Source organism: uncultured Xanthomonas sp. (genome assembly GCF_964278005.1).
Classification (GTDB): domain Bacteria; phylum Pseudomonadota; class Gammaproteobacteria; order Xanthomonadales; family Xanthomonadaceae; genus Xanthomonas_A; species Xanthomonas_A sontii.
Genome location: NZ_CAXYKF010000013.1, coordinates 1 through 48,024, shown reverse-complemented (window position 1 = coordinate 48,024; position 48,024 = coordinate 1). Strand labels below are relative to the sequence as shown.

General features: G+C 70.0%; 44 protein-coding genes, 1 tRNA gene and 1 riboswitch. Of the genes, 28 read left to right on the top strand and 17 right to left on the bottom strand.

From position 1 onward, the window contains the following. Positions 1-281: 281 nt before the first annotated feature. Positions 282-1,187, bottom strand: coding sequence for a LysR family transcriptional regulator (locus tag ACHWVH_RS08210; RefSeq protein ID WP_267098813.1), 906 nt, complete (start codon positions 1,185-1,187; stop codon positions 282-284). 99 nt (positions 1,188-1,286) lie between these two features. On the opposite strand from ACHWVH_RS08210, the gene ACHWVH_RS08205 reads away from it, so the two are divergent. Beyond that, on the top strand, positions 1,287-2,540 hold the full coding sequence (locus tag ACHWVH_RS08205; RefSeq protein WP_394686970.1) for an MFS transporter: 1,254 nt from the start codon (positions 1,287-1,289) through the stop codon (positions 2,538-2,540). Positions 2,541-2,565: 25 nt separating this feature from the next. Next, positions 2,566-2,946 (top strand): VOC family protein, encoded by a 381-nt coding sequence (locus ACHWVH_RS08200; RefSeq protein WP_267093081.1) that lies wholly within the window; start codon positions 2,566-2,568, stop codon positions 2,944-2,946. A gap of 37 nt (positions 2,947-2,983) precedes the next feature. Here the strand turns inward: ACHWVH_RS08200 and ACHWVH_RS08195 are convergent, their stop codons facing one another. After that, positions 2,984-4,939: a S8 family peptidase gene (locus ACHWVH_RS08195; protein ID WP_394686969.1), complete on the bottom strand. Its 1,956-nt coding sequence runs from the start codon at positions 4,937-4,939 to the stop codon at positions 2,984-2,986. A 65-nt stretch (positions 4,940-5,004) separates the two neighbouring features. Beyond that, the gene (locus tag ACHWVH_RS08190) at positions 5,005-7,359 is read right to left on the bottom strand and encodes a YadA-like family protein (RefSeq protein ID WP_267083947.1); all 2,355 of its coding nucleotides are present in this window, start codon (positions 7,357-7,359) and stop codon (positions 5,005-5,007) included. 135 nt (positions 7,360-7,494) lie between these two features. On the opposite strand from ACHWVH_RS08190, the gene ACHWVH_RS08185 reads away from it, so the two are divergent. After that, positions 7,495-8,895, top strand: coding sequence for a sensor histidine kinase (locus ACHWVH_RS08185; protein WP_053069678.1), 1,401 nt, complete (start codon positions 7,495-7,497; stop codon positions 8,893-8,895). Here ACHWVH_RS08185 and ACHWVH_RS08180 read toward each other — a convergent pair. Next, positions 8,876-9,616, bottom strand: a complete 741-nt coding sequence (locus tag ACHWVH_RS08180) for a response regulator transcription factor (protein WP_152236666.1) — start codon at positions 9,614-9,616, stop codon at positions 8,876-8,878. The two genes, ACHWVH_RS08185 and ACHWVH_RS08180, sit on opposite strands and share 20 nt — an antisense overlap. A 243-nt stretch (positions 9,617-9,859) precedes the next feature. On the opposite strand from ACHWVH_RS08180, the gene ACHWVH_RS08175 reads away from it, so the two are divergent. From ACHWVH_RS08175 to purU, 5 genes are all read left to right on the top strand, one after another. Beyond that, the gene (locus ACHWVH_RS08175) at positions 9,860-10,741 is read left to right on the top strand and encodes an NAD-dependent protein deacetylase (RefSeq protein ID WP_267098808.1); all 882 of its coding nucleotides are present in this window, start codon (positions 9,860-9,862) and stop codon (positions 10,739-10,741) included. A 27-nt stretch (positions 10,742-10,768) separates the two neighbouring features. Next, positions 10,769-11,926, top strand: coding sequence for an NADH:flavin oxidoreductase/NADH oxidase (locus tag ACHWVH_RS08170; RefSeq protein ID WP_394686968.1), 1,158 nt, complete (start codon positions 10,769-10,771; stop codon positions 11,924-11,926). Positions 11,927-11,984: 58 nt separating this feature from the next. Next, the gene (locus tag ACHWVH_RS08165) at positions 11,985-12,863 is read left to right on the top strand and encodes an NAD(P)-dependent oxidoreductase (RefSeq protein WP_081613307.1); all 879 of its coding nucleotides are present in this window, start codon (positions 11,985-11,987) and stop codon (positions 12,861-12,863) included. A gap of 123 nt (positions 12,864-12,986) precedes the next feature. Next, positions 12,987-13,427 (top strand): XVIPCD domain-containing protein, encoded by a 441-nt coding sequence (locus ACHWVH_RS08160; protein ID WP_017908683.1) that lies wholly within the window; start codon positions 12,987-12,989, stop codon positions 13,425-13,427. 485 nt (positions 13,428-13,912) lie between these two features. Then, complete coding sequence (gene purU / locus ACHWVH_RS08155) at positions 13,913-14,764, top strand: formyltetrahydrofolate deformylase (RefSeq protein ID WP_152236662.1); 852 nt, start codon at positions 13,913-13,915, stop codon at positions 14,762-14,764. A 254-nt stretch (positions 14,765-15,018) separates the two neighbouring features. Here the strand turns inward: purU and ACHWVH_RS08150 are convergent, their stop codons facing one another. Both ACHWVH_RS08150 and metE read right to left on the bottom strand, forming a co-directional pair. Beyond that, positions 15,019-17,016, bottom strand: a complete 1,998-nt coding sequence (locus ACHWVH_RS08150; RefSeq protein WP_394686967.1) for a choice-of-anchor X domain-containing protein — start codon at positions 17,014-17,016, stop codon at positions 15,019-15,021. Positions 17,017-17,254: 238 nt separating this feature from the next. Next, positions 17,255-19,546, bottom strand: a complete 2,292-nt coding sequence (gene metE / locus ACHWVH_RS08145; protein WP_394686966.1) for a 5-methyltetrahydropteroyltriglutamate--homocysteine S-methyltransferase — start codon at positions 19,544-19,546, stop codon at positions 17,255-17,257. Positions 19,547-19,756: 210 nt separating this feature from the next. Further along, positions 19,757-20,010, bottom strand: a riboswitch (cobalamin riboswitch). Between the two features lie 181 nt (positions 20,011-20,191). Between metE and ACHWVH_RS08140 the strand changes: the two genes are divergently transcribed. From ACHWVH_RS08140 to ACHWVH_RS08110, 7 genes are all read left to right on the top strand, one after another. Next, the gene (locus ACHWVH_RS08140) at positions 20,192-20,686 is read left to right on the top strand and encodes a hypothetical protein (protein ID WP_267083937.1); all 495 of its coding nucleotides are present in this window, start codon (positions 20,192-20,194) and stop codon (positions 20,684-20,686) included. A gap of 141 nt (positions 20,687-20,827) precedes the next feature. Continuing rightward, positions 20,828-21,862, top strand: a complete 1,035-nt coding sequence (gene dusA / locus ACHWVH_RS08135; protein WP_295924449.1) for a tRNA dihydrouridine(20/20a) synthase DusA — start codon at positions 20,828-20,830, stop codon at positions 21,860-21,862. Between the two features lie 402 nt (positions 21,863-22,264). Continuing rightward, positions 22,265-22,648, top strand: a complete 384-nt coding sequence (locus ACHWVH_RS08130) for a hypothetical protein (RefSeq protein WP_039726258.1) — start codon at positions 22,265-22,267, stop codon at positions 22,646-22,648. Between the two features lie 73 nt (positions 22,649-22,721). Continuing rightward, entirely contained in the window at positions 22,722-23,405 is a 684-nt protein-coding gene (locus ACHWVH_RS08125; RefSeq protein WP_003469280.1) for a response regulator transcription factor, read from the top strand. An 82-nt stretch (positions 23,406-23,487) separates the two neighbouring features. Next, a complete protein-coding gene (locus tag ACHWVH_RS08120) occupies positions 23,488-24,858 on the top strand; it encodes a sensor histidine kinase (protein WP_191091324.1) in 1,371 nt (456 codons plus the stop codon). 215 nt (positions 24,859-25,073) lie between these two features. Beyond that, on the top strand, positions 25,074-26,657 hold the full coding sequence (locus ACHWVH_RS08115) for a DUF1800 domain-containing protein (RefSeq protein ID WP_267121541.1): 1,584 nt from the start codon (positions 25,074-25,076) through the stop codon (positions 26,655-26,657). 29 nt (positions 26,658-26,686) lie between these two features. Then, positions 26,687-27,877 (top strand): DUF1501 domain-containing protein, encoded by a 1,191-nt coding sequence (locus tag ACHWVH_RS08110; RefSeq protein ID WP_152238999.1) that lies wholly within the window; start codon positions 26,687-26,689, stop codon positions 27,875-27,877. Positions 27,878-28,058: 181 nt separating this feature from the next. Here the strand turns inward: ACHWVH_RS08110 and ACHWVH_RS08105 are convergent, their stop codons facing one another. Together ACHWVH_RS08105 and ACHWVH_RS08100 are read right to left on the bottom strand one after the other, a co-directional pair. Then, positions 28,059-28,847 carry a zinc-dependent peptidase gene (locus ACHWVH_RS08105; RefSeq protein WP_267105994.1) on the bottom strand — a complete coding sequence of 263 codons (789 nt, stop codon included), beginning with the start codon at positions 28,845-28,847 and terminating at the stop codon, positions 28,059-28,061. Further along, positions 28,814-29,098, bottom strand: a complete 285-nt coding sequence (locus ACHWVH_RS08100; RefSeq protein ID WP_017917075.1) for a hypothetical protein — start codon at positions 29,096-29,098, stop codon at positions 28,814-28,816. The genes ACHWVH_RS08105 and ACHWVH_RS08100 overlap by 34 nt, the downstream gene beginning before the upstream one ends. 155 nt (positions 29,099-29,253) lie before the next feature. On the opposite strand from ACHWVH_RS08100, the gene birA reads away from it, so the two are divergent. From birA to ACHWVH_RS08080, 4 genes are all read left to right on the top strand, one after another. After that, complete coding sequence (gene birA, locus ACHWVH_RS08095) at positions 29,254-30,219, top strand: bifunctional biotin--[acetyl-CoA-carboxylase] ligase/biotin operon repressor BirA (RefSeq protein ID WP_394686971.1); 966 nt, start codon at positions 29,254-29,256, stop codon at positions 30,217-30,219. Next, positions 30,216-30,959, top strand: coding sequence for a type III pantothenate kinase (locus tag ACHWVH_RS08090; protein ID WP_267098797.1), 744 nt, complete (start codon positions 30,216-30,218; stop codon positions 30,957-30,959). Before birA ends, ACHWVH_RS08090 begins: the two co-directional genes overlap by 4 nt. A gap of 122 nt (positions 30,960-31,081) precedes the next feature. Then, positions 31,082-31,930 (top strand): SPOR domain-containing protein, encoded by an 849-nt coding sequence (locus ACHWVH_RS08085; protein WP_394686965.1) that lies wholly within the window; start codon positions 31,082-31,084, stop codon positions 31,928-31,930. Between the two features lie 98 nt (positions 31,931-32,028). After that, a tRNA-Thr gene (locus ACHWVH_RS08080) sits at positions 32,029-32,104 on the top strand. A gap of 121 nt (positions 32,105-32,225) precedes the next feature. On the opposite strand, the gene ACHWVH_RS08075 is transcribed toward ACHWVH_RS08080, so the two are convergent. Beyond that, positions 32,226-32,690 (bottom strand): hypothetical protein, encoded by a 465-nt coding sequence (locus ACHWVH_RS08075; protein ID WP_394686964.1) that lies wholly within the window; start codon positions 32,688-32,690, stop codon positions 32,226-32,228. 398 nt (positions 32,691-33,088) lie between these two features. Here ACHWVH_RS08075 and rocF point away from each other — a divergent pair, with 398 nt between their 5' ends. From rocF to ACHWVH_RS08055, 4 genes are all read left to right on the top strand, one after another. Continuing rightward, complete coding sequence (gene rocF / locus ACHWVH_RS08070) at positions 33,089-34,012, top strand: arginase (RefSeq protein ID WP_026144365.1); 924 nt, start codon at positions 33,089-33,091, stop codon at positions 34,010-34,012. A gap of 142 nt (positions 34,013-34,154) precedes the next feature. Further along, positions 34,155-34,307, top strand: coding sequence for an entericidin A/B family lipoprotein (locus tag ACHWVH_RS08065; RefSeq protein WP_010341023.1), 153 nt, complete (start codon positions 34,155-34,157; stop codon positions 34,305-34,307). A gap of 52 nt (positions 34,308-34,359) precedes the next feature. Next, complete coding sequence (locus ACHWVH_RS08060; RefSeq protein WP_026143575.1) at positions 34,360-34,494, top strand: entericidin A/B family lipoprotein; 135 nt, start codon at positions 34,360-34,362, stop codon at positions 34,492-34,494. Between the two features lie 185 nt (positions 34,495-34,679). Next, a complete protein-coding gene (locus tag ACHWVH_RS08055) occupies positions 34,680-34,895 on the top strand; it encodes a CsbD family protein (RefSeq protein ID WP_010341025.1) in 216 nt (71 codons plus the stop codon). Between the two features lie 70 nt (positions 34,896-34,965). Here the strand turns inward: ACHWVH_RS08055 and ACHWVH_RS08050 are convergent, their stop codons facing one another. Further along, positions 34,966-35,916, bottom strand: coding sequence for a hypothetical protein (locus ACHWVH_RS08050; RefSeq protein ID WP_394686963.1), 951 nt, complete (start codon positions 35,914-35,916; stop codon positions 34,966-34,968). 108 nt (positions 35,917-36,024) lie between these two features. Here ACHWVH_RS08050 and ACHWVH_RS08045 point away from each other — a divergent pair, with 108 nt between their 5' ends. The 3 genes from ACHWVH_RS08045 to ACHWVH_RS08035 all read left to right on the top strand — a co-directional run bounded on the left by ACHWVH_RS08045 (position 36,025) and on the right by ACHWVH_RS08035 (position 38,885). Beyond that, positions 36,025-37,317 carry a tryptophan--tRNA ligase gene (locus ACHWVH_RS08045; RefSeq protein WP_394686962.1) on the top strand — a complete coding sequence of 431 codons (1,293 nt, stop codon included), beginning with the start codon at positions 36,025-36,027 and terminating at the stop codon, positions 37,315-37,317. A gap of 360 nt (positions 37,318-37,677) precedes the next feature. Further along, positions 37,678-38,610: an MBL fold metallo-hydrolase gene (locus ACHWVH_RS08040; protein ID WP_394686961.1), complete on the top strand. Its 933-nt coding sequence runs from the start codon at positions 37,678-37,680 to the stop codon at positions 38,608-38,610. Between the two features lie 35 nt (positions 38,611-38,645). Further along, positions 38,646-38,885 carry a peptidase gene (locus ACHWVH_RS08035; protein ID WP_394686960.1) on the top strand — a complete coding sequence of 80 codons (240 nt, stop codon included), beginning with the start codon at positions 38,646-38,648 and terminating at the stop codon, positions 38,883-38,885. A 310-nt stretch (positions 38,886-39,195) separates the two neighbouring features. On the opposite strand, the gene ACHWVH_RS08030 is transcribed toward ACHWVH_RS08035, so the two are convergent. After that, positions 39,196-39,783 carry a hypothetical protein gene (locus ACHWVH_RS08030; protein ID WP_394686959.1) on the bottom strand — a complete coding sequence of 196 codons (588 nt, stop codon included), beginning with the start codon at positions 39,781-39,783 and terminating at the stop codon, positions 39,196-39,198. Between the two features lie 473 nt (positions 39,784-40,256). After that, positions 40,257-40,670: a Rap1a/Tai family immunity protein gene (locus ACHWVH_RS08025; RefSeq protein WP_267093063.1), complete on the bottom strand. Its 414-nt coding sequence runs from the start codon at positions 40,668-40,670 to the stop codon at positions 40,257-40,259. 122 nt (positions 40,671-40,792) lie between these two features. Here ACHWVH_RS08025 and yedA point away from each other — a divergent pair, with 122 nt between their 5' ends. After that, the gene (gene yedA, locus ACHWVH_RS08020; protein WP_148829938.1) at positions 40,793-41,689 is read left to right on the top strand and encodes a drug/metabolite exporter YedA; all 897 of its coding nucleotides are present in this window, start codon (positions 40,793-40,795) and stop codon (positions 41,687-41,689) included. Continuing rightward, positions 41,686-42,588, top strand: a complete 903-nt coding sequence (gene rarD / locus ACHWVH_RS08015) for an EamA family transporter RarD (protein WP_295924483.1) — start codon at positions 41,686-41,688, stop codon at positions 42,586-42,588. Before yedA ends, rarD begins: the two co-directional genes overlap by 4 nt. A gap of 139 nt (positions 42,589-42,727) precedes the next feature. On the opposite strand, the gene ACHWVH_RS08010 is transcribed toward rarD, so the two are convergent. The 5 genes from ACHWVH_RS08010 to ACHWVH_RS07990 form a co-directional block, all read right to left on the bottom strand. Then, complete coding sequence (locus ACHWVH_RS08010; RefSeq protein WP_267083912.1) at positions 42,728-43,870, bottom strand: alpha/beta fold hydrolase; 1,143 nt, start codon at positions 43,868-43,870, stop codon at positions 42,728-42,730. Positions 43,871-44,020: 150 nt separating this feature from the next. Continuing rightward, positions 44,021-45,331: an ABC transporter permease gene (locus tag ACHWVH_RS08005; RefSeq protein ID WP_394686958.1), complete on the bottom strand. Its 1,311-nt coding sequence runs from the start codon at positions 45,329-45,331 to the stop codon at positions 44,021-44,023. 64 nt (positions 45,332-45,395) lie between these two features. Further along, entirely contained in the window at positions 45,396-46,553 is a 1,158-nt protein-coding gene (locus tag ACHWVH_RS08000; RefSeq protein ID WP_152246529.1) for an ABC transporter permease, read from the bottom strand. Between the two features lie 13 nt (positions 46,554-46,566). After that, the gene (locus tag ACHWVH_RS07995; protein ID WP_017908954.1) at positions 46,567-47,256 is read right to left on the bottom strand and encodes an ABC transporter ATP-binding protein; all 690 of its coding nucleotides are present in this window, start codon (positions 47,254-47,256) and stop codon (positions 46,567-46,569) included. A 61-nt stretch (positions 47,257-47,317) separates the two neighbouring features. Beyond that, entirely contained in the window at positions 47,318-47,488 is a 171-nt protein-coding gene (locus ACHWVH_RS07990; protein WP_153752516.1) for a hypothetical protein, read from the bottom strand. Positions 47,489-48,024: the final 536 nt, after the last annotated feature.

The window sequence follows — 48,024 nt, the reverse complement described above, 5'->3', positions numbered from 1 at the left end:
TGCTTGACCAGCCTTCGGCTGTGGTAAAGCGCTTCTTTTGGTTACTTTTCTTTGCATAAGCAAAGAAGTGCTTCTCAGCAGCCGAAGGCTGATCAAAGTAACTCGCCGCAAGGCGAAAGCCGTTGCTATTGCTATTGCTATTGCTATTGCTGTTGCTGCTTGATTTACGCGTCGGACAAGCACACCCGCACGAGTGAGCTTTGGCGGCGATGAGCTCTATCGGTAAAGCCCTTCGCGGCTAAAGCCGCTCCTACATTGCCGCTAGGGGAGTGCTGCCACCACTACCCACGCCTGCCCGCCGCATGCCCCTGCGCCAACTGCCACAGGTGGCGCACGATCGGCATCGCCTGCGCGGTGGCCGGCAGCGCGGCCAAGGCCAGTCGCGCCATCGGCACGCGGCCTTCGATGTCCAGGTAGCGCACGCCGGGCAACTGTACCTGCGCGGTCGAGGCGGGGACGACCGACACACCCAGTTCGGCGGCCACCAGGTTGACGATGGACGACATCTGCGGCGCTTCCTGTTCGATCTTCAGTTCGAAGCCGGCCTGGCGGCAGGCATCGAGGATCTCGTCGTAGAGGCTGGTGCCGAAGCTGCGCGGGAACAGGATGAACGGTTCGCCGGCCAACGCCGACAGCGGCGCGCGGTGGCGTCTGGCCAGGCGATGCGCCGCCGGGACGGCGATCTTCATCGGCTCGTCGGGCAGCTTGAGCAACTGCAGTTCCGAGGGCGTGGCCACGCTGTAGCGGATGAAGGCCGCATCCAGCCGCCCCTGCAGCAGCGCGGCGAGCAGGCCGGCGGTGTTGGTCTCCTCCAGCGCCAGCGTCACCGCCGGCCAGCCGCGGCGGAAGCCGCGCACCAGGGTCGGCACGATCGGGTTGAACGCGGCCGAGGCGGTGAAGCCGAGCCGCAGCACGCCGCTCTCGCCGCGTGCGGCGCGGCGCGCGGCATCGCCGGCGCGCTCCAGGTCGGCGAGCACGCGTCGGGCTTCGGTGCGGAAGGCGCGGCCGGCCTCGGTGAGCTCGGCGCCGCGCGGTGTGCGCACGAACAACAGCGTGCCCAGTTCCTCCTCCAGTGCGCGGATCTGCTGGCTCAGCGGCGGTTGCTGGATGCCCAGTTGCGCGGCGGCGCGGGTGAAGTGCCCGGCCTCGGCCACGGCCAGGAAATAGCGCAGGTGGCGCAGTTCCATGTCATATCCAGAGCATATGGAGAGTGGGTCGATCATATATTGGACGCCGGGTGGCGGCAGGCGAATACTGGCCATCCGTCTCCCGCCGCGACCCACACCGTGAACGCCTCCAGCCAATGCCCGCCGGTGCACGCCGTGGACGATGCGCCGCTGTTGCGCATCCGCCTGGCGCTGTTCCTGGCCGGCTTCGCCACCTTCTCGCTGCTGTACAGCGTGCAGCCGCTGCTGCCCGCGTTCGCCCGCGAGTTCGGCCTCAGCGCGGCGGCCAGCTCGCTGCCGCTGTCGCTGGCCACAGGCGGCCTGGCGATCGCGATCTTCTGCGCCGGCGCAGTGTCGGAAACGCTGGGCCGGCGCGGGCTGATGTTCGTGTCGATCGCGTTGGCGGCGCTGCTCAACCTGCTCGCCTCCTACCTGCCGCACTGGGGCGCGCTGGTGGTGGTGCGCGCGTTGTCCGGCATCGCCCTGGGCGGCGTGCCGGCGGTGGCGATGGTGTACCTGGCCGAGGAACTGCCGGCGAGCCGGCTCGGCGCGGCGACCGGGCTGTACGTGGCCGGCAATGCGTTCGGCGGCATGGTCGGTCGCATCGGCATGAGCATGCTCACCGACCACTTCGACTGGCGCGTTGCGCTGGCCACGCTGAGCGCGGTGGATCTGCTGGCTGCGGTCGGCTTCGTGTGGCTGCTGCCGCCGTCGCGGCACTTCGTGCGCCGCCAGGGAGTGAACCTGCGCTTCCACCTGCGCGCCTGGGGCGGGCATCTGCGCGATCGCCACCTGCCGTGGCTGTTCGCGATCCCGTTCCTGGCGATGGGCGTGTTCGTCAGCGTCTACAACTACGCTGGCTTCCGCCTGGGCGGGCCGGAATTCGGGCTGAGCCAGAGCCAGCTTGGCATGATCTTCAGCGCCTACGTGTTCGGCATCGTGTCGTCCTCGGTCGCCGGCGCCGCCTCGGACCGGTTCGGTCGCGGCCCGGTGGTGCTGGCCGGCATCGCCACCGCGGCGCTGGGCGTGGCGCTGACCCTGGCGCATGCGCTGGTGCCCGTCATCGCCGGCATCGTGCTCCTGACCATCGGCTTCTTCGTCGCGCATTCGGCGGCCAGCGCCTGGGTCGGGCGCCTGGGCGGGCAGTTCAAGGGCCATGCCGCCTCGCTGTACCTGCTGGCGTACTACGCCGGTGCCAGCGTGATCGGCTCGCTCAGCGGTGCGGCGTGGCAGCACGGCGGCTGGAACGCACTGGTCGCCTGCTGCCTGGTGTTGCTGGGCATCGGCCTGGTCGCCGCGCAGGTGCTGCGCCGCGGCGCCGACGACAGCCGCCCCTACGGCCGCTTCGGGCCGCATCCGCCGCGCGGCGAGTGAGCCGCCCTCCAACGAGCATTCCGCAATGCAGATCGACCATCTCGACCATCTGGTCCTCACCGTCGCCGACATCGAGGCGACCTGCGCGTTCTATGCGCGGGTGCTGGGCATGCGCGTGGTGACCTTCGGCGAAGGCCGCAAGGCGCTGGCGTTCGGCGAGCAGAAGATCAACCTTCATCGGCATGGCCACGCGTTCGACCCGAAGGCGCGGGTGCCTACGCCGGGCTCGGCCGATCTGTGCTTTCTCACCGCCACGCCGCTGGCGCAGGTGGCCGAGGAACTGCGCGCTGCCGCCGTGCCGATCGAGGACGGGCCGGTGCAACGCACCGGCGCCCGCGGACCGATCCTGTCGCTGTACTTCCGCGATCCGGACGGCAACCTGATCGAGGTCGCCAACCCGTCGTGAACAGGGGCGCCGCCGCGGCGGCGCCCGTGGCGTTCGCTCACTCCGTGTAGCTCACCGACAGGGTCACGTTGGCGTAGCCGCCGCTGCCGCCGACCAGGCGGAAGAAGTAGCTGCCGGTCGCCGGCAGCGCCATCTGCACGTTCTGCGTGGTGCCGTTGCGCACCGAGCTGTAGTCGGCATCGCTGCCGTCGGCGCTGGGTGCGCGCACCGCACGTACGTACAGCCGCAGCTGGCCGCTACCGCCCAGGGTGCGCAGTTGCAGGTTGCGTGCGTTGGCCGGGACATCCAGGCGGTACAGCGGCCCCTGGCGCGTAGCGGCGGACAGCCGGCTCTGCGTGCCGCGCGCGATGGTCGTGGCGGTGGCTTCCTCGCCGCCGCCGCTGGCGCCTGCAGCGCGCGCGACCGCCTTGCCGGCATTGAGGATGCCGGCGCCGATGCGCAGCGTCGGCTTCACCGGGAACACGTTGGAGGTCTGGGTCAGGATGTCGCGCATCTGCGCGGTCGTCGGCACCGGCCGGCCGGCGTTGATCGCCGCGCTGATCGCCAGGGCGACCACGCCGGCCACGTGCGGAGAGGCCATGGACGTGCCCGCGTAGCCGGCGTAGGCCGGCTGGTCCGGACCATGGGTGCCGTTGTTGAGGGTGGACCAGACCAGGCCGGTGCGCACCGATCCCGCACCGCTGGATGCATCGTTGGCGTACACGCCGCCGCCGGGCGCGGACAGGGTGATGGTATTGCCGAAGTTGGAATAGTAGGCGCGACCGCCGGTGATGCCGGTGGCGGCGACGTTGATGACGCCCGGGCAACTGGCCGGCGAATAGCCCCCGGCGTCGGCGTTGTCGTTGCCTGCGGCCACCACCACCACGCTGCCGCGCGCGATGGCACTGGCGATGGCATTGGCGGTGACCGAATCCTGCGCGCAGGCGCCGCCGCCGCCCAGGCTCATGTTGATCACCTCGGCGGGGTTGGCATTGTCGGGCACGCCGTCGACGTGGCCGCCCGAGGCCCACACGATGGCATCGGCGATATCGGCGGTGGTGCCGCCGCAATGGCCGAGCGCGCGGATCGGCAGGATCTTCGCGTCCGGCGCGATCCCGGCCATGCCGATGCCGTTGTTGGTGCGCATGGCGATAGTGCCGGCGACGTGGGTGCCGTGCCAGGAACTGTCGGTCTGTTCCTGCGGTTGCGCACAGCCGCCGTTGGCGACCAGGTACTTGTCGTCGGTGGTCCAGTCGCCGGTGTCCCAGCCGCCCGCGACGCGTCCGTTGCTGGCGCGGCCGGACATCAGCGCATCGCTGATGAAGTCGTAGCCGGCGCTGGCCAGCGAGGTGTCCAGGTCCGGATGCGCGGTGATGCCGGTATCGATCACCGCCACCACCACGCCCTGGCCGGTGCCGTACTGCCAGGCCGGCAACAGATCGATGCCGCCACGGTTGGGATAGCCGGTGGTCTCCGGCGCCAACGTTTCCAGGTGGCCATCGGGCGTGCGCAGGTGCCACTGCACGGCGTAGCCGGGATCGTTCGGTGCGCTTGCCGCGCTGGCCGTGGCCTGCGCGGCGCTGCGTACCGGCTTGAGCACCAGGTTGGGCTCCACGTGCGCGATTGCGGGGTCGGCCTTCAGGCTGGCGATCAGCGTCTGCAACTGCGATGGCGTCAGCGCGCGGCTGGGCCGCACCAGGTCGGCGCCGATGGCGAGGCGACGCACCCGGTTCAAGGCCGGGGCGGTCTGCCGGTAGGTGCTGGTCCAGGTGCTGGCGGTGCTGCGCGCGGCCATGATCTGGTTCAGCGTGGCGCTGGCGGCGCGCGTGTCGCGGACGGCGCTGCTGCCGTCGCGATAGGTCACGATCAGGCCGTCGTAGACGGTGGATTGCCCGGGCGCGGCCTGGGCCAGGACCGAGAAGCGCGGGGCGGTCTGCGCCTGCGCGGTGCCGGCGAGGGCCAGGCCCAGCGACAGGGCGAGCAGGTTGCGGGAAAGCGGGATGGCATGGGTCATGGCGGTGTCTCTGCGAAGATCGACGAAGGCGTGGAAATCAAGGAAGGGCGGCACCTACGGTCGTGTCACCAGCTGAAGCCGGCACCGGCGGACACGCTCTTCTCGCTGCCGGAGAAGGCGCCGCCGAGCGAGACGCTGGCGCGGTTGCCGATCGCGCGCTGGTAGCCCACCGCCAGCGCGCTTTCGCCGCCCTGCGAGCCGACGCCGACGCCGATGCGGTTGGCCCCGGCCAGGCCGGAGGTGTTCACCGCCATGCCGGCATAGGCGGCGCTGACCGCGCCCATCCGGTCGATGCGCCGGTCCAGGTGCTGGAAGCGCTGGTCGGTGTCGGTGCGCAGCTTGGTCAGGTTGTCGTCCCAGCCGGCCATGCGGCTGTCGGTGTAGGCGTTGGCGCTGCTCAGCGTGGCGCTGTCGCCGGCCTGCATCTGCGCGACGTTGACCGCATCGGTGGCCGCGCTGCCGGCGGCGACGTTGCTGATCTGGCGTTCGTTGCCGGCGCTGCCGACCGAGACGGTATTGGCGCGCGTGGCGGAGGAGCCGCGGCCGATCGCCACGGCATTGTTCGCCGAGACCGACGCGCCCTGGCCGACGGAGGTGCCGGAGGCGGCCGTGACCGTGGCGCTTTCGCCGACCGCCACCGCGTTGGTGGCATTGGCGCTGATGCTGGCGTTGGCGCCGACCGCGGTACTGCCGTCGGCGTTGACCTGCGCGTTGCCGCCCAGCGCCGTGTCGTTGGGGCCGTAGGCCAGCGCGTTGGAGCCGATTGCCGTGCCGTTCTGGCCGTTGGCGGTGGCCTGCGCGCCCACTGCCACGGCATTGGTGCCGGCGCCGACGCTGGGGCCGCCAGTGCCGCCGCCGCCCACCGCCACGCCGCCGGCGCCACTGCCGACCCGGGTGTCCAGCGCCGACAGTGCGCCATCCAGCGCCGACAGCGCCGAGCCGACCGTGCCGTAGCTGCGGCCCTGGATCAGGTAGCTGCCGCCGCTGAAGCTGCCATCGCCGCCGACCGCGCTGCCGGCGCCGAGCGCGCTGGCGATGCTGCGCAACTGCAGCACGTTGACCGCGTCGGTGTCGGCGGTGCCCGCGGCGATGTAGGTGAGCTGGCGCAGCGCACCGTCGTTGCCGAAGGCGACCGCATTGTCGCGGTCGGCCATCGAACCGGCGCCGATGGCCACGCTGTTGGCGCCGGTGGCGGCGCTGTTGTAGCCCAGCGCGACGCTGCCCGCGGTCAGTGCGGAGGCGCCGCTGCCGAGCGCGGTGGCGCCGGCGGCATTGGCGCTGGCGATGGCGCCGAAGGCGCTGGCGTCCTGCCCGTCGGCGAAGGAGCTGGCGCCCACCGCCAGCGCATTGGTGCTGGTCGCCAGCGCGGAGGCGCCCAGCGCCATGCTGTAGTCCGCGTCGGCATGGCTGTCGAAGCCCAGCGCGGTGCCGTAGTCGGACAGCGCCCAGGCGCCGGCGCCGATGGTGACCGCGCCCAGTCCGTTGGATTGCGCCGGCACGCCCGCATTGCTGGCGCCGATCGCCACGCTTTGCTGGCCGGCCGCCGAGGCGCTGTCGCCGATCGCGATGCCGCCGTCGCCGCTGGCGGTGGCGGTGTAGCCCATCGCCACGCCGAAGAAGCCGGAGGCGACGCTGTAGCCGCCGTTGGCGACGGCGCCGGTGCCGCTGGCATTGGCGGCATAGCCGAACGCGCTGGCCTGCTCGGCGCTGGCGCTGGACGAGGAGCCGCTGGCGGTGGCGTACTTGGCGCTGGCCGATGCGGTGGCACCCACTGCGGTGGCGCCGGAGCCACTGGCGCTGGTGTTCCAGCCCAGCGCGCTGGCACTGTCAGCGGTTGCGGTGGCGGCCGTGCCCAGGGCCAGGGAACCGAAGCCGGTACTCTGCGCGCCGGCCGAGTCGCCGTAGGTGCTGCCGAAGAAGCTGCCGCCGATCGCGATCGCCGAGGTGCCGCTGGCGACCGCGCCGTCGCCCATGGCGATGGCGGCGCTGTCGGAGGCGACGGTGTGGTGGCCGATCGCGATGGCGAAGGCGCCGGAGGCGTCTGCGCGTGCGCCCATCGCCACCGCGCGCAGGCCGGCGGCGCTGGCGTAGTCGCTGCCGTCGTTCAAGCCTTCGGCCAGGAAGTAGTGGGTGGTGTTCTGGGTGCCGGGCTGCACGTCCTGGGTGGTGGCGTCCTGCGGCGCCGCGTCGGCGTCGGCGCTGTCCGTCTCGGTGGGGGTGGCGTCGCCCTGCGGCGCCTGCGAGGGCGGCTGGGTCGCCGCGGTCGGTGCCGTGGCAGTGACCGCGAAAGCGCTCGAGGGCAGGCTCAGCGCGAGCAGCAACGCGGCGGTCAACAGACCGTCAGAGGCCTGCGGCAGGATGGACGAGGACGACGACAGCGGGCGCATGGCGGCGCGCAGGGCATTGGGCAGAAGAGGCATGGTCGATTCCGGGCTGGGGCCGGGAGCGTCGTCCCGACAACGAGTCAGGCCCGATTAAGGCCGCAAGCCCAGCCCCCTTCAATGCACGCAAATTCACGTCTCCCTCACGGTAGACTCACCGTCATGGGAGCCTGGGTGAGATGGGGTGCGCACTCTGCGCCGGTCGCGCTTGCCGCGCGGCTGTGGCGGCGCCTCTCGCTGTGGCTGCGCCGGGTGCCGATCGCCGATCCGCTCGACCGGCGCAACGCGCCCGCGCTGCAGGTGCTGTTCGTGTTCCTGGGCAGCGAGATCCCGCTCAACAAGCTCTACCACCTGCTGACCGCACCGCGCATCGAGATGAGCACGATGCAGCTGGCGGTCGATGTGGGCACCGATGCGGCGATCGCCGCCGCGGCCTGGGGCGGGGTCTGGATGATCCGCCGCGGCCTGCTCAAACAGGCCGCCGCCGCGTTCATCGCGGTGGTGCTGTGCTCGGCGGTCGCCGCCAACCTGGCGTTCGGCTATCAGCTGCAGGCCTTCGATCCGTACCCGATGATGATGCTGACCCTGGCCGCGCTGGTGATCGGGCGCCGCGCGCTGTGGCTGGTGTACCTGTGCATCCCACTGATCTTCTGGCTGGGCATGGAAAGCCCCTGGGGCCAGGACCCGCGCGGCACCCGCAGCCCGTTCCAGAACCTGCCCTCGCTGGCGCTGAGCTACCTGATGATCACCCTGGTGCTGGATCGCACCGTCGCCGCGCTGCGCGAGAGCCTGTGGCGTGCGCGGCGCAGCGCCGCGCGCCTGCGCGTGGAGATGCGCGAACGCACCCTGGCGCAGCAACGCCTGCTGCATCTGCAGAAGATCGAGCTGGTGGAGCAGCTGGCCAGCGGCGTGTCGCACGACTTCAACAACATCCTCAGTGCGATCCTCGGCTACACCGAGCAACGCCATTGCGTGCACGAACTGGACTATCACCCGCCGCGCGATGCGTTGGTGCTGGCCGATGCACTGGAAGGCGTGGCCCTGGCCGCGCATCGCGGCGTGGCGGTCAGCCGCAAGCTGCTCAGCTTCAGTCGCCGCGAGGCGAGCGTGCCCGAGCGCTTCGATGCCGGCGAAGCGCTGCGCAGCCTGCAGCCGATGCTGCGACAACTGTTCGGTGCCGCGGTACAGGTGCGTCTGGATCTGGCCACCGAAGCGGCGCCGGTGTTCCTGGATCGCAGCCGCTTCGATCTGGCGCTGCTCAACTTCGCCGCCAACGCGCGCGATGCGATGCCCGGCGGCGGCTGCTTTTCGCTGCAACTGCGCCGCGATGGCGAGGCCGTCGCCATCGCCATCGCCGATACTGGCGTGGGCATGAGCGAGGCCGTGCAACGGCAGATCTTCGAGCCGTTCTTCACCACCAAGCCGGCCGGGCAGGGCACCGGGCTGGGCCTGGCGGTGGCGTTCGAGATGGCGCAACAGGCGCATGGCAGCCTGCAGGTGCGCAGCGCGCCCGGCGCCGGCACCTGCTTCGTGCTGCGCCTGCCGCTGGCCGGGCTCAGCGCTCCTGCGGCATGAGCAGATAGCCTTCGCCGCGCACCGCGCGCAATGGCAGCGCGCTGCCGGTGCGCTCCTGCACTTTCTGCCGCAGCCGATGCAACAACGCGTCCAGCCGGTGCGGATCGATCTCCAGCCCGGCATTACCGCCGAGCATGCCGACCAACGCATCGCGGCTGACCAGGCGCCCGCGCGCCTGCCACAGGCTCTGCAGCACCTTGCGTTCGGACGCGGTCAACGGCACCGCCTGCCCGTCCGGCGCGAACAGGCACCAGCCGTCGTCCTGCAGTTGCCATTCCTCGCTGGCCGGCGCGCTCGGCCGCAGCATGCGCCGGGCCACGCTGAACAAGGTGGCGGCGAGGATCTCGATCTGCACCGGTTTGATCAGGTACGCATCCGCACCCTGGACCAGCCCGCGCACCAGATCCGGCTGCTCGCCGCGGCCGCTGAGGATGACGATGCCCATGCCGGGGCGGCGTTCCTGCAGTTGCTGGGTCAGGGTGAAGCCATCGCTGTCGGGCAAGCCGATGTCGAGCACGATCAGATCGAAACGCTGCGCCTCCAGCGCCGCCCACAGCGCCTGCGCGGTGCGCAGCGGCGTGACCTCGAAGCCGTGCCGCTGCAGGCCCGGCAGCAACACGCGGTCGCGCAGCACATCGTCGTCCTCCAGCAACGCCACCCGCAGTGGGGCGTTGGCGGCAGCGGCGAGCGGGGACGGGGTGGGATCGGAAACGCGGCTCACGAGACGGAATCGGCGAAGGGATGGCATTCCTCACGGAGGCGGCGTGCGGCCAGCAGGGTGCAGTGAACGCCGAGCATCCTGCCGCGCCCTGGACAGTAGCCAGTTTCCAGCGGGCTTTCAATGCGCGCGGCAACGCTTCAGCGGCCGTGGCGGCCAGGGCTTGCGTTGCTGCCGCCCACCCCCTAGATAGGAAGCCGACACGCCATCGTCGCGTGCGCCTCCACCACCTCCGGGACCTTCACGATGTCGCAGTTGCTGCAGGATCACGCCGCGTCCGCACCGCCGGCGGCGTCCGCGCTGGAAGCGTTCGTCGACCGCCATCGGCGCCTGTTCGTGCTGACCGGTGCCGGCTGCAGTACCGACTCGGGCATTCCCGACTACCGCGACGCCGCCGGCGACTGGAAGCGTGCACAGCCGGTGACCTACCAGGCCTTCATGGGCGAACTGGCGACGCGGCAGCGCTACTGGGCGCGCAGCCTGCTCGGCTGGCCGCGCTTCGGCCATGCGCGGCCCAATGCCACCCATGCCGCGCTGGCGCAGCTGGAAGCGCGCGGCCAGGTCGAACTGCTGCTGACCCAGAACGTGGATGGCCTGCACCAGGCCGCCGGCAGCCGCGCCACCATCGACCTGCACGGGCGCCTGGACGTGGTGCGCTGCATGGGCTGCGAGCGGCGCATGCCGCGCGAGGCGTTCCAGCAGCACCTGCTGCAGCACAATCCGCAGTGGGCGACGTTGCAGGCCGCGCCGGCGCCCGACGGCGATGCCGACCTGGAGGGCGAGGATTTCGCCAGTTTCGTGGTGCCGGCCTGCACGCACTGCGGCGGCGTGCTGAAGCCGGATGTGGTGTTCTTCGGCGAGAACGTGCCGCGCGAGCGCGTTGCCAGTGCCTTCGCGCATCTGCAGCGCGCCGACGCGGTGCTGGTGGTGGGCTCGTCGCTGATGGTCTATTCCGGCTTTCGCTTCGTGCAGGCCGCGGCCAAGGCCGGGCTGCCGATCGCCGCGGTCAACCTGGGCCGCACCCGCGGCGACGATCTGCTGAGCATGAAAGTGGAGCAGTCGTGCGCGCAGGCGCTGTCCTTCCTGCTGCCGGCGGCGGCGCGCGTTCCGAATCCCGGCACGAACTGATCCATCGGCAGTGGTTGATCGCGCTGCATGGCAGGAGTGCAATGGTCGCTTGCCGCGCCGCGCGCGGCGTCTCCATGGATCCGCATCGTGAGTCACTTGTTCTCGCCCCTCGCGCTGGGGCCGCTGTCGTTGTCCAACCGCATCGTGATCGCACCGATGTGCCAGTACTCCGCCGAGGACGGCCGTGCCAGCGACTGGCACACCCAGCATCTCGGGCAACTGGCGCAGTCCGGCGCCGGGCTGCTGATCCTGGAGGCGACCGCGGTGGAGCCGCGTGGGCGCATCAGCTACGCCGATCTGGGCCTATGGGACGACGCCACCGAGGCGGCGCTGGACACGGTGCTGCGCTCCGTGCGGCGCTGGTCGCCGATGCCGTTGGGCATCCAGCTCGCGCATGCCGGGCGCAAGGCGTCCACGCACAAGCCCTGGGACGGCGGCGGCGCGATCGCGCCCGAGCAGCCGAACGGCTGGCAGACCGTGGCGCCGTCGGCGCAGGCATTCGCCGACGACGGCCCGTCGCCGCAGGCGCTGGACCTGGACGGCATCGACGCCATCGTCGAGGCGTTCGTGGCGTCGGCGCGGCGCGCCGAGCGACTCGGCTTCGAGCTGATCGAATTGCATGCCGCACACGGCTACCTGCTGCACCAGTTCCTGTCGCCGCTGAGCAATCAGCGCGCCGATGCCTATGGCGGCAGCCTGGAGAACCGCATGCGCCTGCTGCTGCGCGTGCATGCGGCGGTGCGCGCCGCGGTGGCGCCGAGCATCGCGGTGGGCGTGCGCATTTCCGCCACCGACTGGGTCGATGGCGGCTGGGATCTGGCGCAGAGCGAGGCGCTGGCGCAGGCATTGCAGGCGCAGGGCTGCGATTATCTGCACGTATCCAGCGGCGGGCTGGACCGGCGTCAGCGCATTCCGGTGGCGCCCGGCTACCAGGTGCCGCTGGCCGAGACGCTGCACCGCGCGCTGCGCATGCCGGTGATCGCGGTGGGCCTGATCACCGAGCCGCAGCAGGCCGAGGCCATCCTCGCCGAGGGCCGTGCCGATGCCATCGCGCTGGCCCGCGGCATCCTCTACGATCCGCGCTGGCCGTGGCACGCGGCCGCCGCGCTGGGCGCGCGGGTACGCCCGTCGCCGCAATACCTGCGTTGCGAGCCGCATGCGGCGCGCGGCGTGTTCGACGCCTGACCGGCGCGCCGCGCGCGCTGGTGGCGTCCTCCATTTCGATTCCTTCAGGGAGCCTGCAATGACGACGATTGGATTTCTCGGCCTGGGCACGATGGGCCAGCCGATCGCGCTCAACCTGCTGCGCGCCGGCCATGCGTTGACGGTCTGGAACCGCAGCGCCGCGGCGGCGCAGCCCCTGCTCGAGGCCGGCGCGCAGCAGGCCGCGCAACCGGCCGATGCGGTGCGCGGGCCGGTGCTGTTCTCGATGCTGGCCGACGACACCGCGGTGCGCGAGACCCTGCTCGATCGCGGCGCGCTGGACGCGCTCACCGCCGGCAGCGTGCACGTCAACATGGCCACGATCTCGGTGACGCTGGCGCGCGAACTGCACGCGTTGCATGCCGAGCGCGGCGTCGCCTACCTGGCGATGCCGGTGCTGGGGCGGGTAGAGGTGGCCGCGGCCGGCCAGCTCAACCTGCTCGCCGCCGGCGACGCCGCGGCGCTGGCGCGGGTGCAGCCCTTGCTCGACGTCATCGGGCGCAAGACCTGGTACTTCGGCACCGCACCGGAACAGGCCAACGCGGTGAAGCTCGCCGCCAACCTGTGCCTGGCCAGCGCCATCGGCACCATGGCCGAGGCGTCGGCGCTGGTGCGCGGGCACGGCGTGGAAGCGGCCGATTTCCTCGACATGCTCACCAGCACCGTGTTCGCCGCACCGGCCTACCAGACCTACGGCGGCATGATCGCCGAACAGCGCTACAGCCCGGCCGGCTTCAAGGCCACGCTGGGCCTGAAGGACGTGCGCCTGGCCCTGAACGCCGGCGAGACCCGGCACGTGCCGATGCCGCTGGCGGCGGTGCTGCGCGATGCCTTCATCGAGGCGATCGCGCACGGCGACGGCGACCTCGACTGGGCGGCGCTGGCCAAGGTCGCCGCGCGCCGCGCCGGCCAGGCCTGAGCGATGCGGGACGATCTTCAGCGGACCTTGGCGGCGCATGCGGCACACTGCGTGCCCGCTTGAGCCTGGCGCGCGCTTGCCGCTAAGGTGCGGCGATTTGCTGGCGCATCACAGGAGGATGCCATGAGTCCGAATTCGTCCGATCCCGGCGACAGAGCCCCGATCCAGCCACCGCGCGCGGTCGTGCGCGAGCCCGTGCCCGGGCCCGATCACCCGGAGCATCCGGACCATCTCCTGTACGCGCAGATCCGCGAGGGCGTGCACGCGCTGGACGCCGCCTGTGGGCGCGCGCCGGACGCGATCAGCGAGCGCATGGTGGCGCGGCTGCTGCCGCTGGCCAAGGAATACGGTTTCGACCAGGTCGACCACGTGGTGCTCAGCCGCGAGATCGGCGACGTGGAGGATGGCGAGAACGTGTTCCTGGTGCGCGGCGACCTGGACGATCCGGCGCACCTGCGCGCGCACATCACCACCCACGAAGCGGTCGGCATGTCGGTGGAGGACTCGCTGGCGCGTCTGGAAAAGGTCAACCGCCGCCTGGCGCTGCGCCTGCGCCCGGAGTGAGCGCAGGCGAGTGAGCAGCGTCATGGGTGCGACGTCAGCTGCGACCGGATTTCAGGATAAGGATGCCTAAGCCCCTCTCCCCCCGGGAGAGGGGTCGGGGTGAGGGTACGGGGCGCGCAGCGCACGCGGAGTTCAAGTTGCACGAAGCTTCGCCCGTACCCTCATCCGCCCCTTCGGGGCACCTTCTCCCGGAGGGAGAAGGAAAAGCCGGCTGCGGCTGGATGGCGTGGCCTCTTCTCACCGTCCTGGTTGAGGCCGCGCCCACACTGCAGCACTGGCACGGTCAGGGACTGCACTGTGGGAGGGACTTCAGTCCCGACGTCGTGCAAGATCGGATGCACAGCGGACTTCGTCCGCCGTCGCTGCATGACAGTTGCCTCACCACGTTCCAGAGGCGGACTGTCCCGATTCCCGATTCCCGATTCCCGATTCCCGAATCCCGAATCCCGAATCCCGAATCCCCGCCTTTCCCCTATCATCGACAGATGCGCCACGACTACATCCTGACCCTGTCCTGCCCGGACCGTACCGGCATCGTCTTCCGCGTCAGCGGCCTGCTGTTCGAGCACGGCTGCAACATCCTCGATGCGCAGCAGTTCGGCGACGAGGAAAGCGGCCGCTTCTTCCTCCGGGTGCACTTCGACGTACCCGCCGACGGCATCGTCGCCGCGGTGAAGCTGCAGTTGGAGCCGCTGGCCGCCGACTACGCGATGGACTGGCAACTGCACGACGCGCGCCGCCGCGCGCGCCTGTTGGTGCTGGTCAGCAAGCAGGGCCACTGCCTCAACGATCTGCTGTTCCGCGCGCACAGCCGGCAGTTGCGGGTGGACATCGCCGCGGTGGCCTCCAACCATCCCGACTTCGCCGCGCTGGCCGGGTCCTACGGCGTGCCGTTCCACCACCTGCCGGTGAGTGCCGCCAACCGCGCCGAACAGGAGGCGCAGCTGCTGGCGCTGGTCGAACGCGAACGCATCGATCTGGTGGTGCTGGCCCGCTACATGCAGATCCTGTCGCCGACGCTGTGCGCGGCGCTGGCCGGACGCGCGATCAACATCCACCACAGCTTCCTGCCCAGCTTCAAGGGCGCGCAGCCGTACCACCAGGCGCACGCACGCGGGGTCAAGATCATCGGTGCCACCGCGCACTACGTCACCGGCGATCTGGACGAAGGCCCGATCATCGAGCAGGACGTGGCCCGCGTGGACCACGCCATGACCCCGCGCGAACTGGTGCGGCTGGGCAGCGACACCGAGTCGCAGGTGCTGGCCCGCGCCGTGCGCCGCCACGTCGAGCATCGCATCCTGCTCAACGGGCATCGCACGGTGGTATTTCGCTGAGGCGGGGAGTGGGGATTCGGGAATCGGGAATGGGGAGCAGCAACAGCAACAGCGGCTAAGCACCCGCTTGCCCTAATCCATGGTCGCGGCGCCGACCGTCTGCATCGACGATCATCGCCGCTCTCCAGTCACTGCACCGTGGCATTTCCGATGAAGCGGGGAATGGGGGTCGGGAATAGGGAAGGGCACCATCAGCAGCCGCAGCGCGGCGTTCGCTCTGCCGATTCCCATTCCCGATTCCCCATTCCCAGCCCTCAACGCGCCGCGTTGGCGTTCATCGTCGCGTTGCGGCTGGCGTCCAGGTACTGCGCCGGATCGCGCATGCCGGTGGTGTGGCACTGGCCGGTGGTGTGGCCGCGGTTGACGCCGCCGGGCAGCTGGCCGTTGACCTGCTCCACGGTGCCGTCCTCCGGGTCGCTCAGCACCAGGTCCGAGGCCGCATTGCAGTAGTCGTTGGTGTACCAGTTGGTCTTGGCGAAGGAGGTGGTGTAGTAGTTCACCAGCGCCCGCGCCGAGTTGGGGATGCCGGCCAGCCAGGCCTTGGCGCCGTCGTAGGTCAGGTCGTTGTTGGTGCCGCAGCCCACACCGAACCACGAGCCCACCGTGGCCAGGATGCCGGCCAGGTTGGTGCCCTGGTAGGGCGTGCCCACCGACTGCATCACCCGCCCGCCGCTGGCATTGTCCAGGCCGCTCCAGTAGTACACGTACAGGTGCAACGCGGCCATGCCGCCCTGGCTGTGCGCCACCGTGCCGAACGAGTTCCACTGGCTGCCGAACTGCGCCAGGCGCTGCGCGAACTGGTCGTTGCTGCGGTTCTGGTTGACGTCCAGGAACGCGGAGGCGTTGGTGAACTGCGCCACCGGCCACACGCCGCCCGAGCAGTAGCCGTGCACCAGCACCAGGCGCTTGCCGGTGGCCTGCGCCTGCATGTCGGTGGCGGCTGCGCTCAGCTGCGCCGGGCGCTCGCCCATGCGCATGCTCTCGTCGATCGCGCCGGTGCTGCGCGCCACGCTGCTGCGGCGCAGTGCCGGCAGGGTCAGCGGCAGCGTCGCACGAGTGGCCAGCGGCACGAAGTTGTCCGGATCCTCCACGCGCAGGTTGCGCAGGGTGAACGGCGCACGCGCGCCGGCGCGGGCGATCCAGCGTTCGTCCACGCTCAGCGGCAGGCGTCCGTCCTGCGGCGCGAGCATGCCGCCGAGCCAGGCCACCGGCACCGCGCTGCCGTCGCGACCGGTGCCCCACAGCTCGCCGAGCACGCGGTAGTGCGCCGGCGCCTGGCCGCCGCCGATGCGCACCGGGATCGGCAGGGTCAGGCGGGTGCCGGGCTGTGCGCTGGCGGCGACGGCATCGGCGGTGATGCGCAACGTGGTGTCCAGCACCGGCAGCACGTGCTCGCTGGTGCGCACGAAGGCCTGGCCGCCGGCGTCGTGGCCGTGCACCACCACCTGCGCGATGTAGGTGCCGGTGGCTGTCGCCGGGAAGTCGCCGGCATACACGCCATCGCCCGCGGCGCCGTCGCCGTGGCGGCCGTCGTCGGCCATCGGCCATTGGCTGACGGAGCCGTCCGGCGCGATCACGCGCAGCTGCGCGGTGTCGATGCGGCCGCTGCCGGCGCTGCGCGCCAGCGACACGCCGCCCTGCGCATCGATGCCGCCGAGCAGGGCGGTCAGGCCGATACGCTGGCCGCGCTGCAGTTGCGCGCGGTCGCTGGGATAGGACGCCAGTTGCGTGCGCGGGTCGCCTTCCATCAGCACATAGCCGCGCTGCGCCGTGTTGCTGCCATCGGCCTGCAGGGTCAGGGTCCAGTCGCCGTTGGCGGCGCTGTCCACGTGGTACTCGCGGGCCGGCAGCGCGGCGCCGCCGGCGCCCAGTTGGGTGGCCTTGGCGCTGGGCGCGAGCAGCGGCGTCGTGGCGGCGGTGCCCATGCGTGCGCTGGCCGTGGCCGGTGCGCTCAGCCGCGGCTGCCAATCGTGGTCGCCGGACAGCACCACGAAGCGCAGCTTGCCGTTCTCCACCGGCAGGGTGGTGTGCCACTGCGCCGGGCCACTGCTGCGAGCGGCGGAGAACTCCACCGGCAGCAATGCGCTCTTGGACAGGATCGCCGCTTCCGCCGGGGCGGGCGCGCGCATCTGCGCGAACTCCTCCGGCGGTCCGGCCAGTTGTTTGGGAATCAGTTCGGCCGCGTGCAGCGCGGCGGCGGGGACGACGAGACACAGGACGCAGACGGCGGACAGGTTCGACAGCTTCGGCATGACGCGCTCTCCCTGGCGGTGCTGAGAAGCAGACGCACATGCCGGAGCCGCGACGCACCGCGCCGCCGGCAGCACGTCGGCGAGGACGCAGCGCCCCCTCGCCACGCGTTCGCCTGCGGTTATAGCCAGCGCACATTGCCGGACAAAGACGCAATGCAGCAATGCACGCCGAACTGGGATACCGGACATGCCGCAACCATCGCGATGCCCGGCGCACGTGGCGCCGGGCATCGCCAGGTCACGCCGCCTGCGCGTGCTGGCTGCGCAACTGCTGCGCCGCCGCCACCATCGCCTGCAGCGCGTTGCGGGTTTCCGCCCAGCCGCGGGTCTTCAGCCCGCAATCCGGATTGACCCACAGTTGCTGCGGATCCAGCACCGCACGCGCCTTCTCCAGCAACGCCACCATCTCCTGCGTGCTCGGCACGCGTGGCGAGTGGATGTCGTACACGCCCGGCCCGATCGCGTTCGGGTAGCGGAAGCGCACGAAGGCATCGAGCAGTTCCATGCGCGAACGCGAGGTCTCGATCGAGATCACGTCCGCGTCCATCGCCGCCACCGCCTCGATGATGTCGTTGAACTCCGAGTAGCACATGTGGGTGTGGATCTGCGTGGCATCGCGCACGCCGGCCGCGGCGATGCGGAAGCACTGCACCGCCCAGTCCAGGTACGCCCGCCAGTCGGCGCGGCGCAGCGGCAGGCCTTCGCGGATCGCCGGCTCGTCGATCTGGATCACGCCGATGCCGGCCGCCTCCAGGTCGCGCACCTCGTCGCGCAGCGCCAGCGCGATCTGCCGGCAGGTCTGCGCACGCTCCTGGTCGTCGCGCACGAACGACCACTGCAGCACCGTCACCGGCCCGGTCAGCATGCCCTTCATCGGCCGCTCGGTCAGCGACTGCGCGTAGGTGGTCCAGCGCAGCGTCATCGGCGCCGGGCGCTGCACGTCGCCGTAGATGATCGGCGGCTTCACGCAGCGCGAGCCGTAGCTCTGCACCCAGCCATGACGGGTGAAGGCGAAGCCGTCCAGCTGCTCGCCGAAGTACTCGACCATGTCGTTGCGCTCGAACTCGCCGTGCACCAGCACGTCCAGGCCCAGTTGCTCCTGCGCACGCACGCAGTGCTCGGTCTCGGCGGCCAGGAACGCGTCGTACGCGGCGTCGTCGAGCTTGCCGGCCTTGTGCTGCGCGCGCGCCTGCCGCACCTGCTCGGTCTGCGGGAACGAGCCGATCGTGGTGGTCGGATACAGCGGCAGCCGCAGCGCCGCCTGCTGCGTCTGGCGGCGCTGCGCGTACGGCGACTGCCGGCGGCCGGCGTCGTCGGTCAGCGCGTCCACCCGCCGCGCCACCTCGGCGCGGTGCACGCGCGCAGAGGCGCGACGGCTGGCCAACGCATCGCGCGCCGCGTCCAGCCCGGCCTGCGCCTGCGGCTGGTCGTCCAGCGCATCGGCCAGGGTGCGCAGTTCCTGCAGCTTCTGCCTGGCGAAGGCCAGCCAGCCGACCAGTTCGCGGTCCAGCCTGGTCTCCTGCTGCAGATCCACCGGCACGTGCAGCAGCGAGCACGAGGGCGCCAGCCACAGCCGCTCGCGGCCGACATGGCCGGCGGCGTAGCGGGCCAGGGTCAGCGCGTTGTCCAGCGGGGTACGCCACACGTTGCGGCCGTTGACCAGGCCGGCCGAGAGCACGCGCCCGGCCGGCAGCGCCTGCAGCACCGCGTCCAACTGCGCCACGCCACGCACCAGGTCCACGTGGATGCCGTCCACCGGCAACGCCATCGCCAGTTCCAGGTTGTCGCCCAGTTCGCCGAAGTAGCTGGTCAGCAGCAGCTTCGGCCGCGGCGCCTGCGCAAGGACATCATAGGCGCGGCGATAGGCGGCGCGTGCGGCCTCGTCCAGGTCCAATACCAGCGCCGGTTCGTCGAGCTGCACCCAGCCAGCGCCGGCCGCATGCAGGCGCTGCAGCAATTCGGCATACACCGGCAGCAGGCTGTCCAGCAACGCCCAGCGGTCGCTGCCGTCCACGGTCTTGGACAGCGCCAGAAAGGTCACCGGCCCGATCAGCACCGGCCGGGTCTGGATGCCCTGCGCCTTGGCTTCCAGGAACTCCACCACCGGCTTGTCGCCGCGCAGGCGGAAGTGCTGGCGCCGCGCCAGCTCCGGCACCAGGTAGTGGTAGTTGGTGTCGAACCACTTGGTCATTTCCAGCGCGTGCAGGTCCAGGCCGTGTTCCTGCGTGCCGCGCGCCATCGCGAAGTAGCCGGCCAGCGGGTCGGCATCGGCCAGCGCGCGGTAGCGTTGCGGGATCGCATCGAACAGGAACGCGGTGTCGAGCATCGCGTCGTACAGGCTGAAGTCGTTGCTGGGCGGCACGTCCACCCCGGCCTCGCGTTGCAGTTGCCAGTGGCGCAGGCGCAGGTCGCGTGCGGTGTCCTGCAGTTGCGCGCCGTCGATGTCGCGGCGCCAGTAGCGTTCCAGCGCCTGCTTGAGCTCGCGCCGCGCACCGATGCGCGGGAAGCCCAGGTTGGTCACGATCGTCATGTTGCGTTTCCTCATTGCGTTCAAGGGCATTGAGGAACGAAGGAACCGCGCGCCGCGCGTCCCGTTCGCACGGACCGCCCGCCACGCCAGCGACCTTCGCCCCCGCGGGCGAACCGGTACCGCGCGGGCAGGCGGACGGCGCGGCGCGGCGCAAGGCCGGGTCGCGGTCCGGCCGCCTCCCCGCGGAGGCGCCAGGTCGAATCGGAGGACGCACGGTCCTCCGGCCGGGGCCGGTATTCGGGCTGATGGACACGCGCACCGTGCCGGCTGCGCACCTACTGTCCGTCGCTTCCCAGGCCGGCATGCGCCGGCCCAGTGCCATTGACGGAGGTCGTTTCCATTCACCGCTGCGGGGCAGCTCCGGAATGGGCAGGCGCTTGCGGCGCCGGCCGTCACCGGATTCCCGTTTAAATCCATCCCTTCATCCGAATGAAGCGATGAATACCTTCGGCGAGCGCACGATAGGCCGGATGTGGCGGGTGGTCAAGGGCCTGCGCCATGCGTCCGGCGGAACCCGCACCACGGTTGGGCCATCGCTGCGGATCGCAGGCACCGATAGATAGGGATACGCCTGATTGATGCTGGCGCGCTGGGGCGGCGTAGTGGCAGTACCCCTGCTGCTTCCTCCCGCCCAAGGAAATCGTCATGCCCATCTACAATCACAATGGCAGCTTCGTTACTCCTGTGAACATCTTCCACTTCGTTACCCAAGTACAAGCCGGCGTTGTCGGCGGCTCATTGCCGTGCATGACCGGGGCTGGCAACAACCTGGGCGTCAACGCGTCGGCAGTCCAGAACATCTGCACTGTGCCGGGTATCACCCGCGCTTACGGCCTGATCACTTGCGCCGCGGTCATCTATGTCTCCAATCATCCGCATGCCCTCCCTTGCGCCTGGGTGCACCATGCCAACGCAGGCTACGTCGCCACGCACGAAGCCGCCGCGGCGCTGGTCAGCCTCGGTGGACCGCCGCCGGCCAGCGTACTGGTGGTCTTCGCCCATCCCGGTGCGTCCGATCCCGGCTATATGACCTCGATCGGCAACATCGTCGGGGCCGGCATTCCCGCCAACAACATCGTCGAAATCCCCAACCTGATTGCGCCGCAGTTCGGCATCAACAACCTGGCTGAGATCGGCTGAAGTGCTCCCGCTCGCGCTGCGGCGCGCGGGTCCGTGCGAGACGCGGACGACCGTGTCTTGGTAGATGCCTAGCCGCAGGCTCAAAAAAGCGCACGCGGCCCCGTCAGCAGCGAACGGTGTACCGCGCTAAAATTGCAGACAATGGAAACCCCAAAAAGTAGCGCGGATCAGTCGAATAGCGCCGAGCACCAGCGCTACGCCGCCTCGCTGCGCCTGTCCGTCGCCCCGATGATGGACTGGACCGACCGCCATTGCCGGGTCTTCCACCGGCTGCTGGCGCCGTCGGCGCGGCTGTACACCGAGATGGTGCACGCCAATGCGGTAGTGCTGGGCGATCGCGCGCGGTTGCTGGATTTCGATTCGTCCGAGCATCCGCTTGCCCTGCAGCTCGGCGGCAGCGAGCCGGCGCTGCTGGCGCAGGCGGCGCGGATCGGCCAGGACTGGGGCTACGACGAGATCAACCTCAATTGCGGCTGCCCGTCCGACCGGGTCCAGGCCGGGCGCTTCGGTGCCTGCCTGATGCGCGAGCCGGCGCTGGTCGCCGACTGCGTGGCGGCGATGGTCGCTGCGGTGGACATCCCGGTGACGGTGAAGTGCCGGCTGGGCGTGGACCAGGACGACGACTACGCGGTGTTCCTGGCTTTCGTCGACCAGGTCGCCGCGGCGGGCTGTGGGCTGTTCGTGGTGCACGCGCGCAATGCCTGGCTGCAGGGCCTGTCGCCGAAGGAGAACCGCGAGGTGCCGCCGCTGCGCTACGACTGGGCGCACCGGCTCAAGCGCGAGCGGCCGCAGTTGCAGGTCGTGCTCAACGGCGGTCTGGCCGCGGTGGAGACGGCACAGGCGCAGTTGCAGGCGGTGGACGGGGTGATGCTGGGCCGCGCCGCCTACCACGATCCCTACGTCCTGCACCGGCTGGACGCGGCCCTGACCGGCGCCGCGCCGCGCCCGCGCGCCGAGTTGCTACGCGCGCTGCGCCCCTACGTCGAGGCGCGCCTGGCCGAGGGCCTGGCGCTCAAGCACATCACCCGCCACCTGCTCGGCCTGTTCCACGGTCAGCCCGGCGGCCGCGCCTTCCGCCAGGTGCTCAGCGAAGGCGCGCACCGGCCGGGCGCGGACTGGGCGCTGCTGGAGCGGGCGCTGGCGGTCACCGACGGGGCGGCACGCGCGGCAGCGTGATCCGCGGGGCTGTGGGGCACCTTTCGCCTCGATGACCTGATCGCTCTCATCGCCAAGCGTGCGCCGACCCATGCGGCGTCTCGATCGACGACTGTCGCGCCGCCATCTTCCGCACGTCGTTCAGGGATTTTGTTCAGGTTCCTGGAGCTAGTCTCTGGTCCTGCGGAGACGCCGCGAAGCACCTGTCGAAGGGCCTCTCCAGACCCCTGGCGCGGCCCTTGCATCGGCCTTCGACAGGTTCATTTGACTGAATGCTACCGGGGGCGTCCAGAAAAGTTCAGACCGGATTCACCCCGAAAAATCAAGAATTTGCCTCGATTTCTCGAGGTCGTCTTCGTTCCCGCGAGGTGTCGCGCTTCACAAGTTTTGAACGTTTCCGATCAGTCCGTTAGGATGCCCGTCGTGACTTCTTCCGCTTCCCGCCACTACCGCTTTGCCGCTGTCTTCGCGCTCGCGCTGGCGTCGGTCGCGGCTGGGCACGGCCGTGCGCAGCAGCCGCCCATGCCGGGTGTGATGGCGCCGCCGGAGCGCGATGCGGGGCGCAATCGGGACTATGGCGGTAGTTCGCTGTCCGACGCGGTGCGCCGGGTGCAGCGCTCCACCGGCGGGCAGATCCTCGGCGCCGAGCGCGTGCCGTTCGATGGCCGCGACATCAACCGCGTCAAGTACATGGACGGCCGTGGGCGGGTACGCTACATGGACGATCCGCAGCCTGGCCGTGCGGCGCCGCCGCGGGCGCCGCGGTCGGGCGAGCCTCCCGAGCCACCACGCGACGATCACCCGTGAGTCCGGATAGTTCGGTTCAGGTTCCACACACCGCCCCGGCCACCGGCCACCTGTAAGTTACTAGGGAGAGTTCATGCGTATCCTTCTGGTCGAAGACGAAGCTCCGCTGCGAGAGACCCTGGCCGCTCGCCTGAAGCGCGAAGGCTTTGCGGTGGATGCGGCGCAGGACGGCGAGGAAGGCCTGTACATGGGCCGCGAAGTGCCCTTCGACGTGGGCATCATCGATCTGGGCCTGCCGAAGATGTCGGGCATGGAGCTGATCAAGGCGCTGCGCGACGAAGGCAAGAAGTTTCCGGTGCTGATCCTCACCGCGCGTTCCAGCTGGCAGGACAAGGTGGAAGGCCTCAAGCAGGGCGCCGACGACTACCTGGTCAAGCCGTTCCACGTCGAAGAGCTGCTGGCGCGCGTCAATGCACTGCTGCGCCGCGCCGCCGGCTGGAGCAAGCCGACCCTGGAATGCGGTCCGGTTGCGCTGGACCTGGCGGCACAGACCGTCAGCGTCAGCGGCAGCAACGTCGACCTGACCAGCTACGAGTACAAGGTGCTCGAGTACCTGATGATGCATGCCGGCGAACTGGTCTCCAAGGCCGACCTGACCGAGCACATCTATCAGCAGGATTTCGATCGCGACTCCAATGTGCTGGAAGTCTTCATCGGCCGCCTGCGCAAGAAGCTGGACCCGGACGGCGAGTTGAAGCCGATCGAGACCGTGCGCGGCCGCGGCTACCGGTTCGCGATTCCGCGTACCGAAGGCTGATCGCAGGCGCCGGCGAGCACACCGAGGAAGCGACCGCGTGGCGGCACGACCCAGGTGGTACAAGCGCTGGCGCCCGCGTTCGCTGCAGGCGCGCCAGCTGCTCGCCGCCAGCCTCAGCCTGCTGGCGTTCCTTGCCGCGGCAGGTTACGCGCTGGACCAGGCCTTCGCCGATACCGCGCTGAGCAACCTGCGCGAGCGCCTGAAGAGCTACGCCACCGCGTACGCCAACAACATCGACGTCGCCCGCGACGGTTCGCTGTACATCAACAACGACAAGCCGCCGCCGGACCCGCATTTCGACCGGCCCGGCAGCGGCCTGTACGCGCAGATCGTGATGCCCAACGAGCGCTGGATCTCGATGTCCAGCGAAGGCCCGCTGCCACCGCGCGGGGGCATGCTCGAACCGCGCCAGGAAACCTTCGACGGGCCCTGGTCGATGACCCAGATCGACGGCAGCGAAGGCGAGGTCTACCGCTACGGCATCGGCCTGGCCTACGTGCGCCGCGACAAGGAAACCCCGGTCACCATCTACATCATGGAGGACACCCGCGCGCTGGGCGCGCAGCTGCGCGTGTTTCGCGGCCGGGTGTGGTTCAACCTCGGCGGCGCCGGCCTGATCCTGCTGGTGCTGCAGGCCTTCATCCTGCAATGGAGCCTGCGCCCGCTGCGCCGGGTGATCAACGAACTGACCAAGGTGCAGCGCGGCGAAGCGGTGCGCATGGGCGATCGCCATCCGCGCGAACTGGAACCGCTGACCGACAGCATCAACGCCTTCATCGAGAGCGAGCGCGAGAACCTGGACCGCCAGCGCAACACACTGGCCGACCTGGCGCACAGCCTGAAGACGCCGCTGGCGGTATTGCGCACCCAGCTCGACAGCGGCGCGCAGGGGCCGGAGCTGCGCGAAGAGTTGGACGTGCAGCTACGGCGCATGAACAACCTGGTGTCCTACCAGCTGGCGCGCGCCGCCTCCAGCGGCCACAAGCTGTTCGCCGCGCCATTGCCGATCGAACCCAACGCCGAGGAGATCGTGCGCGGCCTGGAGAAGGTCTATGCCGCCAAGGGCGTGCTGTGCGAGTTCGACATCGAGCCGAGCGCGCGCTTCCACGGCGAGCCCGGCGACCTGCAGGAACTGCTCGGCAATCTGCTCGAGAACGCCTTCAAGTGGGCCCGCCGGCGGGTGTTGCTGAGCGTGCGGCCGGAGCCGGCCGCCGGCAGCCGCCGCGCCGGCCTGATCATCGCGGTGGAGGACGACGGCCCCGGCATCGCGCCGGAAGAGGTCGCCCACATCCTGCAGCGCGGCGTGCGCGGCGACGAGCGCGTGCATGGCCACGGCATCGGTCTGGCGATCGTGCAGGACCTGGTCAAGGGCTACCGCGGCGAGCTGCAGGTCAGCCGCTCCGAGGAACTGGGCGGGGCGCGCTTCCTGGTCACCCTGCCGCCGGGGTTGTAAGCACGACAACGCGCTCCTGTGCTGGTCTGGGACCGGCATCCCGCTGCGCAGCGACGACCCGCGCCAATCGAGTGGCCGCGCGCGCCGCTGCAGTGCAGCAGCAGGTGAATCCCGTGCAAATGACCGGGAGGTTTCCGACAGTGGCTTAACGCGACCGGCGCGCAGCTGGCGATACTGCGCCGGTCTTCACGCCGCTTTTCGTCCAGGAGCCCCGCATGTCCGCATCCCGGCATCGTCCTGCAGCAACGCGTCTGCGCGTGCGCGGCCGGCGCGCGCTGCGCAATACCCAGCGGTTGCTGCTGTCGTTGCTGCTGGTGCTGTTCACCGTCGGCGCCATCGCCGCCACCGACAAGGTGCTCAAGCGCGACGATGCGCGCTGGCTGCAGTCGATGACCACCGGCCTGGACAGCGCCAGCGTGGCGCAGTTCGAGCGCGATGGCCGCAAGCGCTTCCTGCGCGAGCAATTGCAGGCCGACGGTGGCGATGCCGCCCTGCCGGCGCCGGTGCGCGCGCAACTGGACGGCTACGCCGCGCTGCACACGCCGGTCCAGGAACTGCTCAAGCAGCAGGCCGCCGCACAGCAGGCGATCAAGGCGATGCCGGATGGCGATGCCAAGGTCGCGGCGAAGAAGGCCGCGCAGCAGCGCGGCGATCTGCTGCTGAACCAGGCACGCCAGGCGCAGCTGCTGCGTTCCATCTACGCGCCGGATCAGCTGCGCGAGCAGATGGTGTGGTTCTGGCTCAATCATTTCAGCGTGTTCGCCGACAAGGGCCGCCTGCACTGGACCGTGGCCGACTACGCCGACAACGCGATCCGCCCGCACGCGCTGGGCAAGTTCTCCGACCTGGTGATGGCGACGCTGGAGAGTCCGGCGATGCTGGAGTACCTGGACAACGCGCAGAACGCCAAAGGCAAGGTCAACGAGAACTACGCGCGCGAGTTGATGGAACTGCATACCCTCGGCGTCGATGCCGGCTACACGCAGAAGGACGTGCAGCAACTGGCGCTGATCCTCACCGGCGTCGGCATCGCGCCGGTCGACCGCGACGGTCCGCCGAAGTTGCCGCCGGCGCTGCAGGCGCAGTATGTGCGCCGTGGCGCGTTCGAGTTCAATCCGGCGCGGCACGAACCCGGCGACAAGACCTTGCTCGGCCAGCGCATCGCCGGCGGCGGCTTCGACGAGGTCGAGCGCGCGGTGCAACTGATCGTGCGCCAGCCGGCATGCGCGCACTTCATCTCGCGGCAGTTGGCCGAGTACTTCGTCGCCGACGATCCGCCGCCGGCGCTGGTGGAGAAGATGGCGCGCACGTTCCAGCGCAGCGACGGCGACATCGCGGCAGTGCTGCAGGTGATGTTCACCGCGCCGGAGATGGCGGCCGGCGCGCCACACAAGTTCAAGGATCCGTACCGGTTCCTGGTCTCGGCGCTGCGCCTGGCCTACGACGGGCAGACCATCGTCAATCCGCAGCCGTTGCTGGGCTGGTTGAACCAGATGGGCGAGCCGAGCTTCGGACGGATCACGCCCGATGGCTGGTCGCTGCAGTCCAGTGCCTGGAACAGTTCCGGGCAAATGGCGCAGCGCTTCGAGATCGCGCGTGCGATCGGCAACGGCAACACCCAGCTGTTCACCGTCGATGGGCAGCAGCGCGGCGGCTTCCCGCAACTGAGCACGCCGCTGTACTACCACGCGATCGAGCCGCAACTGAGCGATGCCACGCGCCAGGCGCTGGCGCAGGCGCGCTCGCAGCAGGAGTGGAACGGCTACCTGCTGGCCTCGCCCGATTTCAATTACCGCTGACCGCGGCCTTCGCCGCACGGAGACCCGCCATGCACCGTCGCCGCTTCCTGCTCGCGTCCGCCGCCGCTGCGGCCAGCCTGCCGTTCGCCGGGCGCCTGTTCGCCGCACCGGCGCCGTCGCCGCGTTTGTTGGTGGTATTCCTGCGTGGCGGCTACGACTGCAACAACCTGCTGGTGCCGTACGCGAGCGATTTCTACTACGCCTCGCGGCCGAGCCTGGCCATCGCCAGGCCGGATCCGGCCAATCCGAACAGCGCCATCGCGCTGGACACGCAGTGGGGCCTGAACCCAAGGCTGCGCGACACGCTGATGCCGCTGTGGACCGACAAGCAGCTGGCCTTTGTGCCTTTCGCCGGCACCGACGACCTGTCGCGCAGCCACTTCGAGACCCAGGACAGCATCGAGGCCGGGCAGCCGGCCGGGCAGCGCAGCGACTACCGCACCGGCTTCCTGGCGCGGCTGTCGCAGGTGGCCACCGGCACGCCGTCGATCGCCTTCACCGATTCGCTGCCGCTGAGCTTTCAGGGCGGTGGCGACATCCCAAATCTCTCGCTCAAGCGCAATCCGACCCCGGCCTTCGACCAGCGCCAGGCCGATATCCTCGCCGGCATGTACCACGGCACCCAGTTGGCCAGTGCCGCGCACGACGGCCTGGCGCTGCGCCAGCAGGTCTCGCAGGCCCTGCGCGACGAGATGCAGCAGGCCAACCGCGGCGCCGCCAGCGCGCGCACCTTCGCCGACGAGACACGGCGCATCGCCACGCTGATGCGCGAGCGCTACCGGCTCGGCTTCGTCGATGTCGGCGGCTGGGACACGCACGTCAACCAGGGCAGCACCGACGGCGCGCTGGCCAACAACCTGGCCAACCTGTCCGAGGGGCTGTCGGCCTATGCCGAGGCGCTGGGGCCGGAGTGGCGCAATACGGTGGTGGTGGTGCTGTCCGAGTTCGGCCGCACCTTCCGCGAGAATGGCGACAAGGGCACCGACCATGGCCACGGCACCACGTACTGGGTGCTGGGCGGCGGGGTCAACGGCGGCCGCATCGCCGGCGAGCAGGTGGCGGTGAGCAAGGACAAGCTGTTCCAGGACCGCGACTACCCGGTGCTGACCAACTACCGCGACATGTTCGCCGGCCTGCTCGGCCGCATGTGGGGTCTGTCGCCGACGCAACTGCAGAAGGTGTTTCCGCAGGCGCATGCGCGGGATTTGAAGTTGGTGTGATGCGTTTTCCGCGATGGAGGGATTCGGGAAATGTCCTGTAGGGGCGGCTTCAGCCGCGACGGGTGCACTGTGGGAGGGACTTCAGTCCCGACGCGTGACGCGCTCGACTCCCCGTAACGCATGCGTTGTCGCGTTCATCGCGGCGACGTCTTGAAGCGATGCCTCAAGACGCGATGGCCGCTCAGTCCGCGGCAAACGGAGAGCGACCATAGAACCGCGCCAGATGCGCCGCCACTTCCGGCATCTCGCGCTGCAGCCGCTCTGGCGCGGAAAAGTGATACTCGCTGACCACCGCGAAGAATTCTTCCGGCGCTTCGGCGGCGTAGGCGTCGATCTCGCTGGCGCGGCCGCGGTCCACGCGCGCGCAGAAGGCATCGTAGCTGCGCTGGAAATCGTCGGCCCATTGCCGTTGCCACGTACGCGGCAGCAGCGGCGTGCCGTCCAGGGCGCCGTCGAGCACGTCGAGCTTGTGCGCCATTTCGTGCACCGCCACGCAGTAGCCGGCACGTGGATCGTCCAGGTCGGCCTGCACGTCGGCCCAGGACAGGATCAACGGGCCGCTGTCCCAGGATTCGCCGATCAGTTCGTCTTCCCACTCGTGCAGCACGCCGGCCGCGTCGACATGGCTGCGCTGCACGCGGAACGCGTCCGGGTAGACCAGCAATTGCGACCAGCCGCGCATGCCCTCGCTGCCGTACTCCAGCAGCGGCAGACAGCACAGTGCGGCGAGCAGGCCGCACTGCCGGGCATCCAACTGCAGGCCGCCCAGCGGCGAGATGGTCTTGCGATGCAGGAATTCGCTGGCCAGCGTACGCAGGCGCTGTTCGCGCGGCGCATCCAGGGCGGCGACCCAGGCGCAGTCGCGGCGCACGGCCTGCCAGGTAGGGTCATCGATGGCGGCGGGTTTCGACCACAGCCCGCGCAGCCAGCGTGGAATCAGCGGAACATCCCCGGCAGGAAGCTGTGCCACTTCGGCATGCGCATGCGCGGCACCAGGTCGCTGTCGCTGCCGCCGCCCGTGGTGGTCGAAGCCGGCTTGCCGGTGGAGGCGGGCGCATGCAGCGCCGCGGGCGGGCGCGTCGGCGTGCTGTCGGCATCGGCCGCGTCGCCGTAGGTGCAGTCGGTGTGCGGCTTCTCCGCCAGCACGTTGGACGCGTGGGCGGCGGCGAGTGGCAGCAGCAACAGGAGCAGGCAGGGCAGGGAACGGCGCATCGTCGGCATCCAGGGCGAGCGGCGGTGAATCCCGATTCTAACGCGGTTTTCACCCGCTGCAGGACCCCGGCCCTGGGCGCCCGGGGGGCGTTGCCGCATACTTTTCGGTTTACGAGGTCGCGCGACTGCGCGCCCGGGGGCGAAACGAGGCGATGGAACCGGCGTTGGACGAGCGCGAACTGTTGACCAGGCTCAGCAAGGGGCCCCTGTCCGGCGATGCCCTGGCGCGCGCCTGCGGGCTGACCCGGGCGGCGGTGTGGAAGCGCATTCAGGCGCTGCGCGCGGCCGGGGTGGAGATCGAGGGCCGGGCCGGCGAGGGCTATGGCCTGGCACGGCCGCTGGAACTGCTCGACGCCGCGGCGATCCGGGCCGGACTGAGCGGACCGGCGAGCGCCGAGCTGGCCGGGCTGGAGATCGCCTGGAGCCTGGTCTCCAGCAATACCACCCTGCTGCAGCGGCCGGCGCCGGCGCAGGCCAGCGAGGTCCTGCTGGCCGAGCGCCAGACCGGCGGCCGTGGCCGCCGTGGCCGGGTCTGGGCCTCGCCGCTGGCGGCGCATCTGTATCTGTCGGTGGCGCGCAGCTTCCAGGGCGGGCTGGGCCGGCTGGGCGGCTTGAGCCTGGCGGCCGGCGTGGCCGTGGCCGCAGCCCTGCGTGCGGCCGGATTCGCCTCAGTCGGGCTGAAGTGGCCGAACGACCTGCTGGCCGACGGGCGCAAGCTGGGCGGCCTGCTGGTGGAAGGCGGCGGCGAGTTCGCCGGGCCGGCGCGGGCCGTGATCGGCCTGGGCCTGAACGTGGCGATGCCGGCGGCCGCTGCCGCGGACATCGACCAGCCGTGGACCGACCTGACGCGGCTGGCCGGTGGCGCGGTGTCGCGCAACGCGATCGCCGCGGCGGTGCTGTCGCAGCTGTTGCCGGCGCTGGCGCTGTTCGACGCGGAGGGACTGGCGCCGTTCCTGCCGCGCTACGCCGCGCTGGATCTGCTGGCCGGACGCGCCGTGCGCATCGACGATGGCGGCCAGGTGCGCGAAGGCACGGCCCTGGGGCTGGCCGAGGACGGCGCGCTGCGGGTGGCCTTCGCCGACGGCGAGCAGCTGGTGCATGCGGGCGACGTCAGCGTGAGGCCGGCATGAGCGACTGGCTGTTCGACCTGGGCAACTCGCGCTTCAAGTTCGCCGCGCTGGAACACGGGCAGGTGGGCGCGGTGCAGGCCTGGCCGCATGGTGCCGAGGCGATGGACGCTGCGGCGGTCGCGGCGCTGCCGCAGGGTGGCACCGCCTACGTTGCCAGCGTCGCCGCGCCGGCCCTGACTGCCACCGTGCTGGAGGCGCTGCGCAGCCGTTTCGCGCAGGTGCAGGTGGCGCGCACCGAGGCTGCCTGTGCCGGGGTGCGGATCGCGTACGCGCGACCGCAGGCCTTCGGCGTGGACCGGTTCCTGGCCCTGCTCGCCGCGCATGGCGGCGGCGACGTGCTGGTGGTGGGTGTGGGAACGGCGCTGACCGTGGACCTGCTCGATCGCGACGGCCTGCACCACGGCGGCCGCATCGCGCCGTCGCCCACGGTGATGCGCCAGGCCCTGCAGCAGAAGGCGGCGCAGCTGCCGGCCGAGGGCGGCGAGTACCACGAGTTCGCCGCCGACACCGCCGACGCCTTGGCCTCCGGCTGCGACGGCGCGGCGGTGGCGCTGATCGAACGCAGCCTGCAGCAGGGCGAGGCCTTGCTGGGGCGACGGCCGCGGCTGTTGCTGCATGGCGGCGGCGTGCCACCGCTGTTGCATGCGTTGCCGCCAGCCGAGCAGCGACCGGCGCTGGTCCTGGATGGGCTGGCGCTGTGGGCGCAGGCGCACGCCGTGGCTGGGGCCGGTGCCGCCTGAGCGGGCCGGCGCAGGCGGCCGCGATGCGGCGCGGCGAAGGCGGACGTTGCGCCGAAGTCGCAACGTCCCACGCAAACGCCACTGTCTCTCCCAAGGTGCATCGCACGCTCTAGAATCCGGCCATGCTCGTTCGCGCCCTGCTCGTCGTCCTGACCATCCTCAACCTCGGCGTCGCGATGTGGTGGGCGATGCAGCCGCCGACGCCGCCCCCGGTGCCGATGCCGGCCGTGCCGGCCGGGGTGGCGACGCTGCAACTGGTCAATGAAGCGCCGGCGCCGGCTGCTGCGCCAACTCCGCCGGCGTCTGCGCCTGTCGCCGCGCCAGCCGATGCGCAAGCGGACACCGCCGTCGCCGCCGATATTGTCGGAGCGGTTCCGGCGCAGGCTGACGCGCCGGTGGCTCCGACCACCGCTGCACCCTCCAATGCGCCCGCGCCGCCCGCTGCCGTGCCTGCGCCCGCTCCAACCCAGGCCCAGGTCGAGCCTGCGGCGAAGCCCGCCGCCGACGCGGCGGTGTGCCTGAGCATAGGACCGTACCCGGACCGCGATGCGGCGCAGGCGGCCGTCGCCGCGCTGGCCCCGGGCGCGCCGCGTCCGCGCCTGCGCGAGGCCGCCGACAGCGACGCCACCAGCTTCCGCGTGATCTTGCCGACCATCGGCGGCGAGGACGGCCTCAGGCAGGCCACCGAGCGCATCGTCGCCGCCGGCATCCGCGACTATTACCCATTGCGCCAGGGCGATGCCGGCAACGCCATCGCCCTGGGCCAGTACCGCAGCCGCGAGGGGGCCGAGCGCCGCCGCCAGGAACTGGCCCGTGCCGGCTTCAACGCCGACCTGATCCCCAGCGGCGGCAGCGGCCAGTCGCGCTGGTGGCTGGACCTGCGCGCCGACTCCGCGGTGCAGGCCGCGACCCTGCGCCGCCAGCTCGGCGCCGCGCGGCAGCGCACCGTGGACTGCGCCACGCTGCGCTAGAATGCGGCGCCTGTGCACGGCGCCGCGCCATAGGGCGTGTCGAGGCCCGCGCCAGCAGGTAGACTGCCCCGGGCCCGCCCGCGGGCGTCGTCCATCTTGCCGCTTTAGCTCAGTCGGTAGAGCAACTGTCTTGTAAACAGTAGGTCATCCGTTCGATTCGGATAAGCGGCACCATCTTCGATCCGCCGGCATCCGCAGATGTCCGCGCTGCGCCATCAATCCGCTGAAACAGCGGGTTTTTGCTTTCTGTCGCGTGCCCTCACGAACATCCGGTCGAGCAGGGAGCAACTGCGCGTCACGCGAGCAGGGTGTGGCGTGGCGGATGGCAAGCACGCAGCAGCACACTCGCGAGGCAACAGCCGCTCAACCGAAGCGCGGTTGGATCGCCACGTGTTGTCGCGAGCTGCGCTACGGGCTTCGCGGCATGAGCAAGGACTGCGCGCGCGGAAAGCGGACAACCCTGCTGCTGCAAGAAGGCGATGGCCTCTCTGGTGCGCCGGAGCAGCCCGGTGTTCGCGATGAAGGTCGTCTTCGCTCCCTGGAACGCCAGCACGACGTTCTCGGTTCCCCATGCCTTCCGATAGTCCACGCTGGCGATCTCGCGGTACGGACGGGTGCGCGTGCGCAGCACGCGGTACTCCACGTGGTCTGCGTGCAGGATCAGCATGGGGTTGAGGCTGTTGTGCGCCCACGCGAACCAGGGAAGGAACGTGAGCCCGGCGAACGCGGCCTCCAGGGTCACGGTCAACGGTTTTTCCAAGGCGATCTCCATAAACGGCAGAGCAGCGTCGCCAGCCAGCGCCGCCGCCGTCCAACCGCGGGCCTTGGGCAGGTGCGCTGCGGGCTTGCTGCGAGCTTCCTCGCCGGAAGAGCTGACGATGCCGAGCCCTCTTTGGCGAGGGCGAGCGACGCAGAGTCCTCGATGCAGTCCTCAGCGATTGACTGCTCACGTCGATGCGCATGCATCCGGTGTGTTGCCTCTGCAGCCGTGGACCACGGCTTCTCGCATCAGCCACAACCGCCGGCATCCACCTTGCGCCGCACGTCCGTCATTCAACACAACTGCAAGCGCAGGCATGCCGCCTGCTGCGACGCGGCGAGTCGTGCCATGCCGGTCCCGCTAGACTGGGTCACTTTTTTTGGCTGGAGCGTATGCGCATGAAGTCCTCCTTTCTGCCGGTTTCCCTCATCGGCGTGCCTACCGACATCGGTGCGGGTCATCGCGGTGCGCGCATGGGGCCGGAGGCGCTGCGTATCGCCGGCCTGCATGAGGCGCTGGCCAATCGTGGTGTCGAGGTGCGCGACATCGGCAACATCGATGGCCCGCGCAATCCCTGGCAGGCGCCGGTCGACGGCTACCGCCACCTGGACGAGGTGGTGGCCTGGAACCGCGCGCTGATGGAGGCCAGCTACGCCGAGCTGCGCGCCGGGCGCATGCCGATCGTGCTCGGCGGCGACCATTGCCTGGGCATCGGTTCGATCACCGCGGTGGCGCGGTACTGCCGCGAGCAGGGCCGCAAGCTGCGCGTGCTGTGGCTGGACGCGCATTCGGACTTCAATACCAGCGAGGTCACGCCGTCGGGCAACGTGCATGGCATGCCGGTGGCCTGCCTGTGCGGGCTGGGCCCGCAGGCGCTGACCGAGCTCGGCGGCAGCGCGCCGGCGTTGCGCCCGGAGCAGGTGCGGCAGATCGGCATCCGCTCGGTCGACCCGGACGAGAAGCGGCTGATCAAGCAGCACCGCGTGGACGTGTACGACATGCGCTACATCGACGAGATGGGCATGAAGCGGACCATGGAGGCGGCGCTGGACGGGCTCGACGCCGACACCCATCTGCACGTCAGCTTCGACGTGGACTTCCTCGACCCCAGCATCGCCCCGGGTGTCGGCACCACCGTGCCCGGCGGCCCCAACTACCGCGAGGCGCAACTGGTGATGGAGATGATCGCCGACAGCGGGCGCATGGCCTCGCTGGACATCGTGGAGCTGAATCCGGTACTGGACCACCGCAACCTGACTGCGGAGCTGGCCGTGGACCTGGTGGAGAGCCTGTTCGGCAAATCGACCCTGATGCGGGACTGAGCGACGCGGGCTCACCCTGAATGGGTCGCCGGTTCATTCACGTGAAATCCACAGTCGTGACGGCAGATTCACCCCCAGACGGTAGCGCGGCGACGCCTATCGCCGCCCACCCCGACCACCTGCGACTGCCGAGGACGACCCGATGAAGCGACTGACCACCCTGTTGATGCTGACCCTGTTTTGCGCTGGTGTGCTGACCGGCTGCAACACCGTTGCCGGCGCCGGCAAGGACATGCAGAAGGCGGGCGAGAAGGTGGAAGACAAGGCGCAGGATTGCAGCGCTGGCAAGTGCTGAGTTTCGCGCGGCCGCGTGCCGCGTCCCATGACCAAGTGAAGGAGTTAAACCCATGAAGCGTACGTTTGCGTGGATGCTGCTGGCGATGTTCTCGGTGGGCCTGCTGGCCGGTTGCAACACCGTTGCCGGTGCCGGTAAGGACGTGCAGAAGGCGGGCGAGAAGGTCCAAGACGCCGCCAAGAACTGAGCCTCGGCTCGGTCACCAGAAACGGGTCGGCTTGCCGGCCCGTTTTTTTTTGCGCGACTGCCGGCCATGCGTAACGGTTCACGATGCTCATGCGGCGCTGACGCTGCGTTGATCGGTCCGCGACGCAGGCCGCGCGATGCTGCGCAAACGGCGTGCAGCGCCATTCACACATCACGAGAGATGCCATGAACAAAGACATCATTGCCGGCAAGTGGACCCAGCTCAAGGGCAAGATCAAGGCGCAGTGGGGCGACCTGACCGACGACGACTTCGACGTTGCCGAGGGCAACACCCAGTACCTGGCCGGCAAGCTGCAGGAGCGCTACGGCTGGGCGCGCGACCGCGCCGAGAAGGAAGTGCACGCGTTCCGCGACAGCCTGGGCAAGGAATACCACGACTGAGGCGCACACCGCTCCCGCGTCGTCGACACGGGCCGCATTGCGGCCCGTGTTTTTTTGCGTCTGTGCCGATTCAACGCGCCGGCGGATCCGGCACGTAGTCGCCGGGGAACGCATTCGGCGCGACCGCCACGCGCGGCGTCGGCGTCTCGCGTGGCAGCACGCCGCGTGCGATCAGCCGTGCGCGGCTGTCGTAGCGCAGCTCGGTCCGTTGCATCGGCACGTCGCTGGCGCGCTCGAATTCGGTGACGCGCGAGGGCGACCACTCGCGCGCGCCGTGGCCGGTGCCCAGGCGCTGCTGCACGCGGGCAGCGGAGGTGCCTTCGCGCGCATACGCCCGCGCGTCCGCGGACGGTGCCGCCGCGAGGGGCGCGGCCGCACTGCGTTGCGGGACGTCGGCGGCCGCTGCCGGTGCAGGCGGCGCGCCCGGCGCCGGGACGCCGGGCGTTGCCGCGCGCGCGGCTGCGTTGGAAGCTCTCTCGGCGTCGACGCCTGCGTCACCCGGGACGGTATCGGGCCATGCCCGCGCTTCGTCGAACACCGCCATGCCGATCACGCCCACGTTGCGCGGACGTCCGGTGCGTGCCGCATAGCTGTCCTCCAGGTCGGTGAACACGAACTGCGCCACGTCCTCGGACGATTTGCGCCACCCGGCGATCTCGGTTTGTTGCCACGGCGCCAGCACATAGCCGCGCTGGTCGCTGGCCGCGGTCTGGCCACTGACCGCGTTGACGCCGTCCACCGACAGCACCACCAGCACCCGCGCGCCGGTCAGGTTGGTCAGGCGCAACGCGTAGCGGTGGCCGGGCGTGGCGGCGATCCAGCGCTCGCCGCGCCAGGCATGCGCGGGCAGCGGATCGTCGCCGGCATCGCGATCGATCACCTGCAGCTGCACCGCCGGCGCCGAGCTCGGTGGCGATGGCCATGGACGGAAGCCGCACAGCCCGCCGATGCACAGCAGCGCGAAGGCGAGCACGGCGAGGGAACGGGAACGGCGGGGCAGGGAAGGAGCAGGAACGTGCATCGCGGCGACTCCAGGACGGGGACGCCGGATTGAACGCACCACGCGCCGGAACGGGGTTGTCGCGCAGCGGGTAAACTCGCCGGGTTTCCCCCTGACCGTCCATTCCGCATGACCACCCGCGTTCTCACCGGCATCACCACCTCCGGCACGCCGCACCTTGGCAACTACGTCGGCGCCATCCGCCCCGCGCTGCAGGCCAGCCGGCGTCCCGGCATCGAGAGCTTCTTCTTCCTAGCCGATCTGCACAGCCTGATCAAGGCGCAGGACCCGGCGCGGACCCAGCGCTCGACCCTGGAGATCGCGGCGACCTGGCTGGCGGCGGGCCTGGATCCGGCGCAGGTGTGGTTCTACCGCCAGTCGGACGTGCCGGAGACCAATGAGCTGACCTGGTTCCTGACCTGCGTCGCCGGCAAGGGCATCCTCAATCGTGCGCACGCCTACAAGGCCGCGGTGGACAAGAACCGCGCCGACGGCGAGGACGACGATGCCGGGGTCACCGCCGGCCTGTTCATGTATCCGGTGCTGATGGCCGCCGACATCCTGCTGTTCAAGGCGCAGCAGGTGCCGGTGGGCCGCGACCAGATCCAGCACATCGAGATGGCGCGCGATTTCGCGCAGCGCTTCAACCACGTCTACGGCCGCGAGCACTTCGTGCTGCCCGACGCGCTGATCGACGAGCAGGTGGCGACGCTGCCCGGGTTGGACGGGCGCAAGATGAGCAAGAGCTACGACAACACCATTCCGCTGTTCGCCCCGCGCGAGGAGCTGAAGAAGCGGGTGTTCGCCATCGTCACCGATTCGCGCGCGCCCGGCGAGCCGAAGGAGACCGAGGGCTCTGCGCTGTTCCAGCTGTACCAGGCCTTCGCCAGCGTCGAGGAGACGGCCGCGTTCGCGCAGGCGTTCGCCGCCGGCATCGGCTGGGGCGAGGCCAAGCAGCAGCTGTTCGAGCGCATCGATGCCGAGATCGCGCCGATGCGCGTGCGCTACGAAGCGCTGATGGCGCGCCCGCAGGACATCGAGGCGATCCTGCGCGACAACGCGCAGCGCCTGCGCGAACGCTATGCGATCCCGTTCCTGGCTGAGCTGCGGCACGCGGTGGGCCTGCGCGATCTGTCGGCGCAGGCCGATGGCGCTACCGAAGCGGCGACGGCCAAGCAGGCGCTGCCGAGCTTCAAGCAGTACCGCGAGGCCGACGGCCAGTTCTACTTCAAGCTGCTCGATGGCGAGGGCGTGCTGCTGTTGCAGAGCGGCGGCTTCGCCTCGCCGCGCGACGCCGGGCAGACCATCGCCGCGCTCAAGCAGGCCGCACAGGCCGAGGCGCTGCAGGCGGCGCCGGTGACCCTGGAAGCAGCGGCCGAGACGGTGCTGGCGGCGCTGGCGCGGCTGCGCGAGGCGGGCTGAGCGCTCGCGCGGCGGTCCGTCGTAGAAGCGGCTCCGACAGGGCGGCACTAGCCTTGTCGGAGGATTGCATTGTGGGAGGGACTTCAGTCCCGACGACGGAGGGTGTCAGGCGGCGCTCGGCTTCGCTTGTCGCGGCTGCATGACGGTCGACTCCTACAGACAAATGACGCGTTCCATCGCGACATCCGAAGCGCGTGTGTTTGCCGGCCGCATGCAGTCGGGACTGAAGTCCCTCCCACAATGGGCTGTCGGGTCTCCGGCGTTTCCGTTATTCGTCCTCATCCGGCCCTTGCCGCCCGGCACTGGCAGCATCCTCCATACCGCCTAGAATGGAGCTTCGCCCAGCCACGCTTCTGCGCCATGCCACGCGATCCCAGCATCCATCTCGTCGATACCGGCTTCCAGCGCGCGCAGTTCGATGCCGCCTACCTGATCGTGGAGAACGGGCGCGGCGCCTTCGTCGACTGCGGCACCAGCCATGCCGTGCCGCTGCTGCTGGACGCCCTGGCGCAGGCCGGTCTGGCGCCGGCCGACGTGGACTGGCTGATCCTCACCCACGTGCACCTGGACCATGCCGGCGGTGCGGGTGCGCTGCTGCAGCACCTGCCGAACGCGCGTCTGCTGGTGCATCCGCGCGGTGCGCCGCACATGATCGATCCGGCGCGGCTGATCGCCGGCGCCACCGCGGTGTACGGCGAGGCGGAGATGGCGCGCAGCTACGGCAGCATCGTGCCGGTACCGGCGGAGCGCGTGGTGGTGGCCGAGGACGGCCATCGCCTGTCGCTGGCCAGGCGCGAGCTGTTGTGCATCGACACCCCCGGGCACGCCCGCCATCACCTGTGCGTGTGGGATGCACGCAGCCGCAGCTGGTTCAGTGGCGACACCTTCGGCCTGTCCTACCGCGAACTGGACAGCACGCGCGGTGCGTTCGCGATCCCGACCTCGTCGCCGGTGCAGTTCGAGCCGGAAGCGATGCAGGCCTCGATCCAGCGCATGCTCGGCTACGCGCCGCAGACGCTGTACCTCACCCACTACGGTCCGGTGGAGGGCGCCGAGACGCTGGCGGCGGAGCTGCTGGAGCAACTGGAGGCGATGGTGGCGATCGCGCGTGGCTGCGACGGCCGTTCCGACCGCCATCGCTGCCTGGTCGCGGCGCTGACCGCGCTGTATCTGGAGCGGGCGCGGCTGCATGGCTGTCCGCTGGACGATGCCGGCGTGGAGCGTGTGCTGCACATGGACATCGAACTCAATGCGCAGGGCCTGGCCTGCTGGCTGGATCGTCCCGCGCGCTGAACGGCGGCCGGTTTCGCGCACACGAATGCGTCGCCGTGCTGTCTCCGCACGACGCCATTCTCTACACTGTGCGGCCCGCTTGTTGCCAGGTCGTGACCGTGAACCCGATGCGCATGTTGCTGCTGTCCGCTTCCCTGTTCATGGGAGGTGCGGCACAGGCGGCCAACGATGCGCTGGCCGGCGATGCGGGCGGCGACGCCGATGCCTTGGAGCGACATGCCTTGCCGGCGAACAGCGATCCGGCCGAGGCCTGTGGTCCGGCGATGCCGGGCTGAGCGACGCCGGTCGAGCGACTTACGAGTGCCGTCACAGCACGTTGGCTGCGCGGTGCCAGGACCGTTGGCCAGCGACATGCGCGGTTGCGCTGAGGGTTCCGGGAGAAGGGGATCTTCGCGGGTGGCGCAAGGCCACGCGTTCAGCCGCGACGGGGCGTGACCGGCAATGCCTGTCGCGGTTGAAGCCGCTCCTGCGAGAGAACAACGCGGTGTTCGGCAAGGCTGCGAAAAGCGCGCGCTAGAAGTGGCCTGAAGCCGTTTCTACCGTGCCAGGTGCGTGCGGGTGCCGCAGGCGACCATGCCGCACTGCTCAGGCAGTGGTGTCGATCAACCCGCCGACGATGCCCTGATTGAGTAGGTCGCCGGTGACCGTGCCGCTGAGGCTGGGATCGGACTGCAGCAGCGACGACAGCTGCGGGGTCAGGCCCTGGCTGCTGAAGACGCCGGAGGCGTTGTACAGGCCCGGGGTCGACGGCGGCGCGGTGATGGTGCCGAGCAGGCCTTGGTCGTACGTTTGCGTGGCCTGGTCGAGGGTGGGATACGGCCCGGTGCCGGTCGAGGTCGACGAGCCGGCGGTCGAGGTGGAGGTGCCGGCAGACGAGGTCGAGGCCGCATCGGTGGGGCCGGCGCTGACGATGCTGTTGAACAGCCCGGCCGCGTTGTAGGTCAGGCCCGTGTCGGCTGGGGTGGTTCCCGCGAGGCCGCCGAGGCTGAAGATCACCGAGGCCTCGCCGGACAATTCCACCGCCTGCTGCACCGCGGCCTGATCGGTGCTGGCCACGATCGGGTTGCCGGCTTGAGCCGAACCGCTGGAGGCACTCGCTGCGGAAAAGCCATAGGGCGACGCGCCGTAAGGAGTGACGGTGCCGAGCGGCGACAGTGCGGTATCGATGGCCATGGCGGTGCGCAGCGAGCGGGTGTGTGTGCGTACAGATACGCCCGTGCGGCTGAACCGTCTCTTAGGTTTTTCGGGGGCTGTGGAGCGCCGGAACGGGCTGCAGTTGCGCTGTCATGGACGTCGGCTGATCGGTGGAAACTTCAGGGGTCAGAACTGCATTGAGCAGCACACTCCTTGCGCGAGGCCGGTCTCGTTTCTTCGGCCAGAGCGCGGCGCGGGTCGGCCATGCGCAGTGGCGGCAGCTGACGCGACCTGATTGAGAACCTTCATCTGCTGCGCGCTGCTGGTCTGGCTGTTGGCGCGCCCACGCGGACCTGCAGCGCCGCGGCCTGGTGATCACGGTGGAGCGCCGGGCGCCGCTGGCGGTGGCTGCGGTGCCAGTGTGGATGCCCGTGCGGCACCCGACGCATCGTCGCGCCAGCGGCTCATCACTGCCTCGTCGCGCCGACGCGACCTTGAGGCAGTCGGCGCCCTCAGTGCGATGGGCGGCGTGGCTTGGCGGGTTTGCAGGGGTACCGTTTGGCCAGGGCCTGCACGACCAGGTCGCTGGCGCGTTCGTCCAGGCGCGTATCGGGCAGCGCGCCGAGATCGGCGACCAGTGCCTGGACATCCGGTGGACCGGACTGGCCGGCCGGTCGGCACCATCGCGCGCCCTCGCTGCCGGCCGCGATGCCGAGCATGTAGGCGGCCGCCGTGCGCGAGGACACCATGACCCGCAGTTCCTGCGGTTGCTGTGGACCCAGGTCGTCTGCCAGCGAGCCGTCCAGCGGGGCTTCCAGCAACTGATGTCCGTTCAAGTCCCAGGGTCCGGCAGGCGGGCGTGCCGCGCTGTTGCTGCCCAGCGCCGCCAGCAGGGGCAGCGCGAGCCAGGTGCGGTGTGATGTCATCCACGACTCCTTTCTCGACGAACGATCTGTACGCCGCGGCAGCGCGCCGCGCGCGGGCGAGACGGCTTGCGCGCAGACCAGGTGCTCTAGAATAGCGCCCCCGCTGTCTCTGGCGCCGTCCGATGCCTTCTGCTCCTGTCGCCGCTGCGCCTGCGCGCGGCGGCTTCGTCGTTCTCGCCCTGTTCCTGGTCTATGTCGTCTGGGGCTCGACCTATCTGGCGATCCGCTTCGCCCTGGAAGGCGGCGCGCCGCCGTTGAGCGTGGTCTCCGGCACGCGCTTCGTGATCGCCGGCAGCGTGCTGTACGCGGTGCTGCGCTGGCGCGGGGTGCCCGCGCCCACGCGCGCGCAGTGGCGGCCGCTGGCCATGCTCGGCGCGCTCATGCTGGTCTGCGGCAACGGCCTGGTGGTGCTGGCCGAGCGTCAGGTGTCCTCGGGGCTGGCGGCGGTGGCGGTGGCCTCGGTGCCGCTGTGGATGGCGCTGTTCGGCACGCTGCGCGGCCACCACGCCAGCCGCGGCGAATGGCTGGGCATCGTGGTCGGCTTCGCCGGCGTGGTGTGGCTCAACGCCGGCAGTAGTCTCAATGCCAGCCCGCTGGGCCTGGTGCTGCTGTTGATCGCGCCGGTCGGCTGGGCGTTCGGCTCGGTGTGGTCGCGCGGGCGCGATCTGCCGATGCCGTTCATGGCCGCCGCCGGGCAGATGCTGTGCGGCGGGGTGATGCTGGTGGCGATCGGCCTGCTCAGCGGCGAACGCCTGCACACGCTGCCGAGTACGCAGGGGATGCTGGCGGTGGCCTACCTGTGCGTGTTCGGCTCGATCGTCGCCTTCACCGCCTACGTGTGGCTGCTGCAGAACGTACGCCCGGCGCTGGCCGGCAGCTATGCCTACGTCAATCCGGTGATCGCGGTGGCGCTGGGCAGTTGGCTCGGCAGCGAACGCTTCAGCGCCAGCGATTTCGGTGCGATGGCGGTGATCCTGGCCGGCGTGGTGGTGATCACCGTGGCGAGGACCCGGCGATGACCGCGGTCGCCGCGCAGGAGGCCCGGCGCGGCCTGTGGATCACCGCGGCGACCTTCGCGCTGTGGGGCGTGGTGCCGGTGTACTGGCACCTGCTGCAGGCGGTGCCGTCGCCGCACATCATCGCCCACCGCATCGTCTGGAGCACGCTGCTGGTGGTGGCCTGGCTGGTGTACAGCGCACGCCTGCAGTGGTGGCGGCGCATTGCCGCGCAGCCGCGCGCGCTGGCCACGCTGGCGCTGAGCAGCGTGGCGATCGCCTTCAACTGGGGCCTGTACATCTGGGCGGTCAATGCCGGCCACGTGATCGAGACCAGCCTGGGCTACTTCATCAATCCGCTGGTCAACGTGCTGCTCGGGGTGCTGGTGCTGCGCGAGCGGCTGCGTCCGCTGCAATGGCTGGCCGTTGCCTGCGCCGCGCTGGGCGTGGCCTGGCTGACCGTCGACGCCGGCACGCTGCCGTGGATCGCGCTGGGCCTGGCCGGCTCGTTCGGGCTGTACGGCCTGTTGCGCAAGCTGGTGCAGGTGGATGCGGTGGCAGGGCTGGGGGTGGAGAGCCTGTACCTGTTCCTGCCGGCGCTGGGCTTCGTGCTGTGGGGCGAGGCCGGCCACGGTGGCGGCTTCGTCGGTGCGTGGGGCTGGCGCAACGATCTACTGCTGGCATTCGGCGGCGTGGTCACCGCGGTGCCGCTGATCGGTTTCGCCTACGGCGTGCGACGTATCCCGCTGTCGCTGGTGGGGCTGCTGCAGTACATCGCACCGAGCCTGCAACTGCTGCTGGGCGTGTGGTTCTTCCGCGAGCCGTTCGACGCGGGCAAGGCGATCGGCTTTGCCGCCATTTGGATCGGCTTGCTGCTGTTCGCCGGCGAGAGCTTGTGGCGGCGAGCGGGGATTAGGGATTAGGGATTAGGGATTGGGGATTGGGGATTGGCAAGAGCATGAGCCGCCGCGGAACCAGCAGGCCGACAGTACAGCCCGCTGTTACGAATCCCCAATCCCGCCTCCCTGCTTTCCACAGCCGAATGGCTGGTCATCCCGCCGCTCAGCCGCGGCTACCGCTCGCGGCCGGCCCACCGGTGAGCTGCAGCTCGGGGTCCGCACGCGGCGGCAGCGGCTGCGGGCAGCGGCCGCCGTGGCTCGGCGACTGCAAGTCGGCGAACCAGTCCTCCACGGTCGGCGCCAGCAGATCCAGCCGCATCGGCAGGCTCAGGTGGTTCTCGCCGGGCATCTCCAGGTAGTGCGCGCGCGGGGCGTCCAGCGCCAGCAGGCGGCCGTGCGCCACCGGGATGTGCTGGTCGGCGCTGCCGTGTAGCAGCAGCACGCAGGCCGGCGCGGCGCGCGCGGCGGCGGTGACGTCGACCTGGTCCAGGTTGAGCGCCAGGCGCTGATTGGCGTTGGCGATCACCGCATCCAGGTTCTGCCCGCCGTAGCGCCAGCGCGCCAGGTCCATCGCCGCGCTGGCCATCCAGCCGCGCGGGCGGCTGGCGAGCATGTGCGGGATCATGTCGCGGATGCCGCGGCCGGCGTTGGCGAAGGACTCCATCGCGACCACGCCGTCGACCTGGTCGCCGAGCTTCTGCGCGGCGAACAGCGCGGTGGCCGCGCCGTAGGACACGCCGAACAGGTACACCGGACCCTGCACTTCGCCGCTGGCGCGCAGGGCGCGGATCACCGCGACCACGTCGTCGGACTCGCGGGTGCCGTAGCCGGCCGGGCCGCCGCCGGAGCGGCCGTGGTTGCGCAGGTCGATGCTGATGCTGCGGTAGCCGGCCTGGGCCAGGTCCAGCGACCACGGCAGCAGCGAGTCGCCGTCCATCATCCAGCCGTGCAGCAGCACCACGGTGCCGCGCGGGGCCATGTGCGAGGCCGGCGCCGGCGTGCCCACGTCCATGGCGAAATCGGCGTGCTCGTGGCCGCTGGCATCGCGGCCGGCATGCTCGTAGCGGTAGCGCATGTGGTAGTCGCCCGGGTCGATGGCGCGCCAGAAGATCGGGATGCCGCCCGGCACCACCACGTGGCCGCTGCGGTTGGGCAGGGTCGCCAGCAGGCTCTGGATGCGCTCCTCGTCCATCAACGGCGACACGCCGCCCGGCGCGACCAGGCGGTCGCTGAGCGAGGTGGAGGAGCAGGCGCTCAGCCACAGGCTGGCGCAGAGGACGAGCAGCAGGCGCAGGCGCGAGGACATGGGCGTGGCGGCGTGGAACCAAATGGCCGCGCAGGCTAGCGCCTCGGCGGCGGCCGTTCTACCGCGTTTCGATGACGGAACGATGACGCGTCAGCCGCCATTGGGCCGGGCCGGGACAGCGGTCCCGGCCCGGCGCGTTCAGTCCTGGCGCTACAGCGCGCGCAGGGCGGTGGTGATCGGCAGCCGCGCCGCGCGCAGCGCCGGGAACAGGCCGCCGACCAGGCCGATGCCCAGCGCCCACTTCAGCCCGGTCCACAGCAGCGGCGGGGACACCTTGAACTGGAACACCACCTGGCTGAAGTTGCTGCCCAGGGTGGAGACGCTGTAGCCGTTGAAGATCGCCCAGGCGATCAGCCCGCCCAGCACCCCGCCGAGCAGCGCCAGCAGCATGGTCTCCAGCATCACCGCCACCACCACCGGCAGCCCGCGGAAGCCCAGCGCGCGCATCGTGGCGATCTCGCGGGCACGGGTGGCGACCGCCGCGTACATGGTGTTGAGCGCGCCGAACACCGCGCCGATCGCCATGATGGTGCCGATGAAGGTGCCCAGGATCTCCAGCACCTTGCTGAGGTTGCCGCCCTGCTTGCGGTAGTACTCGCGGGTGGTGAACACGTCCAGCTTCAGCCGCGGGTCGGCGTCCATCGCCGCCTTGAACTGGCGGAAGCCGTCCTGGCCCTGGGTGCGCACGCTGATCGACTGGTAGGCGCTGCGGTTGTAGGTGGTGGCCAGGGTCTGGGTGTCGGTCCACAGTTCCGAGTCGTGCGCGTCGCCGCTGGCGAACACGCCGACCACGGTCCAGGCCTGGTTGCCCAGGGTCAGGGTCTGACCGAGCTGCAGGCCGCGGAACTGCGATTGCGCGCCCTTGCCGACCACGATCTCGCGCAGGCCGGGGGTGAAGCGACGGCCCTGCAGAATCCTGACCTTGTCGTGCACCGCCCAGCCCTGCTCGCCGACGCCGCGGAACTGCGCGTTGACGTCGGTGCCGTCGGACTTGGACTGCAGGTTCACCACCTGCGACAGTTCCGGCGAGACCAGCGGGCGGTTGTCGGCGCCGCGCGCCACACCGGCCAGGCTGGCGATCAAGGGCACCTGGTCGCGGGTGATGACCGAGTTGGTCTCGGCCTGCGAGCCGCCGCGCAGGACGATGGCGGTGGTGTCGTCGCCGGTGCTGTCCAGGGTCGCCTGGAAGCCCTGGCCCATCGCCAGCATCGCCACCAGCACGCCGACCACGCCGGCGATGCCGACCACGATCACCGAACTGGCGCCCCAACGCTGCGGCAGGCTGGCGATGCCGATGCGCGCGGCGGCGAGCGACAGCCGGCCGCTGCGGGTGACCAGCAGCAGCACGGCGAGCACCGCCACCAGCGCCAGCACCAGGAACCAGGGCAGGGCGATCCAGATTCCCAGGCCGAGCGCCAGCGCCGCGATCGCCAGGACATTCCATAACCATTGCATCTTCATTGCGTTGTTCCTCGGGTCTGCGTCGCCGTCCGTGGCATCGCTGTGCTGGAGAGAAGAGGCGGGCTCAGCGCCCGGCCAGGGCGTCGACGATCTTCAGCCGCTGCGCGCGCAGCGCCGGCAGCAGGCCGACCACCACGCCGATGACCAGCATCAGCGCCGCGCCGATCAGCCAGGTCTGCAGCGGCACCGCGTGCACCGGCAGTGCGCCGCGGCTGGCGCTGGCCAGCACCGGGATCGCCGCCGCCGCCAGCGCCATGCCGAGCAGGCCGCCGAGCACGATCAACAGCACCGACTCCACGATCACCAGGGTCAGCACGGTGCGGTCCTGGAAGCCCAGGGTCTTGAGCGTGGCCAGTTCCGGAATGCGTTCGCGCACCGCCTGCGCCATGGTGTTGCCGGTCAGCAGCACCAGGGTGAAGAACACCGCGCCCATGATCGAGGTGACGATCAGGCCGATGTCGGCGAACTGCTTGACGAAGGCCTGCTGGAATGCCGACTCGGTCTGCGACTTGGTCTCGTGGTCGGAGTTGGCCGACAGCGCATCGATCGCCTGCGCTACGCGCGAGGCGTGCTCGGGATTGTCCAGCCGCACCGTGTACCAGCTGACCCGGCCCTTGATGTAGTCGTTGCTCTCGTCGAAGTATTTCCAGTTCATCATCAACTGGTTCTCCGCCTGCACGTTGGCGCGGTCCTTGGCGCGGAAGATCGCCTTCAGTTCCAGCGGCCAGTCGTTGCTGCCGCCGCGCGGGAAGATGGTGGCCTGCAGCGGGATCACGTCGCCGACCTTCCAGCCGTTCTTCTTCGCCAGCGCCTCGCCCACCGCCGCACCGGTGCGGGTGTCGCGGAACGCCTTGAGCTGCTCCGGCGGCATCTCGTATTCGCTGTACACGTCGAAGAAGTTCGGCGCCACCGAGAAGTTGGGGAAGAAGTCCTTGGGATCCTTGTAGATGCCGCCGAACCACATCGCATAAGTCACGTCGCGCACGCCCGGCACGCTGCGGATCTGCGCTTCCAGGCGCACCGGCAGCGACTGGGTGATCGACAGGCGCGAGGCCACGACCAGGCGGTTGACGCCTTCCACCGAGCCGCCGGCGGTGAACGCGACGCGCACCGAGTCGAGCAGGCCGAACAGCAGGAACGCGACGATCACCGAGAATAGGGTCAGCACTGTTCGCGTCTTGCTGCGGAACAGTTGTGCCCAGATCAACGAAAAATACTTCATGGCATCGCCTCGCTCAGTGCGCGGCCGGCGCGTCGGCCAGCTCGCCCTTGTCCAGGTGCACGGTGTGGGTGGCGTACTCGGCGGCCTTGGGATCGTGGGTGACCATGACGATGGTCTTGCCGTGGCTGCGGTTGAGTTCCTGCAGCAGGCCCAGCACGTCCTCGGCCGAACGCCGGTCGAGGTCGCCGGTGGGTTCGTCGCAGATCAGGAAGGTGGGGTCGGAGACGATGGCGCGGGCGATGGCCACGCGCTGCTGCTGTCCGCCGGACAGTTCGCTGGGCTTGTGGTTGCGGCGCTCGGCCAGGCCGACCAGGGTCAGCGCGATCTCGGCATTGCGCTTGCGCTGGGCGGCGCTGAGCGAGGTCAGCAGCAGCGGCAGTTCGACGTTCTTCTGCGCGGTGAGCATCGGCATCAGGTTGTAGAACTGGAACACGAAGCCGACGTGGTGGCTGCGCCAGGTGGCGAGCTGCCCGCCGCTCATGCGGTCGATGCGCTGGCCTTCGATCTCGATCTCGCCGCCGCTGGGCGAATCCAGCCCGCCGATCAGGTTGAGCAGGGTGGTCTTGCCGGAGCCGGACGGACCCATCAGGGCGACGAAGTCGCCACGGGCGATATCCAGGTCGATGCCGTGCAGGACCTGGACTTTCTCGGGGCCGCGCTGGTAGGTCTTGGTGACGTTGCGCAGGGTGACGAGGGTGGACATGGTGGTGTTCCTGGCGGTGGACGAGGTGGAGGCGATGCGGTCGCCGATGGCGGCGATGTAATTACCGTTGCTTTTGCTTTTGATTTTTCTGTTGCTGTTGCAAGTGCAGCTGCAGCGGTTGTTGCTTTTGCTGTTGCTTCTGCCGTTGCCGTTGTTCTTGCTTTTGACTTGCCGGGTTCCCTTCCGAAGCGGCGGCCAGCGCGGGGAAAAACCCCGAAGGGGCGGCGTACATGGATGTACGCCGTCCGCGGCAGGGGCAGGATGCCCCTTCCGCGGATCCCCGGGCTGGACGCGGACCCGGAGCGCGAAGCGCGGAGGGCGCGTAGGCAGGGTGTGCTTTCTTTTGGTTACTTTTCTTTGCACAAGCAAAGAAAAGTAACTCGCCGCAAGGCGAAAGCTTTTGCTCTTGCATTTGCTGCTACTGCGGCGGCCGCTGGATTGTAGGAGCGGCTTACGCCGCGACATGCATGATCGATTACGCTGGTCGCTGCTGAAGCCGCTCCTACGGTTCTTCTTGTCCGACACGAAAGCTTGAAGCAACAGCAAAGGCTTTCGCCCTCGCGGGCGAGTTACTTTTCTTTGCTCGCGCAAAGAAAAGGTAACCAAAAGAAAGCGCGCCCTGCCTTGCGCCCTCCGCGCTACGCGCTCCGGGTCCGCGGATGCACCGGGGATTCGCGGAAGGGGCATCCTGCCCCTGCCGCGAACGGCGTACATCCATGTACGCCGCCCTTCGGGTTTTTCCCCGGTCCATCCGCCGCTGCGGAAGGG

Bases quoted from the DNA above. Each gene is read 5' to 3' on its own strand.
- ACHWVH_RS08125 (WP_003469280.1), top strand. From the start codon at position 22,722: ATGCGTATCCTTCTGGTCGAAGACGAAGCTCCGCTGCGAGAGACCCTG.
- ACHWVH_RS08045 (WP_394686962.1), top strand. From the start codon at position 36,025: ATGACCACCCGCGTTCTCACCGGCATCACCACCTCCGGCACGCCGCAC.
- ACHWVH_RS08065 (WP_010341023.1), top strand. From the start codon at position 34,155: ATGAAGCGACTGACCACCCTGTTGATGCTGACCCTGTTTTGCGCTGGT.
- ACHWVH_RS08170 (WP_394686968.1), top strand. From the start codon at position 10,769: ATGGCAGGAGTGCAATGGTCGCTTGCCGCGCCGCGCGCGGCGTCTCCA.
- ACHWVH_RS08040 (WP_394686961.1), top strand. From the start codon at position 37,678: ATGCCACGCGATCCCAGCATCCATCTCGTCGATACCGGCTTCCAGCGC.
- ACHWVH_RS07995 (WP_017908954.1), bottom strand. From the start codon at position 47,256: ATGTCCACCCTCGTCACCCTGCGCAACGTCACCAAGACCTACCAGCGC.
- ACHWVH_RS08050 (WP_394686963.1), bottom strand. From the start codon at position 35,916: ATGCACGTTCCTGCTCCTTCCCTGCCCCGCCGTTCCCGTTCCCTCGCC.
- ACHWVH_RS08175 (WP_267098808.1), top strand. From the start codon at position 9,860: ATGTCGCAGTTGCTGCAGGATCACGCCGCGTCCGCACCGCCGGCGGCG.
- ACHWVH_RS08160 (WP_017908683.1), top strand. From the start codon at position 12,987: ATGAGTCCGAATTCGTCCGATCCCGGCGACAGAGCCCCGATCCAGCCA.
- ACHWVH_RS08140 (WP_267083937.1), top strand. From the start codon at position 20,192: ATGCCCATCTACAATCACAATGGCAGCTTCGTTACTCCTGTGAACATC.
- ACHWVH_RS08030 (WP_394686959.1), bottom strand. From the start codon at position 39,783: ATGGCCATCGATACCGCACTGTCGCCGCTCGGCACCGTCACTCCTTAC.
- ACHWVH_RS08150 (WP_394686967.1), bottom strand. From the start codon at position 17,016: ATGCCGAAGCTGTCGAACCTGTCCGCCGTCTGCGTCCTGTGTCTCGTC.
- ACHWVH_RS08090 (WP_267098797.1), top strand. From the start codon at position 30,216: ATGAGCGACTGGCTGTTCGACCTGGGCAACTCGCGCTTCAAGTTCGCC.
- ACHWVH_RS08025 (WP_267093063.1), bottom strand. From the start codon at position 40,670: ATGACATCACACCGCACCTGGCTCGCGCTGCCCCTGCTGGCGGCGCTG.
- rarD (WP_295924483.1), top strand. From the start codon at position 41,686: ATGACCGCGGTCGCCGCGCAGGAGGCCCGGCGCGGCCTGTGGATCACC.
- ACHWVH_RS08000 (WP_152246529.1), bottom strand. From the start codon at position 46,553: ATGAAGTATTTTTCGTTGATCTGGGCACAACTGTTCCGCAGCAAGACG.
- yedA (WP_148829938.1), top strand. From the start codon at position 40,793: ATGCCTTCTGCTCCTGTCGCCGCTGCGCCTGCGCGCGGCGGCTTCGTC.
- ACHWVH_RS08165 (WP_081613307.1), top strand. From the start codon at position 11,985: ATGACGACGATTGGATTTCTCGGCCTGGGCACGATGGGCCAGCCGATC.
- ACHWVH_RS08060 (WP_026143575.1), top strand. From the start codon at position 34,360: ATGAAGCGTACGTTTGCGTGGATGCTGCTGGCGATGTTCTCGGTGGGC.
- ACHWVH_RS08005 (WP_394686958.1), bottom strand. From the start codon at position 45,331: ATGAAGATGCAATGGTTATGGAATGTCCTGGCGATCGCGGCGCTGGCG.
- ACHWVH_RS08100 (WP_017917075.1), bottom strand. From the start codon at position 29,098: ATGCCGACGATGCGCCGTTCCCTGCCCTGCCTGCTCCTGTTGCTGCTG.
- ACHWVH_RS07990 (WP_153752516.1), bottom strand. From the start codon at position 47,488: ATGTACGCCGCCCCTTCGGGGTTTTTCCCCGCGCTGGCCGCCGCTTCG.
- ACHWVH_RS08010 (WP_267083912.1), bottom strand. From the start codon at position 43,870: ATGTCCTCGCGCCTGCGCCTGCTGCTCGTCCTCTGCGCCAGCCTGTGG.
- dusA (WP_295924449.1), top strand. From the start codon at position 20,828: ATGGAAACCCCAAAAAGTAGCGCGGATCAGTCGAATAGCGCCGAGCAC.
- ACHWVH_RS08110 (WP_152238999.1), top strand. From the start codon at position 26,687: ATGCACCGTCGCCGCTTCCTGCTCGCGTCCGCCGCCGCTGCGGCCAGC.
- ACHWVH_RS08115 (WP_267121541.1), top strand. From the start codon at position 25,074: ATGTCCGCATCCCGGCATCGTCCTGCAGCAACGCGTCTGCGCGTGCGC.
- metE (WP_394686966.1), bottom strand. From the start codon at position 19,546: ATGACGATCGTGACCAACCTGGGCTTCCCGCGCATCGGTGCGCGGCGC.
- ACHWVH_RS08200 (WP_267093081.1), top strand. From the start codon at position 2,566: ATGCAGATCGACCATCTCGACCATCTGGTCCTCACCGTCGCCGACATC.
- ACHWVH_RS08190 (WP_267083947.1), bottom strand. From the start codon at position 7,359: ATGCCTCTTCTGCCCAATGCCCTGCGCGCCGCCATGCGCCCGCTGTCG.
- rocF (WP_026144365.1), top strand. From the start codon at position 33,089: ATGAAGTCCTCCTTTCTGCCGGTTTCCCTCATCGGCGTGCCTACCGAC.
- ACHWVH_RS08085 (WP_394686965.1), top strand. From the start codon at position 31,082: ATGCTCGTTCGCGCCCTGCTCGTCGTCCTGACCATCCTCAACCTCGGC.
- ACHWVH_RS08055 (WP_010341025.1), top strand. From the start codon at position 34,680: ATGAACAAAGACATCATTGCCGGCAAGTGGACCCAGCTCAAGGGCAAG.
- ACHWVH_RS08210 (WP_267098813.1), bottom strand. From the start codon at position 1,187: ATGGAACTGCGCCACCTGCGCTATTTCCTGGCCGTGGCCGAGGCCGGG.
- purU (WP_152236662.1), top strand. From the start codon at position 13,913: ATGCGCCACGACTACATCCTGACCCTGTCCTGCCCGGACCGTACCGGC.
- ACHWVH_RS08195 (WP_394686969.1), bottom strand. From the start codon at position 4,939: ATGACCCATGCCATCCCGCTTTCCCGCAACCTGCTCGCCCTGTCGCTG.